Raw genomic sequence first — 57,671 nt, 5'->3', positions numbered from 1 at the left:
TTGCGCTCTACTTTCAGCAACATCTACTCGTTCTAGTATGGACTCACGTATCTGTTTGATAGATTGCCCTTCTTGAACACCATCTCGAACGACATCCTCAACCTCTCTCCGATAATCTTCTTCAATGTTTTTGATGTAATTCACATTGTCTTTGATTTTATTGACTATGAATGTCTCTAACCAAGGTTCTCGTTGTGCCAGATCAATCCCTCTTACAACAAGTTGTTTAGCAATATTATGTCTATTAAACCGATTAACGATATTCACAAATCTTTTAGCTGCTGAAAGCTTTCTCCGCTCACTGAACGACTTAGAAGCTTTATTCGCTAATACTTTAAACATTCGTTTGATATTGTCGAATATCCCAACACCTAAGTATTCTATTGAGTCCTGTCTTTGAACGTTTAACAATGGCACTACATACTTTTCAAACTGCTTTAAGGTTTCATCTCCCAACTCAAGAATCATTTTTCGGATGTCGCGACTGTACGTAACGGCTGCTGCATCTGGGAAACGTGTTATCGGAACCTTTTTACTCATGGCGGTCATGATACCCTTTGTATACTTTAACAGCAAGGTTCTTCAAATCAGCTTCATCTCCACTTCATTTAAGAGATCTGACAACCCAAACTGACCAAAGCATGCCTCGCGGATTTCATCAGCAGTAATAATATTATTGAGTAAGTAAATCTGGTCAATTTCAGCAACTAACTTGCGTATTTCAGCATCTGTTTTAGCATCAACGTTCCAAAGAGGGTTAAATTGTATTTCTCACTCTAATGATTCAGGGTTAATACGTCCTCCTAGCTCCTTTTCGGCCATTAATAACATACGAATCAGCTTTTCTAGATGGGGTTTTTCATATCATTCTCTTGATCTGCTACGATCATCAGGGCAAAAGAAAAAGACTTCCTAAGATGGCTTCATAAATTTTGATTCTTTTTTCTTTATCTATAAACGCAATTAACCAAAAGCAGTCCAAGCTATAAACAATCCAAAAATCACACTAGTAATTACAATAATCGGCACCAAAAGAAGACCTACATATTTTAATCTCTTATCCCCTACATTCTTCCTAAAACCAAATAACCCTAACATAAAGCTCAGAATGAAACAAAGTATCCCTGTAGCAAAAAATACATAAAAAAGTGTTAACTGCATAACGGAATAGTTTTCCATTCCCCTTTGTATCGCGGCGATGCCTGATGCGATAAATAATAGTATACCGATAACCCCAAGAATTATTGAATACATAGAAAATTTATTCATAAGAACACTCCTTCAGTATTATTAGCAAGAACGAACTTACAGTCACATAATCCCCTTACACACTATAATAATCAGGAAGGGAATAATTTGGAACCATATACTACAAACCCCACTTTCAAAACCACACCTAACTCCACCCCATCGGTTACTAGTACATGCCAGCGCTCCTTGGTATCTAATCTTCCTGAGATACTTGGTCACCCGTAAACCAGTCCATTTTATTTGTATGGCTGTTTGATGCAGTTTTCAAAGCAAAATAAAAAGCCTCAACTCATATTGAGTGCGACTTTTGTATCTATGTATTATTCATTCTTTAACTTTGTTGAAATGTAAATTTCAATTCATTCCCCATCCGCCACTTACCTTTATCTGTTAAGGTTAGATGGATAAATCCAAATTTGTCTTCATCAGAATAATCATCTCCTTGTATATACCCGAAGCTTATTAACATGTATATCCCTTGTAGTTCTTCTCTTGGTACATCATTAATTTTGTTACTAAAAAGAATTTCAGTTCTTCCATTTTTAACTTCTTCTAACATTTTCATTTCCACATCATTCATCTCAAATATTCTAAGCACCTTTAACACCCCCAATATACCTATATATATTATAAGGCAAATGGAATGTATTGTAATTACAAGAAATATAAAACACAATAAAAAGCCTCGATCCGAAGATGAAAACTTTGATATTATGGTAGTGCTCTTTTCCTGCTCGTGGTAGAGCGCACCACGTTATTCCTGTAACGAATTGTGTTTAGTGCATTTTCTTGCACTTGTAGTAAGTTTGACTGACATTATGAAAAATGGACGAAGTTCACATATAAACCACTCCTTTCAAAATTCGAACTATACTAATTTATAAATACAAAAAGCCCACCTTATTAGATGTGACTCGCAATAAAACCGTTATGTCAATCTTAAAATTACAATAGACGCGCTGATAACTGAACTACCACCAGCTGTAGTATTTAATAAAGATACGGGAGTGTTTTAATATTCCTTAAAGTAAGAACATCCAAAGCATTTAAAGTCGTGATCACTACCAATAGGTTGTTGTGGTACCTGTACTCCTTGATGGACATTCTTGTTATTACAACTTACCTCCCAATCTTCATGAATTCTGCTAACTCTATTATTAGTTGGCTCTTTTTCACTTCTATTGAGATTGTCGAAACGCATTTTATCATCCTCTTTGTTTTATTACATTATTCAATGAGGGATAAATGAAATAGACAATTTTACTAAACCTGAATGTAATAAATAGCTATCATAAATAAATAAAAGACCACTATATTAAGTGATCTTTGAACAAGGGAATGATTTATTTTTATACATATTATTCTTAACAAAACAAGTAAACTGGCGCATTGCCTTATCTCTAAAAAAATATAGGCCAGCCATGTATGTCATGCTCTGAACTAATTTGCTTGGCGCAGGTAGGTACTCCGTCTGGCTTTCCCTAATAATTCAGCTCCTTTAAATACCAAAGGAGGAAAACTCTGCTGAACCGTTCTATCTCCCATTTTACAAGATAAATTTTTTTACTACCTAATTTGTAAGGTATATAATGTTTGTAACATATATCACATCTAAACATTGATTCGTTTATTATTTCTCAATACTATTGCAAGCATTGAGTATGTAATTCATGAACTGGATAGTATCATCAATACGTTGTTTTTTTGATCTATAATAACGTATGTGTAATCCTTCTCTAATACTAATAGCTTCTTTTATAAGGTTATGCCATCTTTCTGGTATATGATTGATTGCATATTTACTAGCATCTACCTTTGAAACGATATCATATTCTCTAAGTGTATAAAATTGACGTAACATCCCTGTAACAGACCACTCTACTTCCATATCGACAATTTTATTTGGTAACAGAAGAGCTAGGGTCTTATATTTTTTTAATGTCTTTAATCGATTTAACCAATAGGTATTCATATTATCTAAAACATAATCAATTAATATACTTTCATCAACATTAAACACTAGTGTGGTAACATCTGTACCCTTTATAGTGATTCCTTTGGTTTTTAAAATCCACCAAGTAATAGGGTTAGTACCATCATTACTCCATTTTGTTTTACCTTCATTTACGTATAAACAATTCTCTATCTCAAATTGTTTCTTACCAACATCTTTATCTAGTAAATAACACCCATCCATTACTGTTTTCTTATATTTTTGATTTAAGTTTTCATGAAGATCAGATATTATTTTCACATCTGATTCAGTTAGGGATCGATTTACAACAGCAATAAAGTCAATATCACTAGAACCTTCTATGTAAGCATGAAGAGCAATTGAACCATGTAAATATAATGCATCCAGTGTATTAGGAATTTGATTTTCAAATAACGATAAATATTCATTTAAAAAACTTTGAACTTGGATAGAAACTTTAGAATCCACAGAAACTCTCCTTATAATTCTAATCAATACTTATATTACTAAATAAATAATATAATTCTCTTTTCATTATGAAGATATTCTTTTTTTATTCGACACTTTTTAAATTAGGAATAGTATACTTTTTCTACTTTATATAATGTCTGCTCGATAGTGGAGCAGAGAACGGCATCCGCTTTGTAAAATTTAACTCGAAAGTATAAACTTTTCAAAAAGTTCTTTATATTATTTTTTTGCTTAAAGGCAGGGAGAAATTCTGAATTTTTCTCCACATCACCAAAACTTTGAATCCACTGCTCTACACAAGTCTGACTAAGTATTTTTCTATTTAAAACACTAATTATGGATTTGACCATTCTCTCATCTTCCCCATCGGAGTAAATTCGCTCTGTTATAGTCATCTTTTCGTAAACCAAATCGAGGATAGTTAAGAGGTCGCTTTTATCCAGTTCGGAACATTGAGCCAAATCATCTAAAGCATCTGCTGCATGGGCTATGGCATGAGCCCAGCCTTTTTCTTCATCATACCCACGGTAATCTCGCTCTTCTTGTACATTGTAAAATACTTTCTCTTTTATGTGATGAATTTGCTCTCTTGAGAGAAATGGTGATTCTCTATGCCTCGTTAAGAGGAGCGGTATGACTAGCATGGAGAAAGACCGAGTGAAGACAGAGTCTGTATTTGTTTCACCGAGCTTAAAAAGCAAATGGTTTTTATCCAAAACAACCGGTAAAAGTTGTTCTAGTTCGTTTGCGGTGAGAGATTTATCAGGAATCCAGTGTGATAAGGTTGTATAAATTAGCTCATCACGTAGTTGGGCATTCAAAGAGCCAATGTTATTTATCATTTCTAGTATCAACTGAAATCTATCGGGAGGTACTTGGTACCCATTTTCTTTTATTAATATCAACTTTTCTTTTAAATTCATTTTACACGCTCCTATTAGAAAAATTTGTTTGAAATCAACCCTTTATTGATTAGTAAAGTATTCAACTTACGCCTTTTCTTAATTCGCTCAGTTTTTCTACAACAAAATCATTCAAATCTTTTAGTAATTTATTTGAATCCTTTATGTAATACTTATTATGCCATCGGAACGTTTCTTCTAGTTCATTTAAATTACCTATCGAATCTAAACTATTAATTATTATTTCGATATTCCGATTAATTGTATGTTCGTAACCATTAATTTGGTCTGATAAAATTCCAATGTAAATATTTTCTATTATTAAAGTATTTAAACAAACCATTAATTCGTTTCGCAGTTTTTCGAGTTTCAGATTGTTTTTGACCAAATCCCTTTTAGCCCTATCATAAATTTCGTCATCTTTACGTTTTAAAGAAAATCTATCCTCATATGTGTTAATTATTAGTAATTCTGAAATTATCCATTATTTTTTGTAGATTTGAGTAGATTTTATAATTTCATGGTTCAACGCTTCTGCTTTGGTAAGAATTAATGCAATGTAATCTCTATCCCTTGCCTGCTTATCTTGTTTTTTTAACGAATCCTCCACTGATTTTTTGTTTGCTTCGATAATGAAAGAAGTAGTTACAATTACGCCTACCATTCCTATTATCCCACCCACTATACTACCTATAAGTCCATTATCAACTTTTAATCCATCGATCAATATTGTATCAATTACGAATGATGTCCCTAAAATTAGGACAACAAAAAATATGATTCCAATAAAAATGTTTTTAATTTTATCTGAGGTTATTTAACCTCCCACTAAATCATAATCTGAGAGATAATAAATTGGAACAATTTTCTACAAATTCCACTTTCAAAACATCACCAACCCCTGCCATCTCAACTCATAGCGTTTTGGCTGTTTGATGCTGTTTTCAAAGCAAAAGAAAAAGGTGTGACCTTTAATATTGTTTTACATTAGATTTGCTTTATGGAATTTCCTTCTAATTACTTTTTCAATGGATTCATTTTTGGTAATTCCATTTTCTATTAGTGTTAATTTCGGAAGTGTAAAGTAAATTATTATTGCAGAAGTAATTCCAATAAGAGCACCTACCATTACATCTAATGGATAATGAACTCCTACCCAAATACGTGAAATTCCGACTAATATAGCCAGCAAAATCCATAGAATCCATTTTCCTTTTTTAAATAACCAAAATGTATCTTTAAACCATCGTAAAAGGTGACAATTAATTGCTTAAGCTAACATTATTGTCACTTTGATTTGAAAGCCTTTATGATTAGTTGTATCAATTGCTCGTTTCTGACATGCACGTACAAGTGAACGTGTTTATTTTACATATTCATAATGTATATTGACTCAATCTGAATAGTGAAATATTTACCAGTTTATGTTATCCTTATATAAATTATTAGGAAGCCTCGGGGGTTGTTATGTGTTGAAAATACATTCTACAAATAGATTTATCATATTTATTTTTGGCATTACTTTGATGATAACTGGATTAGGAAGATTATCTGGTTTCTTTGAATATGATTCAGTTATTCCAGATCAATCTGTTGCACTACTATACATATCTATGGGCGTTTTTGTAATGTTCATTTCTTACTTTGTCAAACCCAAAAAAGAAAAAGGTTAATAATTTACCATTCCATATCTTTCAAGCATGTTCCTCATATTGTGTAGTTAGAAACTGTATCCAACCATCCTTGAAATATCTCTTTAATTCTCTTTTCCTAACAACCGTTTCTTTATTGTTATTTACTAATCTTACATACTTACTATTTTTTGTTAGCATGAAAGTATAACTTTCGTATGTTTTAACTTTAAAACCTATGGTATAGGTTCTACGATACTCTAATTTGCTAGGTGCCAGCCTAGTTTATGCCGTAATATAAATGGTTTCATAAAACATACTCCTTTATTATAAATTCATATAATTTACTGACAGCCCATATTGACTTTCGCACTTTAGTACTTCCTCCATCAACCTCAATTACTCCTATTGTACAATAATCAAACCGAACCATATTTTCAAATATTACTTAATCATGTTATCATTTTGTAAGTTATTACCTAAATATCAGGGTTGTTATAAAATGAAAACACATTCTAAAATTGGACATATCATATTTGTTTTAGGCATCTTATCGCTTTCAATCGGATCAGCGAGATTAACAGGTGCCCTAGAATACAATTCATTTAAAAGTTAAATAACTTTACAGAACAATATCTTTTAAATATCTAACTCCAATTGACCTGTTATTTCTTTTCTTGTACATGATCATTCCAAGCAAGTTGATAATTACTTGCTATCAGAGTTAGCTGGAACAAATTTAAAAGCCTCTAACAGTCAAGTTGCAAACTACGTTTTAAAAAGACCATTAACGATATAACCAGTACTCATATTATTTTATAAGTGACCTGACTTTACTGAGAAAGTGAATTAATATCTTTATTACGAATATGAACAACTCCTGTATTACTAACTTTTATATTCACTTCTGTAATGCCTCTTTTTAAAATATGTTCTATTGCATATCTAATCTCCCATTCTTTAACCTGACCAAGATCATTTGAAATACTAGCATGGCTGGATTTCTTATTTTCACTATGAATAATGACTGTCCCTTCACATTCATATACCTTTACAACACCACCCATAAAACCAGAAGCAATAGTTACAACATCAACTCTTTCCTTTGTTATATCTCGAAATGCTTTAGTTGGAAAATTATATATTTTCGCCATTTTGACCTCTCCTTCCACGGAACGTTTGTTTGTATTTATATTAGAACAAACATTCGCTCTTTAGCAAGGAGAAATTTATGAAAATATAAAAAGTATGTTATATAGATTTTTTTGAGATTAACGCTTATTCTATGTACAAATTAATCTGCTAATTATTGATAGTTCTTTAACCACTCATAATGCATGTGTAGCCCCTACTTTTTAATCAATTTTAAAACCAATAATACCCATTTATTGAAATATACACTAATATATGATTAAATGTAAATTACTAGGGGATTATACTAGAATGGAGGAATAATAATGGTAAAAACAATTAAAGGTCGCATTTTTGGTTTTGCTCTACTCTCAGCTTTACTTGTTTCATTTTTCATCTATCCATCAGGTAATGTTTCAGCAGCCGAAATCAACGTTGTTCAAAACTCTACTAGTATAGACAATGTCAGTCCAGCTGCTGTGTATACTAAATATGTCACAGTTAATACAAGAACTTCAACGTTTCCACCTGGACAAATTTATCATGTTGAATGGGATGGAGATTTTAAATACGCAGGATACCTAACAAGATTTGATTATGCATACGATCCTGATGCAGGTATTTACTTTGCAACATATAAAGGAAATATTACAATTCAATAAAATTGAATAAACACCTAATCCCCTAGAGTTTTAATAAAGCATAACTAAACATCCTGGTCACTTTTAATAGAAGTGACCTTTTTCTTTCGATAATCCTCGGTAAACTTAATTAATTGTCTACCTTCTCCTCGCTAATACGCTTTTGATGTCATGTAAAACTTGATTAATTTATCATCAATCTTGAATTGTTTGTCGTTTATCACTTTGTACAATGCATATTCAGCTGCTATTGACTCCCCACTTTCTTTCCAGTAATCTTTCTGTTTTATTAAATCCTCCAGTGGTTTTAGCAGCCTGTAGACAAACTCAATAAAGTTTGTCTACAGGCTGACACCTTCTTCTCTGTTTTAATGAAAATTTGATTTATTTAGTAAAGTCCCAAAGGCAATGTTCACATTTTTTAAGAAGCTTCTTTACAAATCATTAGTAAATTGCCATCAAGATCTTTAAACACAAAATAAAAATTATCCTGAATCTCTGTAACAAGTTCAACATTATTTTCTCTCATATATTGATAAGAAGCTTGAATATCATCGGTGAAAAGCTAAATAGAAGCAGCTTAAATTATTGTTTTTCATACTGAATATCGTGGTACTCGAAAGTTTCATTTGCTTGCCAATCGCTCGCATACTTCTTGAGGATCAATGTTTATCACTTTCTAAAATATGGGTACATTCTTTTCCTAAATTTTCTAAATACATCGTTAAAATCAACAATTTTCTTCTTTATTTTTCTCTAAAAGTTGCTTTATTTTATTATCTATATTTAATAAAACTAGTTTAATTTGTTTAATCTGATATTCTCTTTGTAACATCTGCTCATATTTTTCTTGAAATATAACTTTGATTTCAAGCAGATTTTGTAATTCTTCTTTTGTCAGTTTTTTATTTTGATCAATATTTTCCGACCAATCAAAAAGCATTTTGATTTCTTGAAGAGAAAATCCTGTTTGTTTAAGTTTAAGTATTGCTTCCACTGTATCAAAGTCTTTCTTGTTATAATTACGGTGCTTATTTTTAATTTCTGGATGCAATAAATTCATTTTTTCATAATAACGTATAGTATCTTTACTAAGACCAGTACATATTGCAAATTCACCAATTTTCATTATGATCCCCTTCTATAATATAAATTTATAAACCATTAGGGTAATTATACAATGGAAAATGAAACGAATGATATGATGGCTGAATGTAATTCGTCCATTTGTTAACCGCCCTTCTGAAACTGCCAATATATGTATCAGGATAAATGCAATTATTAGTAATATAAACATCCAGTCTTTGTTTGGTAGACATAATATTAAAAGAATACTAATTGATACGATAATAAATATGAATGTTCGTACTTCAAATCCAACTTCTTTCCATTTTTTTATCCCAGCCACCCCTATTAAAACCGCGTATAACACAATTAGTATAGTTGTCATAATGACCATCCCCATCACTCCATTCTTTGATTTTATTCATCTTAAAAGATGGAGCCAACTCCATGTCAACAGATAATAAACAACTTACTTTCACTTACAAATAGGCTAAGAAATAATTCCATTAAGCTAAAGTATCATCATCTTCGTCACAAAACACCCTAGTCTAGCTCTGAACAAGCTTTGGTTTAATTTCAAAGTAAAAGAAAAGCCTCCATTTAGGAACCTCCCTAAATGTTTTTTTAATTGCTTAATTAGTACAACCGTGCTAAAATAAATACATGAGTAAAAAAAATAACACAACTAACCAAAAAGAAATGTCATTTATTGAAAAAGCTCGTAGAACTCAAATTGTGGAATGTGCTATCGAAACCATTGCAGAGGTGGGTTACGCTCAAGCTTCTTTAGGTCAAATTGCAAAGCGTGCACAAATCAGTAAGGGGGTTATCTCCTATCACTTTGCAAGTAAGGGGGAATTATTAGAGCAAGTAATTTATGATTACTATATGGCATGTCAAGCTTATACTGCTCCTCTAATAGAAAATCAAAAATCTCCTATAGATAGGCTTAGCGTTTATATTGAATCAAACCTTAGATTCATAGATGAAAATCGGCAGCATGTTTTCGCTGTCATTGAAATTGTTTCTAATGAAAGAACTGCTGATGGCAAACTACGATTTGCGGCGGATCATGATGATACTATTTTTCTTCCCATTGAAAACATACTTACACTAGGAATGCAAGCGGGTGTCTTCCGAGAATTCACCAAATTGGCTTCAAGAGTAATGGCGTTAACGATACGAAATTCCATTGATGGATTCACTATTGAATTAATGAGAAATCCCCAGTTAAATGTTGAGGAATATACGAGAGAACTGATTACAATATTTGATAAATCAACGAAAAAGTAATAGGTCAGACTTGAGGAGGATAGGTATGTATTACTATGAGGTAATTTGTTCTAGTTGTAGAAACAAATTCAGAGTATACGAGGGGTCACTGAGATTCAGACAGTTAAAGGAAAGAACCGATAAGATTTTTCGTTGCGAAGAATGTTATAGCAAAATTCGTATGGATGCCATTAAAAATTTCTTTAGATAGCTCTTTCAGCCGATCTTGAGAATAATAAAAGGAAGTACAAGTTAAATAAGTATAAAGCCCAGGCTCAAAATTAATGAGTATCTGGGCTTTGGTCAGTCGTTTCTTAAAATGCCTATTCATGTGTGGATTAAGAATTTGCTGCTGATATTCTACTTTGAACACAAAATCTTTGCAAAAATAAAAAGCCATCAAGAACCAGGAACAACTACTACTGCCCCATTCGATTGCACCCATCACATATAAAAAGAACACCTATGTTAGGTGCTCTTCTGATCAATTTTTCTTGTTTAAATCATCTGGATAAACTATCGTGTTAATTACATCTCCATTTGATTCATCTTTAAAAATTACTTTGACTTTATAATCCTTTTCATCTACACCATTAAATAATTGATAGTACATACCTGTTAAAGCTAGTCCGAATGAGGCCATTGTGTCAAGACTATTATCAAATTCTTCTTTGTTTACAGATAAAGTGAATTCTGAAAAGGATTTGTCATAGGTTACATCTTTAATAGATTTGAACTCTTCACTTGCTTTAAGCTCATCTACACTTGCTAGAATGCCTTCTTTTAAACCTTTCATCATTTCTTTATGTTCTGTTTCAGACATTTTATAAGTTAAAGAACCATCCTCATTTTTACTGACTTCCTTCATCCCACTACTTTTTGCCTTTGAAATAACAGAATCAATGTCCTGACCCTCAAAAAATAGAGCTGGAATAGTTACTTCTACATCTCCACCATCTTTGCTACCTTTTTCCTGGCCCTCACTACAACCAGAGATCAAAACACCTACTAATATAAATAATGGTAGAATCCATTTTCTTGCCATTAAATCTCCTCCTCATACACCAATATACAGAATATGAAGAGATTACACTATACTTTATTAACATAAAGCTCTATTTCTTAACCGCTTCTATACATGAAAAATCATTTCTTTTTTGAGAAACTGATTTTTTTATCGTTATCTTAATGTGTTGGGTGACGTTCCACATCCTAAATAAAATCTATTTCTTACTAAGTGTTCAGTGCTTAATTTTATAAAATTCAACACGTACTTTGATATAATCAATCATGCGTTGTTTTACATTTGTTTTTTTACATTTTCTTCAACAAAGGTTGTGATGAATTTTTATGTTTGCAGTACTTTTGGCTATAAGTATTGGAGCTATTCTTGCTGTGCAAACAGCCATTAATGCTCAATTAAGAAAGTTTGTGATTTCTCCTTTTTTAGCTTCAATGATTTCCTTCGCTGTTGGTGTCATCTTCTTAACTATTACATTAGTAAGTAGTGGTTCATCACTGGGGATTCCATTAGATTTATTGTTGAACCAACCTATCTATATATGGTTGGGGGGAATTGGTGGCGCTATTGCGATAACTACTAACATTCTCTTGTTTCCTAAATTGGGAAGTGTGCAAACAACTATCCTACCGATCTTTGGAATGACTCTCATGAGTATGTTAATCGATCATAATGGCTGGTTTAATGCAACACAATATTCCTTTGGATGGAATCGAATCTTTGGCATATTACTAGTCTTACTAGGCATCCTTTTAGCTACAGCTATACGAAGCAAGAAAAATGAACAGTATTCTCCCCAAACAAATAAGGAGAGTGTGCGGAATCTATGGATTTGGCGCATAGTAGGGATTCTAGCAGGAATGTTACTAGCTATCCAAATCGCTGTTAATGGACAATTAGGAAAAGTTCTTCACTCTTCTTCTCATGCTGCCCTTGTTTCATTCTTTGTTGGTACTATTACCTTGATTATAATTGTTGGGTTAAAAGATCGATCTTACACAAGTATTAAAGAGCCTTTTAAACAAGCTGCTCCTTGGTGGATATGGATTGGCGGGATCTTAGGAGGATCTTATGTTCTCATCAATGTATTTCTTGTCAATCAAATTGGAAATGGCCAAACTGTAGTTCTTGCTTTATTCGGTCAAATCACTGGTAGCTTGCTGGTACAGCAATTCGGATTGTTTAACTCGCTAAAGAATCGAATTCAACCATTACAAATAATTGGTTTAATGGTGATGATAGCTGGGGTATTTTTAATCAGGATATTTTAAATAATTTTCTTTGCTAATCTTGATCGATGAAACTCTTTTTCAAGAATGGATGCGACATTTCCCCAAAACATAAAACCAGAGTTCATCTACAAAATGTAGCATAAACTCTGGTGACAATGGTGGTCTAACTTTATTTTATGAATTGCCTCATGATTATCTCTTCGCCGATACGTCCTATTAGCCTTTCATTCGTATCTTCAAACCCTACCTTTACATATAGTTTCTGTGCTGGTATATTATCTTTGTCTACAACTAAAACAATTTCATCACAATTAGGAAATTCTGCTTTAACAAACTCAACTAGTAATGTCATTCCTTGTTTTGCATAGCCCTTCCCTTGTTCTGTATGATTAATTGATAATGCAGATAATAGCATCGCATTTCTATTCGTAGAATATTTCTTAACTCGTTCATTTGCATTTAGGAGAAAGAAACCAACAGGTGTATTTTCACTTAGAATTACAATGCGATGCTGTCCTTCATTAATTTCCTCAAAATTACTCGGTAGTGCAGAAAATTGTTTTTGCTCTTCAGTAAGTACAAAAGCGTTCAGTCCTTGCATATATTCACTTGAAAAATGTTTTAATTCAACCTTCTTCAGTTTTTCCATTACATAATTCTCCATTCACTTTTTCTATACTTTACCACTTTATTAGGGTGTGGTCATTCATTTATTTGAAATTTCGAAAAATAACACGTTCGTTAGATAAATAAATCACGTAAAAAATGCCCAGGCTCAACATTAATTTGAGTACCTAGGCTTTGTTGTTACTTAGTATATTCATCCTAATACCGTTTTTGGATTTGCCGCTAACACGCTACTGGCTTCATGTTGTACTTTTGTTAGCAATGTATGTAATCTTTACTTGATTTCGTTCACTAACACTGCAGTATTTGGAGCAACAATCGCTTCAATGCCCGAAGCTTTGTAGCTAACTCGAATTGACTCGTTGCTTTTATATAAATGGAAAGTATCCGAACTAAAAACAAATTCCCCGTTCTCATCTAAAGCCGGTGAATAGGTGATATCATAATGGAACTTTATGTCCTTTGCATCGGCTGGCATATCTGGTTCAGGTTGATAATCCTCAGGAACTTCCGTTGTAACGTATCTAAAAAATAGTTGTATGTCGTTTTCATCTATTTTTTTCCAAAGGTCATATGTATTTCCTTGTGCCTTCATACCATCAAAATAAGTTGTTTCCTTTTCTTTATCGGTAAGGGGCAGATAAGGAACGGCTGCTTTTGCTAATTCCGTTATTTTTATTCTTTTCGTTTCTTTCCCTGCGGCATTATAAATCAATAGTGTTTTGTCTAAACTTCCAAACAAATCATCTCTTTTTCCAACCAGAAGATGGTTTTGAAAGGTTAAAAAAACCTCATCAGGTTGCAACTCTACATTATATTGATTTACAATTTTATTCATCTCTTTAGTCATTAAATGTTCTTCAAGGATATATTTTAAATTTCCAAATCCCAAAAAAGGAATGATTGCAGCGATGATCATGCTTAAAAACAACAAACCAAATTTTTTGGCTAAACTAATTTGGTTTTTAATAAAGATAATGGGAATACCCACCGCAAAAGTAAAACCTAATAAGCCAACATATGCAAAAAATTGCATCAACCCTAATTCATCTATTTCGTACATATTAATATATACACACACACCAAGTAGAACGATAGCGATTAATCGTATCAATTGATTTTTCATACTATACTTCCTTCCTTCTACAAACCTCTAAAAGCTATGGACGCACTAAGAAAAGATCGGATAATTTCTCTACAATTGTTTGTCTATTCTCAATTATCAGCCGTGTTTTTCCTTCATAGTTTATTTTGGCTTTTTAATTGTCCCTAAGTTTAGAACTATGTACCATTTTTACGTTTTGTAATGACTAATTAGCATTCTATTTCTATTCCAATTCCATCGAATACTTTACCTATCAAATCTTACCAATGTCTCACCTTATTTTATATAGGTAATTTTTTCCTTTCTTATAAATAGAAGGAGCCAGGAGATCTGAGTATCATTTTTATAGTATATATCAGCAAGATAACTCGTTACTTATGAATACTACTACTCTTGAGGATCAATATCACAAGTGTATCTCTACCTTCTCTAAAATTATAAAAGACACCAAGTATTAATATCTCAATGGATTATTTACTCTTGGGTATTGTTACAGGGATAGTGGCAACTATTAATATTAATCCTAGATAGAGAGGATATTTTAAACATTCATTCGTTGAATACCCCAATAAATAAGGCATACCTATTATGGCCATTACTACTCCAACTACAAACAAACCCATTTCAATTTTTCTGATCATATTTTTCCCCCATCCCTTAACATTTTACCCCTACAACCAGAGAGGCTTTATCTAAGGAGCTTCTTTAAAATAAAAGACACCCCTCGGAAATAAGGAATGTCTAACTTTTTATCTATACACATCTAACAGATTTAACAAATATCTTTCTAATTCATTAATCGCAAACAAAACTTCCTTATGAAGTCTATCCTCGACAACGCTATCATCATTAAAGACCTCTAAGTATTTATTCACTTCTATAAAGAATTTTTCATACTCCTGTAAAAACTTATCAATCGTTTGATCACCAGGTGTTACAGATAAATAAATTGTTTTAAATAAATTAAAATCACTATACGCATTACTTAAAAAATAGATAGCCAGTATTCTATCGTTATTAATATACAATTTCACAAAAGATAGATTTTGTTTTAATTTTTTCAATGCATTGATAAGATTATTCGTTTGCTTCAACATATTTGCCGTATTACTATACATCTGATAATCACCTCCATCTTTATAATAAGCAGAAAACCAACAAATTGGAATAATTTTCTGCAAATTACTAGCTGAAAACTTCCTTTACAATACAATTAAGTCGAAATATTAATTAATAATGCTAAATGTATGACAGAAAGGACCCCCATTGGATAAATAATGGATCTTGAAAAGCTATTTTTAAATTCATTTCGAGGATGCCTTTCAAAAAATAAATGCAGGATTGCATGGATGATAAAGAATAGATCAAGGACCCAAAAAATGATGGTTTGATACTGACTGAAAAGTAAGGAAAGGATTAATACGTATAGAAACAGGTGAATAAAAGTGAATACTTTATAAGCCTTTGAATCTTCCATATCTTTAAGTATTATAAACAATCGCCACTCAGAGCATCTTATTGCATCCATTTCGTGCAAAAGAAATAAAGAAAAGTTAAATAAAAAAAGAACGAGTAATAAATCAGGCATATAAAACCTCCTACAGACTATATACCAAATATTACTATAAAACAACTTTCGAAATACTAAGTAAACATGCCTAAATATGTCGATTTGTAGGCAATGGAGGCTTTCATTCTTTCTCTTATATTAAGCAACATAACCTTTTTACTTCATTCATTTTTGCATAAAGACATTTAAATTCCATCTACATTCAGCTCCCAATGAAATTTTATCAAGTGCACCATTCTAAAATTGTCCACTTTCCTTGAATAATCTTCTAGAAGTAAACAAAAGCACACAATCAGAAGGCTTTTCGTTGGTAAATAATATGTGTAATCCCCCAAGAAATAATATAGATTAGCATAATAAAAAGTGTCGCCCCTGTATATAAAACCGTAACGGATGTATTATCTACAAAATCAATAATTGTTGTTAAGTGTTCATTCATATACAATGCAATTGGTCGTGAAATCCAAGTTAAGAGGATAAAGCTAATAAGTATAACCGTTGTAATATAACCCTGTTTAAATATCTGAAATAATGGGAAGGTCAACGCAGCAAATAGTAAGAATAAGCCACTACCAATGGCAATGTCAGATATCGTAAAATGTTTATTGAAAGCTAGAAGCGCTAGACTTGTAACACCTATGGATAAAATCATATAGACAATCGCTCCAAGATAGCGGGATGCGATAATTTCTGTACGTGTGTATGGCAAGGAGTTTAATAATATATTCGTCTCAACTTTTTCATCGTATGCATATGTGTTAAAGGGAATAAAAATACTGGCGACCAGAAAAATTAAAACGGGTGGTGCCCCTAACAAAATAAAAACTAAGATAAAAGGAATAAAAAGCAATAGCTGCCTTTTCTGTAGTATGACATCGCGTTTAATTAAGTTAAGCATGATGGATGCCTCCTTTAAAGTAATACATGATATCTTCCAGAGAGGCACGTTCAATCATAACTGTGTCTCCAAAAATATTTTTCGCAGCTTTAATATTATCCGTTAGTGCTTCAAATCCTGTGGATGCACGATGAACATGAACGAATGCTTTTTCAGTGTCTCTATCAAGTAGATTCAACTCACCTTTAACGAGCGCATAGTTTTCAGCTACATCGTGTATAGATTGATTAAATACTAATTCCCCTTTCTGTATAAAAGCTATGTAATCTGCGATACGATCTAAATCAGTTGTAATGTGCGTAGAAAAGAAAATAGTGCGATTGCCATCAACCATTAATTCCTGTAATAGATCTAACAGCTCCCGTCTAAAAATGGGATCTAATCCTGCTGTCGGCTCATCCATAATGATTAGCTCTGCATGATGTGAGAGGGCTATTGCTAATGAAGCCTTCATTTGCATCCCTTTAGAAAATGTTTTTATTGCTTTGTTAAGTGGTAATTCGAATTGTTCTACGTATTGATAAAATATTGTATCGTCCCAGCGTTTGTAAGCAGGTGCAACTATACGTTTTATATCTTTTAAGTTCAACCCTTCAAAAAATATATTGCCATCGTATACAAACCCAATGCGCTGCTTAATCTCCTTCTCATGCGTCTTGTAGTCTAATCCGAAAAGCTTTACTTCTCCAGCATCTGGCCTTAATAGATTCATCATCGTTTTTATCGTTGTAGACTTACCAGCTCCATTTGCTCCAATGAAACCCGTTACAAAGCCTCGCTTTACCTGTAAATTTATATGATTTACGGAAAAGCCTTTGAACCTCTTTGTGACATTCTTTAATTCGACTACATTTTCCATCCCTTTCACTCCTCGTATAAAATCTTCAATAATTCCTTTAGTTCATCAAGAGACAGGCCTATTTCTCTGCTATTCGCAATGACCGCACTTAGCTGTTCCTCAATAACCTTCAGCTTCTTTTCCCGTATAACCTCCAAATTTTGCTCTGCTACAAAAGATCCTTTGCCAACAATGGAATAGATAAAGCCCGCCTTCTCCAATTCTTCATAAGCCCGTTTTGTCGTTATTACACTAATTTGTAAATCCTTTGCGAGGTTACGCATGGAGGGTATTGCTGTGCCCTCCTGTAGTTCACCTGCTAAAATAAGTGATTTAATTTGATTCGTAATTTGTTCATAAATTGGCTCCTTTGAACTGTTCGAAATAATTATTTGCATGCCAATCCCTCTTCTTTATTTTTTTGAGAATATCGTTGAAATCATATTCCCTAGTGCTGCAATCAGTATAGCAATAACATGGATTGTGATGAACATATTAAAAAAAGGAAAGGAATAAGGCGTTATCCATTCGGTGAAAAGCCTCGAATCCAAAATCCATCTTCCCATTCTAGCAACTAAATTATTACTATCGTTCATGTTCGGCTCAAGAGCAGTGCCATCGACCGCGCTAAAGATCAATTGAACAATTAAAAATATACCAATAGTGATGATCCATCGTTTTAACCGATTACTTTCATCCGCTTTTTCAGTGCCTATCACTTAAACAATTCCCCCCACAAATTCATTATATTGTATATATACTATATAAACATTATATACACAAATAAAAAATTTGTTCAACCACTTTTTTTAAAAAGGAAATTTTATACCATGAAAAGATCTATGACATTCAAATACAAAGAAGGAGCCTGTTTTGATAGCTATTATCAAAACAGGCCCCTATTAACAACTTGCCATTCATTGTGTCTTGTCATTCAAATATGTTCATTCTACAGTTGCAATCTGATAATTTATGATATAATGAATCATCTGACTAAATTGGCAAGACAATGGCTGTAGCGTGTGACGACGCTGCGGCTTTTTCTTTGTTTTTTCCTTACGTGATTAATTTAAATATTTACCCTGCTTGGGTAGTGCGATTTGTTCAAAATCATCGACAAGTTTTTTTAGGTTGCTTGTCAGTTCTTCGCCCTTCATTGGTAATCCGTGCCCTGTGATGGCAACTGAAGGTTTTAGTATTGCTAATTTTTCAATAGATGCTCGAGCATCCGACCAATCTGTTGTAAAATATTGAGGGGGACCACTGATTTCTTTAGTCTGCGTAATCACCTTATAAAGAGATTCTTGTTTGACCGTAACAAATGCATCTCCAGCAATAAGCACCTTATCCTTCTCACGGAATAAAGATATATGCCCTGGTGAATGGCCAGGCGTATGAAACCATCTGAAACCTGCCATAAAGGGAACACTACCATCAGAAGGTAAAACTTTGAGGTTACCACCTAAATTTATAGCTTCATTTGGAAAAATAGGTGACATTTTAGCAACCAAGCCGTTATTTACCGTTGGATCAGGCTCGGGATAATTTTGTTTTCCAGATAAAAAGGGTATTTCCAATGTATGCGCATAGACAGGAACATCCCACCGCTCTATTAATTCTATGAGTCCTCCGACATGATCAAAATGACCGTGAGTCAGTATGATTGCCTTCGGTCGAGACTTAGAACCATAACGTTCTTCAACAACTGAAATGATCTCATCCGCACTTTTGGGCATCCCCGCATCTATTAGCACAAAATCTTTCATCTGCGGTTCACCATAAAGTACAATATTTACAATTTGAATCGTGTATTGATATAAATCAGGTAATATGTCTATACCTACACCGCTTCCAACAGAAGTTGCTGGGATAAATTTATAATCTTCCCCGTAATTCAAATTCTTGTCCATTTTAAATCATCTTCTTTCAATTAAGTCATTGGAGGTTCAAGCATAAACTATATGGAAATGCCACAACCATTGATGATGGCATACTTACCTTCTTACTTCTTTTCTTTTTTATTGAAGGGCTGTTCTTTCTGTTGCTCTTGTTCCTCTTTTACTGCTTCTAATTCTTCAGGATTAAATTCCATTGCTATTTCTTCTTGCTCTACTTCATTCTTTTGCTTTTCTTTTGTCAAAACACTCACCTCCAATATGCTTTAAAGTGGCCTTTCTTAAGAAAATCTATACTTTTCACTTTTTCAAAGCTACATTAAACGTATAACTAAACAGAAAACACCCATTCTATAATTGCGTAGTGTTTCACTACTTAAAGAGCTGCAGAGATTTCTTTCTCTGTGGCTTCTTTTAATTTTTACATTAAAAATTTTATTAAAAATGAATTTTACTTATTTTTTCAGCCATACTAACATGGCTTTAATGGCGAAAAATAAGAAAAGGATGTGTACAGATGGGTATTCTTGGTGGAAATCCAAAAGATGAACCGTTGCATTATGGTGAGGTATTTAGTGTTTGGTCGGGTTTAATTGCAGACTATGGTATGATTTCTGGCTATCAAACGTTTTATAATCATGCTGGTGATGAAGATCTAAAAAAAATTATTGAAGATATCATCGAAACATGCAGGGAAGAAGTAAAGCAATTAGAAAAAATTCTAAAAACAAACGGGATTGCACTACCTCCCGCTTCACCTGAGAGACCTGTAGCAAGACTGGAAGATATTCCTCCAGGTGCAAAATTTAATGATCCAGAAATAAGCGCTGCCCTAAGTGCTGACCTAGCAGCTGGATTAGTTGCATGTAGTCAGGCAATGGGTACTTCTACTCGTGAAGATATCGCATTAATGTTTGGGCAATTCCATATGGCTAAAGCTCAACTTGGTGCAAAGCTTTTACGTTTAAACAAAAATAAAGGCTGGCTTGTACCACCACCATTACATGTTAATTATCCTGAAAAATAAAGACTCATTCGCTTAATTAGTACAGTACTCAAAGACACGTACGTATATATGGAATAAGTTCTAATTAGAAATTTAGAGACAGTACCCTTTCAATCGTACTAGAAACTGTAAGGGTAGATTTGGGGCATCCTACCAGAGATGCCAAATAACTTAAACTAGCTGTAGCGTTTGTCGACGCTGCGGCTTTTTGAATGTATAAATCGACTATATTTACACAAACTATTAATAAGTGTATCGCACACACTTTTATAGGCTTTGGCGTTGGTTGACCGTCATAGTCTTATTTTTATTTTAAAGGCAATAAACTATGCACAATGAGTTAACTTTTCATATAAATAGTAGTGTTAAGCTAAACTAGTTTAACTTGTACCTCCCGAATTGTTACTTAGGGTCACTTTCAGCCGAGTGACCCTTAAATATTTTTCAGTTATTTAAACCTCGTTTCTATACTTTACATATTCTAGGTTCTCGAAAGGAGGGACTTTCATATGGGATATGAAGTTTACGGTTCAAACTATGGCAAGCATGATAATTTATCATTCGCTCTAATTGTTGTCCTCTTTATTCTTTTAATTATTGCTGGCGCTACTTTCTTATATCATTAATAATTACCTTCTATTATCCTCAAATATTCATGCTATGATCAAAGGGTCGTCTTCCACCCTGGTGACCCTTTTTTACTACTTACTTTGTAGCATAGAAGAATATATGTAGAAGCTTGCATATGTAAAGTTTGTAGCTTACATAGTGTACTAATCTAACAAGCAGTTCATAGAATATATCAAGCATAATTTTGGCTAAAAATAACGAAGGAGAATGTCTATGAGCATTGATTTTATTACACTTGCCCCAACAGTCATGCAGGTGTTTAAAGCTGGAGATGCAAATCCCAAAAAAGTAAAGCGCATTGTTTATGGACAAGCTAGCTCAGATGCAAATGGAATAGCAACATTCTACTTTACAGACAATGCATTAGTGAATGGCAGTCCTCTCTTATCTACTCTTGACTATGCAGTGGCAAGTGTATACTCGACAAATTCAACAATAAACTTAAGACCGAGGGTTCAAATGAGAGAGAAGAATATTAGTGGAAAATATGTCTCTGCTAATATTACAAATATTAGTGGTGTGACAGTATTAGGAATTAATGTATTAGGATCGGAAAATCCAGTAAGTGGCGTGATTGTAGATTTTATGATTTTAGGTAGTTTTGATTTGTAAACAGATCATACTGAACAAACTCCCTCGTGTTGCTTTTACATTCTTCTTGGTAAAACCTCTTATCCTCACTTCTCATCGAGAGTAAGCAAGTAACAAATGTATTTTGATATGTAATGAGAAAAAATAAAGACAAAGTCGAAAAAATCGACTTTGTCTACTGAAACCACTCTATTTAAGAATGTTTTTCTTCATTTAAAAATTAAAGTTTAACGATGTTAGCAGCTTGTGGTCCACGTTGACCTTCTTCAACTGTGAATTCAACTTTTTGACCTTCTTCAAGTGATTTGAAACCTTCACCTTGGATAGCTGAGAAGTGAGCGAATACGTCTTGTCCGCCTTCTACTTCGATGAAACCGAAACCTTTTTCTGCGTTAAACCATTTTACTGTACCTTGTGTCATTTAAATGACCTCCAATAATGTTATTAAATAAAATCATACTACTTCCAAAGAAAAAAATTCACATATTACAAAAAGTAACTAACAAAACACGATTACTCTTTGTAATATGTGAATTTATTATTTCTTTAAGAAAGATTCTATTACATACAGTATATGATAAAAAATCGTATTAGTCCAGTGTAAAGTGATTTTTTTTATCAATGAAGGCTAAAACCTGCACGTACCACCATTTTTAAAGGTTAAAATTAGTCATTTCACCGCCATTAAGTAGCTAGAGACAATTGTTTTTGTATTTCAATAGCGACATTCCTTACCTCATTAATCCGTATAGTTTTTGAAGCTGAATATTACATTTAAGGACTTAATTGCCCTATGCATCCTTAGGCTCCACATGGACATGCACTTCGTAAACCCCTTGCTCTTCCACCATATTTTTCTCAACAACCGAAGCAACATCATGTGCTTTCGTGATATTTAACTTTGCATCTACAAGTATAACGACATCAATTACCTCATTATTCCCATAATTTCTTCCTCTGATTTCTTTCAATCCTTTAACGCCATCTATTTTTAAAATAATCTCTTTGTATGTTTGCAGAATTTTCTCATCAAATCCATCTGATAGTTCATGAGAAGCTTCCTTAAAAATCTCCCAAGCTGTTTTACAAATAATGAAACCTACCACAATTGCAGTTATCGTATCTAACCAAGGCATATGTAGTTGTGACCCTAAAATTCCTACAGCGGTTCCAATACTTACCCAAGCGTCTGACAAGTTATCTTTAGCTGCAGCCATAATGGCTTTACTATTGATTTTTCCAGCCAATTGTTTGTTGAAACGATAGACAAAATACATCACCAATGCTGATCCTACCCCTACATAGGCTGCGACCATATCCGGCGATTCTTTACCGCCTTGAAAAATGGAAGAAAAACCACCGACCAATACTTGAATACCAACGGCCATCATAATAAATGATGCGACCATCGATGCAATGGTTTCACTTTTCCAATGACCATAGCGATGATCATGATCTGCTGGTTTTTGTGAAAGCTTTAGTCCAATAAGTACTGCAATAGAGGCAATAATATCTGTCGTATTATTCAACCCATCCGCTTTTAAAGCTTCTGAACCACTCATATAACCAATGCCAACTTTTATGATAGATAAAATTATATAGGCAATAATACTGATGATGGCACCACGTTCACCTAATTTAAGATTATTATATCTTTCTGCTTCCAATTTACTTACCTCCCACTTACGTACCTTATCATCATAACAACCCAATATCGAGTGGGTCTACAGCAACCTTTTTGCCTTACTATACATAAGTAGGCGGAAGATAAAAGTGTTGATGTGGGGAAAAAATAAAGCCCTTAGGAAGAAACGCTGTCACTGGTTCAAAGCCTAGAAATTATTATACTAATCGAATAAAATAGTAGTGTATCTGTTCTTTAAGATTTTTTCCTCCAACGAACACACCTAACAAACCTTGGTCATTTCCAATTTCGGGAATGACCCTTTTTTAGGTACTTATAAGCACGTAGAAAAACCTTGCCACAACTGTAGCAAGGCTTAGAATGAATTATCCTCGTAGAAACCCGCCCTCTGAGTGGATTATTTGTCCAGTTATCCATGTAGCCTCCTCGCTAGCAAGAAAGCTAATCACCTTGGCCACATCCACTGGTGTCCCAATCCGTCCCATTGGAAATTTAGGTAATAGATAGCTTCTAATCTCATCATTCATCCATGTAGAATCTGTTGGCCCTGGATTGACAGCATTGACGGTAATGCCCAGCGGTGCTAGCTCCTGTGCGAATGATCTAGTAAAGGCTGAAATTGCCCCTTTCGTTGCCACATAGGCTAGCTCTCCCATCATAGGACCTAAATCTTGACCAGATGTCATATTAATGATTCTTCCTGAATTTAAATTAGCTTTTTCAAAAAGACGTGCAAATTCCACACAAAGTAGTAAGGTTGATCTCATATTCACCGCGTAATGCTCGTCTAATATTTGAGCATCTAACGCTAGATAACCATCTTGTGCTGAATGGGCAGCATTATTCACTAAAATGGAAGGTACACCTAGTTTTTCGAAAACCGTTTGGAGTATACTTTTTGGAGCTTGAGAATCTGATAAATCAATTGACATTTCTTCACATGAAACACCCATACTCAAAATTTCCTGTTTGAATTCTCCTATCCACTTACGATCAGCATGCCAGTGTGTGAAAAAAACATTGACACCGTCCGTAGCCATTCTTCTACAAATAGCTGTTCCAATATCTTGAGGGTGGCTTGCACCCGTAATGATTGCTATTTTACGTGTTGTTTTATTCATTTCTTTTTACCCCCATGCTTTTTGATGGTTATTGAGATTATGAATAAAAAAAGAGCATTACCATCATGGTCTGCTCCGTTTTTAGAAATACAAAACCCTTACACTGCACATCCTTTGAAAATGACCACCATACCTAGACATACACCCTAAGCTACAGAAATTGTCACATGTAGAGTATGTATTCCCCTCTTCATTTAACAGAATTCATACCAAACAAAATTCGTGATAATTTTCTAATCTAAAATTATAATCTTATTTTGAACATCAATAGAAAAGTTTTCTACATCAAATTGATGCTGCTTTATCATATCTTCCGCTAACTGTTGAGCCTTCTTTTTAGCCTTGTGATTTTTCTCTTCTGTTAAATTAATGCTTACTTGAATTCCTTCAGACGTCATACTATGGTCAATGCTGAAAGTCCCGAAATCTTGGGCAAACATCTTCTCAAATAGATTGGCCATGACATCATTATAACTGAGCCGAGTTGAGATCGCTTCTGCTGGCTCATAGAGTTGCTTTAACGTTATTTGAAAAGAGATGGGGTTTAATTCATTAGCTTTGATAACGTCCAGCATTGTTTCCTCTATGTGTTGCTTTGTCTTGTGATCGACCTTGTCGGGTAATGACACAAGGAGCTCTATTTTTCCATTAGGTGAAATTCCGTAATCTAACAGAAAGCTATAGGATTCTTTGCGCAATGTATAAGAAATCTCACTAATTAAAAATTGATATTGCTGAATATAACGCAATAATTCATCATTACTAGGCTGTGACATAGAAACATTGGTTTTTTCAGCATATTGAATAGGTGCATTTGCCAAAAAGAAAAATGCACCACAAACAATGCTTAAAAGTAGAAACCATAACGTAAACAACCTTTTAATAAACATGTATAGCCCCCTTATTCGGGACTATATGCCAACTATCGAAAGTAAATTACGGTAGAATTTTATAAAACAACACACGATCTTGATTTTCACCACCATAATTACTATGAATGGACATATTATCTATCACCTTGTCACCTTTTTCCATTCTAAAACCCAGATTCGTATGGAAGGCGATGGATACTTCATTAATAGGCGACGTGACACATTTCACAATATTTCGATGGTATTGCTTCACCACATGAAAGAATACATCATATAATCTTTTTGCAATATTCTGTTTTCTGTAATCAGGATGGACCCCAACAAAATGGATGAACGCTTCATTTGTTTTAGACTGCGATAAAAAGCCAATGAGGAAGCCGATAATCTCGCCATCCTTCTCCATAATTAGGCTTGTATTTGTAAAGTGATCAAAAAATAATTTAGGCAGCTTATCTGACATATTCCTACCACCCCACCACTCATTAATCAATGGAGATAAAGTATAGTAATCTGAACTCTGTACACTACGAATGTTCATGGAATCCCTCCTCCTTTTCAAGTCATACAACAGATTTATGGTCTGAATGTATCTACAGCTATTATATAAATGGTGACAATCACCATAGCATACCCCACTAAAAATGCATATTTAAGTTATTGTGCTGAGGCTCATACAAACTCAAAAACAATCACCATAACCAGATATGGATAAAACAATGTAAATGAATACTATCTTTATACCCTCCATCTAGGAAGGTTAATCCTACTCTTATTTTACCCTACCATTTATTTCAATATCAATGGTTCTATTATACCTTTGCCATCACTAATGCCTTTAACGTGTTACTTAAAGCCTGAATGTGGTTCGTGGTGTCTGTCATGCTTACGAGAAGCTGATTTTCATCCTCCACTGAATGTAGAATAGCACCAGTAGAAGCTGCATTTTGCTCCGTCATGTGATTCAGTTTTTCAATTTGCATTTGGATTACCTCAAATTGTGAGATGGCACTACTTAATTCCTGCATCCCTCTTGTTAAATCTGTATTCGTTTCTGTAAAAGAATCCTTTAAATTATTAAAGAAATGACTGACATCCTGTAAAAGCTGTTCACCATGCTGGAGTGCCTTTTCACCGTCATCAGAACGCTGATGAGCCTCTGTTGATTTTTCAAACAAGGTTTTTGTCACATTGGTAATGCTGACAGTAATTGCAGCGCTTTCCTCTGCTAGCTTACGCACCTCATCTGCTACAATGGCAAATCCCTTTCCATGTTCCCCCGCTCTAGCTGCTTCTATCGCGGCATTTAAGGCCAATAAATTAGTCTGTTCTGCAATATGGGTAATCCCCTTTAATAGACTATCCACCGTTTGTAGGCTGTATTGAAGCTCTTTGACAGTTTCCACTGTTGAGCCCATCGCATAACTCATGACGCTCATTTGAGTCATGGCATCCTGCATTTTATCCCATCCTGCTAATACTTCTTGTTGTAGCTCAGTAGATTTAGCGACCGTATCCTTCGAAATCGTCAATGTTTTATTGACAAAATGAACCGAGTCGCCCATTGTGCCGTGAATCATTTGCAAACTGGATGCCTCCTGCTGAATACTTGCAGAAATATCCTCTGTCGCTACTAAAATTTGCTTACTAGAGCCAGAAATCCTTTGCATTGTTTGTTGGAATTGCGTGACATGCTTGTCCAATGCCTGACTGCTCTTTTCAATTTCCTGAAATGTATTTTGTAGTTGATTGAAGGATGCACGCACTTCATTTTGCTGGATTTCTGCATGTTGAATCAGTTCATTCCCCCATTTTGCCAGCAAATAAAAAGCTATAATGACCCCATTCATAATTGCCAGAAGTGTCACAAAGACAATGGTATCATCAAATGGGCCTAACAATGATGACGAGTTGACCATATATAAAATGAAAAAACTAAAATTGGTTAGAATCCCAAAGAAAACAATCAATTCTTTTTTAAAATACAGGGCAATAATGGCCACTGTGCACAGTAAAATATAATGTTTATTTAATGAGAAGCTATCAAGCAAAAATAAGGTAAACACAACACTTGATGGAATGAGGCCAAAAATAAAGCCTTTGACATACGTTTTTATAGGTAAAAAATAATTACATACCGCTAACGCAATGACAGCTAGCCCGATCAATAAAAAATGGATGCCCTTTGATAGAATCATAGGTCCGCATATTAGAATGGCCAAAATTGAGATAATAGCCAAATTGACACGATGAACTTTTCGTGTATCATAACGAAGTTTATGCTCCATTACTATCCCCCTTAAAAAATGAATAGACATTCAGTTAAATTTTCTATTATTATATAGTATAACAACTACTTTTTGTAGCTAAATATTGCATTTATAAGCAGAAATAGCTTATTTTTGAAATAAAAGGGGGAAATTGAATTGACTAGCGTCCAACAAATTGCACCAAATTTCTACTGTATCGATACACATGATTTAGGTCGAGAGCAGCGAACAAGCTCCTATCTATTAATCGATGAAAAGATTGCTCTCATCGAAACTTCGGCCAGTCCATCCGTACCTTATATTATGGAAGGGTTACAGAAATTAAATATTGCAGTAGAGGATATAGACTATGTCATCGTGACACATATTCATTTAGACCATGCAGGCGGAGCAGGGTTATTTTTGCAAAGCTGTCCCAATGCTAAATTAGTGGTTCATCCACGAGGCGCAGCCCACATGATTGATCCAAGTCGTCTTATCCGCAGTGCTAAAGGAGTTTATGGCGCTGAATTTGACCGCCTTTTTGATTCAATTGTGCCCATTGACGCTGCAAAAATTATAGAAGTTCATCACGAACAGCGTTTACAATTAGGTCAACATCAATTAACGTTTTATCATACTGAGGGACATGCTAAGCATCATGTTTCAATGCTTTATTCCGCTACAAACGGCTTGTTTGTAGGAGATACCACAGGTGTTCGCTATCCCGAAATGGATGAGGAAGCAATTGATTTAATCATTCCGTCCACCTCTCCAAATCAATACAACCCTGAAACAATGGAACAATCCTTAAAATTGTACGAAAAGCTACAAGCAAGTGAATTATACTTCGGTCACTATGGGGCTTATAAAAATCCAGCTGAAGCCTATCGTCAGGTGCGCTATTGGACACCGCTCTTTTTAGAAGAAGGTAGAAAAGCGCAAGCAGCATCCAGCCAGTTCCAAGAACAAGTTCACTACTTAGATGCTCGCTTAAAGGAACTTTTATTCAACTATCTACAGGAAAACGACATTCCGTCCGATCATCCTGTCTATCAAACCATCCCATTCGATACCATTGTGTCCGCAATGGGCATACTGGATTACCTCGAAAAAGTAAATGCACAGGTTCCACTATAACGGCAAAAAGAGGTGTTCCCAATGACATTGGGAACACCTCTTTTTTAGAAGCGCTTGCAGTATTGGTCAAAGCGATCTTTTTTGTAAACCTGAGTTTTATCAGGTAAACCCTGCTCGTTTTACATCGCACAGCGCTCATGCCCTGTCAGAGCTTCCCTATCCCCATAAGTGTCCTCATGCCTTTAATTGATCTAGAACTGCTTGAAAATTTTGTTGCTCCCCTACTTCACGAAATAATTGAAAGGGATTGCTCATTTTTTTCATGCGCGCCATGACAAAGGGAATCGTAAAAAGTGTTGGTGTTAGGTTTTCATTGACCTCCTCCCATAGAAGCGGTGTTGCTACTAAACCCATTTCATTGCCCCGAGTAGAATACGGGGCAATGATAGTCTTGCCCTCTGCATGCTGGACATAATCTAAATATAATTTTTCATGACGATTCTTCTTTAAACGCTCAATTGTATATAAATTTGGCTTTTGCTCACATAAAAAGCGACAAACAAACTCTGTAAAAATACGTACCTCTTCATAAGTAAATGTATTTGCGGGTAAAGGAATATACAGCTGTAAACCTTTTCCACCTGATGTTTTGACGAAGGATTGGAGCTGAAAATAATCAATAATGTTCTTTAAATCAAGTGCGCCTGAAACGGCTAATGAAAAATCTTGTACTGAGGGAGGATCTAAGTCGAAAACGATTTCTGTCGGGTACGGAGAATGATGTGTTTGAAATGGAATGTGGAACTCTAATGCCAGCTGATTTCCAAGCCACAATAACGTTTCCAAGTTATTACATACGATATAATCAATATCATCCATCACAGCTGTTGCCACAAAATCAGGCATTTTTTCTGGTCTACTTTTTTGATAAAAACTTTCACCTGGAACACCATGTGGATAGCGTATTAGCGTTAGAGGGCGATCCTTTAGAAAAGGCATTAAATAGGGCGAAATATTTTGCAAATAGAACAAGTATTGATCCTTTGTAATACCCATATTCGGCCATACAGGCTTGTCTGGATGTGTGATAGCAACTGAATCAGGGATAGGATACAGTTGACGTTGCATGTGCAGCCAATGACATTGCTCAGGTGCTATCTCTAATCGAAAGGCATGAAATCTAGGTTCCCGAAGCTTACTACCATCAAAATCAATACAGGCAATATCAACACAAATCGAAGGCTCAAGTGCCCATAGCTCCTTTTTACGCAGTCCATTAGTCTGAAAGAATTTGACAAGTGTTTGATGCTCTTCCTCTGTCATCCCATGCTTAAACGTAACGACTTCTCGTAATTCATTGTCCTCAAAAACTGCACCATGAAAATAACTATTGCTATGGTCATATTGTGTGACAATGACTGTGACATAACGCCAATTTTTTATCTTTAACCAATGATTTGATCGTATGTTTTCAAGCCATTTACTTGTTTTCTTCTTAGCAACAATGCCTTCCCCATTGTAAAGCTTGATAGACTGCCATAAGCTCTCATGCTCCTCACTACCATGTATAACTTGGATAGGCGTTGGATTCTCATAGTTTACGCTTGGCCATTTGAACTTCGTCGCAAGCTTGACCAATTGCTCCTTTCGCGTTTTTAAATAGTGGTTTTGGAGAGATTCTCCTTTAAGGGTTAAAACATCAAATGCTAGATAGTGAAAAGGACATGAATGAGCATGTTCCTGAATCACGTCTTGATTTTGCATTCTCCCCCTCTTCTGAACAACGGCAAAATCACTTTTATAATGATTGCGTAAATAAACTAACTCCCCATCCAAGGTTAGGGGTAAAAAGGTTTGGATGGATGTATATATTTGCTGACAAAAAGCTAAAATTTCGGGAAACAGGTGATTTAAATGTCGCCCATTTCTACTAATGAGCTTCGGCTCCTCATCCCAAACTAATAAGCAGCGAAAACCATCATATTTTGTTTCAAATAGCCATTCATCTCCACTAGGAATATCGTTTGTTTCCGATAAAAGCATTGGTTTCATTTCACAATACCTACTTTGCTTTTTATATTCAGTGTTTGAAGATTTCATTTTAAGATACATAAAAAACCTCAAAATACATCATAGTAAGAAAAACGAGGTGACAACAATGCATACAGTGTGGAAAGGCAGTATTTCCTTTGGACTTGTTAATATTCCTGTGAAACTACATGCTGCAACTGAAAATAAAGATGTCAAATTGCGTCAGCTTCACAAAGACTGCCATACGCCGATTAGTTATAAAAAGGTTTGTGAGGGCTGTAACCAAGAGGTAACAGATGAGGATATCGTGAAGGCTTATGAATATGCCAAAAATAAATTTGTTGTGTTGGATCAAGAAGATTTAGAAAACTTGCGTAAGGAAAATGAAGATAAGGCTGTGGAAATTATTGATTTTGTGCAATTAACTGAAATCGATCCAATCTATTTTGAACGCACCTATTTTTTATCACCCGATTCGACGGGAGCCAAAGCCTATTCATTGTTACGAAAAACATTAGAACAATCAGGGAAAATAGGCATTGCCAAAATCGTTATCCGCTCTAAAGAGCAACTTGCCATTGTGCGTGTTTATCAAAATGCCCTTGTGATGGAAACAATTCACTATCCAGATGAGGTAAGGAGCATTGGCGATGTCCCTAATATTCCAAACGAACAGGATGTAGTACAAAAGGAGCTCGATACAGCCCTCATGTTAGTGGAACAACTAACAACTACATTCAACCCTGAAAAATATACAGATGATTACCGCAATGCTTTATTAGAACTAATTGAAGAAAAGAAAGCTACAAATACGATATCTACAAGCGATAAACAACGTCCAATTCCTGAAAATGTCACGGATTTAATGACAGCTCTACAGGCCTCTTTAGAAAAAACAAAAAAGCCCGCTACAAGAAAACGGACTACACGTACAAAGAAAAATGCCTAAGAACAAGCGTATCCTGACATCGGGATACGCTTTAGAATTGTCGAAAATAGGAATCTAAATCCTTATTGCGCTGAATCATTAAAAGTTTAGCCAATACAGCATGTTGCTGTTTAAAGAATTTAGGCTTTCCTACCCTTTCAAAGCGTTTATTCTAACGAAACATTTTAAAAAAGATCGAAAAAGTAGGTTGATAGTGAGCTTTTTCGAAGCCCATTTTTTGTTTCATAAATCTTTTTATTATACGAAAGACTCGAATTTTATAAGGCGTATCGAGAAAGATAATGCAATCAGCTTGCTGGAAGCTATCAACAACCCACTCCTCCTGATGGATCCCCTCTATAATCCAACTGTTCGTTTGGAGAATGGTTTGTAAGTGCTCCTTTTTTTCTTCATCTGTTCTTAGAATATCCCCTGATTCCTTTCGCATCCATGCCACATTATCAAGCTCATAATAAGGAATCTGCAAGGTTTTAGATAACTTCCTCGCCAATGTCGTTTTCCCACTGCCAACGGACCCAATGATATGTATTTTTTGTGGAAACGCTTTTGTCACAGAACCCCTCCATTGTATGTACCTTTGTAGAAATAATTCCTTTATTATACAATAGATTTCAACTTACATTACGATAGTTTCCCAAGAACATTCGTTCCTACTTATGGTATGATGAAGGAAAACTAGGAGATCTTTATTCATGACAATACATGAGCAAATGTCGCAACAACAAATAGCTGGCCTCAGCATTGCCTATATAAAGGATGGTGAGCTTCAGAAAGCAGAGTGCTTTGGTCTATTAGAGGTCGGGAAAACTAACAGAATCAATACCCAAACCATCTTCAATGCCTGTTCAATTAGTAAACTAGTTACAAGCATTTTAGTGATGAAGCTGGTCGAGCAAGGTATAGTAGATTTAGATGAGGATATTAATCAAAAGCTCACATCTTGGAAGATGCCAGATCATAGCTACACTCAGGGAAAAAAAGTAACATTACGACATTTGTTAAGTCATCAGGCCGGAATTATTGACCCTAAAGGCAGCTTCTCTCCCTTACATTCACGATGGCAGAGGCCTTCGATGGTCGACTTATTAAAAGGTACAACTCCTTATTGTTCCATACCAATCGATAGTACTTTTGAGGCCGAGCAAGAATTTCACTATTCAGATGCTGGCTTTTGCTTTGTTCAATTGCTGATTGAGGATACAATAGGCTCAAGTTTTTCAACACTTATGACAGACGTGATTTTCCGACCACTAGCCATGACAAATAGCTTTTTTTCTTCCGCAGTCCCAACTGCCAATACAGCAAGTGGTCATCAGAAAGATGGCACCCTAACAGCACAAAGATACCCTATTTACCCGTATGATGCAGCTTGTGGATTATGGACAACACCGTCAGATCTAGCAAAATTATTACAAGAGGTAATGCAGGCCTTAAAGGGAAAGGGTACACTTGGTTTAGCTTCAATCCATGAGCTAATTCGTCCTCAGGGCTGTAAAGAATGGATGGGCCTTGGTGTATTTCTTGATGGTGCTGGTGAGCAGCTTGAAATATCCTCGCTTGGCTGGGGCGTTGGCTATCAATGTATGCTAGTGGCCTACCCCCACCTAGACAAAGGCTTTGTTGCCATGACTAACACCGATACAGGCGTTCATCAAATGCAAGGTCTCTTAGGAGAAATCTATCGTTCCTTTATCAAATAAAGAAGAGGCTTGATTTAAGCCTCTTTCCTTACCTCATAATGTAGTTGTACCATTTGACCATATCGTTTTGTTTCCAATAGCCTTAAGTTTTCGAATGGACGGGGAGATTTAAACAAGGGTATCCCTGAGCCCAGTAAATGGGGTGTAATCGTAATAATCCATTCGTCAATTAGCCGCTCCTGTAAAAAAGCATCTAGAAGGTTCCCTCCCCCTACCATCCAAATCTTTGTGCCTTCTTGCTCTTTTAAACGTTGAGTAAATGTGATGACATCCTCTTGGATAAACGTCACATGCTCATTTTCCCCAGTTTGAGTTGTTGAGAACACATAGCATTTTTTATCAGGATAAGGGAACGGTTTAAGATGTTCTAGGATATAATCATATGTCCGTTTTCCCATAATGACGGTATCAATGGTTTGATACATATCAGCGTAGCCATTATCACCCTCTCCCTCTGTTTCCTCTAGCCACTGTAGATCATCATTTTCCTTGGCAATAAATCCATCTAAACTCCCTGCAATAAATACCAGTATTTCGCGTGACATTACGTCAGCTCCTCTTCTTTTGAAAATCTCTTGTACAATCTCTATACTAAATATAAAACATGACAACTATTGGCATGATTAAATAAAAAGGTGAACAAAATATGACCAAAGCTAAACGATTAATTGATATTTTGCTATTCGTCAGTGTGAAAAAGAAATTTACAGCGCAGGAAATTGCCGACACCTTCCATATTTCCGTGCGAACGGTGCATCGTTACCTTTTGGATTTAAGTGATATGGGGCTACCCATTTACTCGGAACAAGGAAGACATGGGGGCTATACGGTGCTATCCAATGCTATTCTCCCCCCGATATTATTTACTGAGGAAGAGGCGGTCGCCATCTTCTTTGCATTCCAGTCTTTGCACTATTATCGTGATTTACCCTTTAATACTGAAATGAAGTCTGTCTCTCAAAAGCTGTATGAATCCTTACAGAAGGAAGCCAAGAAAAAGGTGGATACGCTGCAATCCTATATTTCCTTTTGGAACCCTAAAAGAGCCATTACAACACCACTCCTAACGGACGTTTTAGAGGCTATCATCAACCAATCACAATTGCATATCCAGTATGAATCGAAGTCTGGTATCACCTCTAAGCATATCCAGCCTATTGGCGTGTACGCTCATGATGGCTTATGGTATATGCCTGCGCTACTGCTATCAAATGAAAGAATATTACTCTTCCGTGTAGATCGAATTAAAGGGATAAAAATTAGTGAAGCAAACCATAAAACGACGATGAATTTGCAGCAATGGCTTGAAACTGACTATGAGCCTCAGCAGCCTATTCGGTTATATGTAGAATTATCAAGCGAGGGCGTTCGTCAATGTTTAAGTGAGCCCCATCTTGAAAAAGCGGTTGTTCGACATAGTGATGGAACAGGCTATATCGATACGATTATCGATCAACATGAGCTCCACTTTAATAGCTCCCTATTCTTTCGCCTTGGTCAACATGCAATTGTCAAAGAACCATACGCACTAATTCAGCTTATACGTCAGCATGCATATGAGCTATTAGCGATTTACCCTGAGCCAATAGAGCCTCTATAAGATGACAATTTTGTTAGATTCACGTAACATTCATCGTTACTACTTTTAAAAGATCTTCCTTATAATTGGTCTTGAAGGAGGAGATATACGTTGCAACCGACCAACAGTAATAAACGAATTGATACATTAGATTATTTAAGAGGGTTCGCCTTACTGGGCATTATTTTAGTCAATATCCCCTCATTAATGTGGATTGAACCACCTGAATTGGCAAACGATATTGCCTATAGCCGCTTTCTAACACTTTTTGTAGAGGGTAAATTTTTAATCATTTTTTCATTTTTATTTGGAATAGGATTCTATCTCTTTATTTCACGCGCACAGGCAAGGGGCGAAAAAGCCTATGCCTTATTTAGTCGTAGGCTTTTGATTTTACTGTTTATGGGGTTAGTGCATTTTTATTTCCAACCAGGTGAAGCCTTAACTGTCTATGCTATCTTTGGCTTTGTAGCCTTACCTTTTTATAAAATGCGCAAAGACATCAATCTCATCCTTGGATTCATCCTATTAGCCATCACTGCCTATTTTGGTCTAAAAATTTTAATGCCATTTCCACTGATTTTGCTTGGTCTAGCTGCTGGTCAATATCATTTATTTGAAAATATCTCATTACATCGAAATAAAATCATGTTCGTGACGATTGTAATGGGCTTTATAAGCATGGCTAGCTGGTTTTATCAATGGCAGTATGTCCCTGAGCCTCTTGTTAATATCCAGCATTTGCCCAAGGATCAGCTAGCGGCTCATATTACAAATATTGAGCAATTTTCATTAATCGGACTACAGTTTAGCCCATTCGCTTCTGCCTTTTACATGGGAACAATCATCCTATTATTACAAAGCTCTTTGTTCCAACGACTATTGGCACCGTTAAAAGCATATGGGCGCATGGCCTTGACTAATTACTTGGGGCAAACAGCGCTCATTCTCTTAATTGGCCATACTTTCGGTTTAATTGGACAACTTCGCTATCTTGAATCTTTGTGGATTTGTCTAGGCATTTATGGTTGCCAATTGCTCTTTAGTAAGCTATGGCTATACTTTTTCCGCTTTGGCCCTATGGAATGGCTATGGCGAATCGGGACATATTGGACAATTCCTCCCCTACGACAAAGTACGAAAGATTATTGATCGTAAAGGATAAACACCTATCAGCTTGGTGGTAAACATCATATATTGGTAATGTACCCTACTCGCTTTCCATCTTTGCTCATATCTTCAGCAAGAAACACATCCCCATTTTATTTAGTCACCAAAGTGACTAATTTAAAAACAGCGTTAAGCCATTATTAACGCTGTTTTTTACTTTTATTACATCTAATAAGTGAATCATTGGGGTTACTTTGTGTGGAATAGGTATTAAAAGCTAATAAAGTTATTGGGACATAAACATACAAGTCACTGGATTTTAAAATCCAGTGACTTGTATTCATTGCCATTATTTATCTCTTGCAAGCAAGTATAGCTCTTTAACTTGATAATTGGTTCACTGTACTAAATACGGGTTAATGCGCCATCAGGTTTGGGAATTTCTTTTACTGTTAGCTGATTCATTTTACAAAAATGTTTAAAGAATTGTTGTGCCAACTCCAGTTCTTTTGGGTCACTTTTCAACGAAATGATATCAAGTAAAATTTGAGCCATCCATAAATTTTCGAAATAACGATATTTCCCTGTCTTCCATGTCATTTTTTCGGGGAATTTTTCATTGATATAATATTGCCAGAAAAGTAACTGATCCGATTCCTGTTCTGTCAGATGAATTCTGTATTTTGAATGAGCAGGAATATGTCCATCTTCACACAGCTTGCCGACGAATTTTTCATTCACCATATAGACACCTAAGATACGTCTATCACTTTCAGGCTGGCTGGAATCTCTTGCTGTTAAAAGGACAGCGCTATTTTGGTGTAAGCGGCTCGGCTTGTTTGGCTTTCCTTTGTTATTCCCACTCTTTAATATACCTGAAAAAACATTCCACTCTGAAACAGAGCTATTCTGTTCCTCTGAATCACACCAAAAAACCATCTGTGATGCGGGATGAAGTTTATGATTACTCATAAGTTTTTCGTGTTCCAAGCGAAGTAAGAGTTCTTTCCGCTGAAGTTCTTTTGTCTCTTCCATCCGCGCTTCTTCTTCTTCTCGTTCAATTTCCTTTTTTTGTATAATTTCCTCAAGTAACTTAGCATCACTTTTATCATGTATTGTTAGGTGCTTTCCAAAGACATCTGGAAAAACAAACCTTTTATTTTCTGATGCAAAATGTATTTCAATACTCGAATCATTTTGGTTAACTATACTACCTATGCCAAAACGCTTGTGTGTAACTTTCTTATTAATTAGATTCATTTATCTAGTCCTCCTTATGGAATAAAATTAAGTTACTATTAGATAGTAAATTTCCCCAATAACTTCTTTAAAACAATTTCGAATTTTTCATCCGTTTAAAAAATTAAAAAAACGTATCCAAATTCTTTCTGCAAAATAGGACATCGGAATTCGAAATACGTTTATAAAAAATGATCGTAAGACTATTATAACATTTTTTATTAAAATTACAAATTTATTATTGACAATACATTTTTACATGAGTTAAAATATTCATTTATTCTCTAAATCATTTTAGAAAAGACCATAGACTTCTGAATAATGCTTTATAAAATCCAACTTTCCCCTGTTCCCTATTTGATGCCCATAAATTCTTCACCTGTTACTTATCCTAAGCATACAATGCAAGTAATACCCTTTTTTGTAGGGAGGATTATATGAAGCAAAATAAAGGTAATCGGAATAGTGAGGGATTGGAGTCCGTGAGTCAAGCAGCTAAGTTGGCTGTCATTGCGGGGGCGATTACAACACTTGGAGACGCTCTAGCGACCATTGCTGCTGGTCTTGCTCTAGAGGATGAATTGAAGGAAAATGAAAGTAATAGCAATGATATTGACAAACTACAAAAGCAAATTGACGAATTACATTATGAAATGAAACAATTAAAAAGGATGTTACGTTAATACCGTCTGTACGCAAAAACGACAATATCACATGGATATTGTCGTTTTTTAGGCTATTTAGCAGCCCAAAGTTCAATCTCTATTTTTATTTCTGGTAGCCCTAATGCAGATACATAAGCAATAGTCATAGAGGGATAGGAATGACCAAACATTACTTCCCATTGCTGATAGAAATGATGCCAATCAATCTCCTCCGTCGCCCATATATTCACCTTTACCACATGAGATGCATCCAATCCCTCAGTTGCTAAAAGCGCTCCAATATTTCTAAATGTATTGGTCGTTTGTTCAATTAAATCTGCAGGCAGTTGATCGTCTTGATCAACCCCAATTTGTCCAGAGAATGCATACATTGTTGCATCTTTTGGAATGATTGTGATGTGGCTGTACTTCCCAACAGGGCTAGGTACCTGCATTGGATTTTTACGTACTATGTTAGTTTTCATATTCTTTTCTCCTTTAGGATTGTATTTTTTTCTAAAAAAGGGCAGACTTATCCCATGTTCGTTGATTTTAGAAAAAAACAGCTGTGGAGAACCCTATACCCATGCTTAAAAAACGAATAGCTCTTTTTTTCATGTGAATTCTCCTCCTTGACCCTAAAGTTATGTTCACTTTACCATTTCTATCCTAGACAATCAATGAAATACCCAAACACTTTTGCATTTCATCGATTATTTCTCAGGCAATTAACTATTCAACCATAGCAATCACAACATATATATAGTAGTGTAAAGCTAAATTAGCCTTACACCTCCGAAATTGTTACTAGGGTCACTCCATCCCAAGTGTCCCTTTGCATAATAGAACTAGGTACCCCTCTTTGGCGGTACCTGGTTTTTTAGTTATTTGGGGTCGAGTCGCACTTATGTTGGCTAAGTTTTGTCCACCTGCATTACAGCTAGTATTAATTCATCTGCAAGTAATGCTGAGGTGTAGAATTCTTATACGGAAATTTACCATTGCCAATACAAGAACTATAAACTTAAATATAATTACACCGCACACTTCCCTAATGCGATCCTTTTGCTTTAAGCTCAAATACTAGAGATTCTTTATCTAAGCATTGTTTATACAACAAATATAGAAAATGAATGCAGTATGCAACTAAAATGATAAGCTTAGTAATTATGAGCCGAGTCATGTTTACATAATTAAGAGATAAAAATATGAATCCCTCCTGTAATAACACTTAATGCCGCTATTGAGATATGGATTGTTCGCAAGCTTCGATTTTTTCTATAGTTGAATAAATTCATTCCTATAATAGCAGTAATTGATAAAAGAATAATTGCAATTAAGCCAATAATTCCTTCATTCTCCAATTCACCCTCATTAAAGTACATGATTATCCCATGACCAATACCTAACAACAATGCCATTGTGCCAAAAAGAATATGATATCTACCTATTAACTTTGCTACGTATAAATATAGCCCTTTAGATTGTGGGAAAGTACGAGTTACAGACTTCAAGAAAGTTCTAATAGGAAAAATCATACCCGCTGCACCAATTCCTATGAATGTACACCAACCAATTAATTCACCAAGGTCCTCATAACGCCCTTCTTCGTGTTGTTGTCTACCGTTACCCTCATCATACTCATCTTTTCCTTCAAAAATATCATCTGCATAAATGGGATTTACATCATACAAAAAAAACATAACTACCAATACTATCCCAAACATTTTTAAATATCGCATAGGAGATCTCCTTCCATATTGAGGTTCAACATTAGTCTAAACAACCAATATGAAAAAAATCTGAAAAACGGTACTAGAAAAAATTACGATATTTAATTTAAATTTCTTTTTTGGCTTAGAATAAGTAGAAGATTGGTCGCACAAAAAATTCAGGTGGATTTCATAATGTTGTTATAAATTAGTTATATTGAATATAAAAAAGGTAGGAGGAGCTTCGTTGAAAATACTGATAGCTGAAGATGATAATCGATTAAGAAAAAACATTGTTCACATCATTCAAAAAGAATTTCATCAGGTGGATGCTGTAGATAATGGTCAGCATGCATTAGAATACATACTGTTTCATACATACGATCTAGTCATTTTAGATTGGATGATGCCAGAAATAAGCGGTATTGATGTGTGCAAAGAAGCTAGAAGAAATGGTTATGAAGGTGGCATTTTAATACTAACAGCAAAGGATGATTGCAATAACATCATCTGCGGATTAGATGCAGGTGCTGATGATTATGTTGTTAAACCATTTAAAATGGAAGAACTCTTAGCGAGAATACGTGCCATTTTAAGAAGAAAAAATAAATCCATTCATCAAATCATTCAAATTGATGATTTAAAGTTATATTTGGATTCCAGAACACTTTTTAAAGATAATCAAGAAATACTATTAACTAAAAACGAATTTTTATTGTTAGAGTACCTTTTTATCAACAAAGGCATCATTCTTACTAGAGAACAAATTTACACACAAGTATGGGGCTTTGATCATGAAATGACTAACAACAACCTTGATGCGTTAGTAAAATTAGTTCGTAAAAAAATCGATCATAATCGTCCAAAATCCATTATTGAAAACATTAGAGGAATAGGATACAGAGTGAGGTAGCATGTTTAAGAAAACTCGTAAAAAACTAACTTTATTTAATTCCATTTATTTTATAGGCTTTTTCTTTGCTTTTCTTATTATTCTATATTTTTCATTAGTTCAACTAATGGATTATCAACAAATAGAAGAACTAGAAACTTATTATAAAGAACAATATCATGACTTTTTTGAGCACAAAAATGATAATAAAGGGAAATTAGAATTTAACCCAAATGGTATGTATTTTTACTATATTTATACAAAAGAGCAGATACTAGTCCACGGTGACGAAAACTATCAAGGTTTATTTAAAGACCTAGAAAAAATCATTCAAACCGAAAATCCTTCTAAACGTTTTGTAAAAAATATAAAGTGGCGCGATAAACATCTTTTAATTTTATCGAAACCCATTCAGCCGAACGGTGAATTTCTTGGATATATTGTTATAGGCAAATCGACCACATCACAATATCATTTTTTTCAAAAAATGATCTTACTGTTTATTGTTTTAATTATAATTTTTACAATAATAATTGGATTCTTAAGTTACTACATGGCAGGAAAAGCCATGATTCCCATTCAACATGCACTTGAAAAACAGAAAAGCTTTGTTTCAGATGCTTCTCATGAGTTAAGAACACCGCTAAGCGTATTTTATAGTTCACTCGATATTTTAGAATCTGATGAAGCTAGTAATATGAGTGATTTCGGTAAAGAATTGATTGAAGATTTAAAGCATGAAGCAGAGTTAATGAAAGAGCTATTAGATAAACTATTATTTTTAGCCCGACATGACAAAAATCGTATTCATTCAACTAAAGAAAAAATCTCCTTAACAGAGTTGCTACTAACGATTAGTAGGAAGTTTAAAAGAGCGTTACCGAAATCAATCGTTTTCGAAACAGAAATCCAACCTAATGTTGAATTTATTGGAAATTCAAATAATATAACTGAATTAATTTATATATTATTAGATAATGCCGCTCAGTACACACAAAGAGGATCAATCTATCTAAAGCTTTTACAAACTGATAAAATGATATATATCTACATTGAAGATACAGGCATTGGGATTTCTAAGGAAGACCTACCTTTTATTTTTGATAGATTTTTCCGGAGTGATGCTGTGAGAAACAGAAACGGAACAGGACTAGGACTTGCTATAGCTGATTCTATTGTTCAAGATCACGGAGGAACACTCACAGTTCAAAGCGAATTGGAAAAAGGTACAACATTTTGTATTCAATTTCCTCTTTATACTAAAAAATAGGCTCTTCATCGTTACATGATGGATAAACCATAGAATGGCATTACATGTATCAGTAGTGCCATTCAACTAGTTTATTTTTTTGAGCTACTTTGGCAGTCTAGCTAACATGGAGAAACTGCCTTTCATCCATTCAAGCACCGCTTACTTACTAACCCCTTGCTTTTGATCTTTCTTCTTAAACCCATCGCTCATCAACCTTACAAGTAGTGCGGTAATTATAACCATTACCGTACTGCTATAAAATAAAATTACCAACATTTGATTTGAGTCAGTACCAATGAATAGCCCATGAATAAGTGATAATATCCAAGCAGGTAAAACAAGAAAATGCATCTTCTTCCAAAGTGAGAAGTTCATTTTATTTATCCATATATCTGATGTTAAAAGAACTATTAAAAACAAATAAAAAGCTATGGTTCCTAGCCCAGACAACAATGCCTGATAGTTAGCGCTAAAAGGTAATACGATTTCAGAAATAGTATAGGGTTCGTATTGATCAATCATTAGTAAAAGTAAATGTACAATAACAGTTATAAATCCCAACCATCCACTCATTTGATGTAATTGAAAGTATAAGTTTTTATTGGACTTGAGAGTAGAAGATTTCCTTAGTAAACCAAAAAAAATTGACATACTGAAGTAAAAATAACTTAAAAGCCCTAATAATCGAATCCATTCCCAAGTACTAAATAACATCTAATTTTTCTCCTCCTTTCAGCCAATATATACTTCCATCATCTTTTGCTATTAAGCAAGCACAAGGCATCTGTAGTTTGTCAAACCATACTTGTAATTCTTGTTCATTTAATAAAAAAGCCAGTTTTGTTGCCACTTCTGCTTGACATAATGAGTTTGTTATTATTGTTGTTTGAAGGATAGGGCTAATGATTACCTCTCCGGTTCTTCCATCTAATAAGTGATGCTTTTCTTTCCCCTGCTGTTTCCAACTTCTAAATATACGATTCGAAGTGGCAATTGCTCCATTTTGAATTCTAATGGAACTGATCTCTTCGTGTATATGAAATGGATGAGCAATCCCAATGGTCCATGTCTTTTTGCCTGACGACCACATTTTCATATCTCCACCACCATCTACAATTCCATACTCGGGAGAAACCTGTCTAAGCCAATCAGCTATTTTTTCAACTACGTATCCTTTGGCAAATCCACCTAAATCAATTAATTGATTATCCGTTTTTAAAACTTCATTGTGATCCAAAAAAAGAAATGGCTTATTTGTCTTTTTTTCTATTTGTATTTCCTTATACGTTGATTCTTGAAAAGGAAAGGATCGATCGTACCCATGTTGTTCTAAATGTAATTTTAAATACGGAGAAAATATATTATTAGTTAATGTATAATAGTTGTCTGCTGCTTTTAAACAATCATATAATGCAGGAGAAATTCTACCTATTTCTCCTACCTTTAGTTGATTAATTTGATTTAACTCATTATTTGGCTCAAATCTCGACCAATCTCTTGCAACGTGTTGCAACCATTTCACCACTTTGTCTTTCCAATCCATTTTTTGCGTTCCAGCAATTTCAATATAAAAGTTTGTATTCATCGTATTTAATGAAAGGGTATCCAAGCAACTTCAACTCCACTTCAAACTATGTTTAGGATCGTTTGGTAGTTCGATCGGTATGAATTTTATTTTGTTGTAGTTGATTCACTCCAACAATTTCAAAATTTGTCCAATCTAATTGAACAAGTTCCTTTTCTCGGTCTGACATTTTTTTTGATTGTTCATTTGTCAAATTTAGATCAGCTATGTTTATATCTGATGGAACATTATTAAATTGCGTTAATAGTAAAGAAGATAATATTACTCCAGAAGTGCCTAATATCCATTTAGCTTTCTTTTGATCTTTCATTCAATCATCTCCCCTTTTTATTTTAATAACTTCAATACAACAGCGTTATTCATTTCTTGCCATTCAGCCACATAGCCCAAACCATTTGAAATTACACTAATTGGAACATATATATTATCATTCAAGTAAAATGTAACAGCTGGTATCGGTGTTTTTATCTCGTTATAGTACACAACATTTGTCCCCGCACGAAAAATTAGTTCTGTACCAGCTTTATTAATTTCCAATATTTTACTATTATCATAATTAACTACTTTTGCACCTAAAAGTTCAGCAACAATTTTACCTGGCACATATATTTCACCATCTAAAGGAATCAAGTAAAGTGACACTGTATTATTATTATTTTCTAGTTTTAATTGAATTTCTTTCGCTTCTTTTAGGGGTAACTCTCCTTTATTTACATAAGTAGATCTTGTCCAAATATTCCATGTATTACTATTTGTTTCAGGGTATCTTTGGTCATAATATTCATATTCATCCTCTTCTTTATAATAATCATCATCTTCCTCGTCATCATCATAATCATCATTGTGCTTTTTATGAACATCACCCTCGTATTTTTTATAATCTTCTTCATCATCCGCATTTGCTATTTTGGCATCAACAAATGGCCAAATTAAACTAATAATTAGCAATATTTTGATAATCCTCATTTTTTCAGCTCCTTTATGATATTTCCATCTTAATTAAGCTAAATGAAAAAATACTGAAAAAACAAAATCATTCATTACAAATTTAACAAATGTATAGACTGCCATGTTTGTTTCGATAGAGGTAGTTAATTTTCTATGAGAATTTAAATAGCATTCTTGATTGAAATCAAAAAAAATTGCCTTCTGCAAATATAGAAGGCAACTTCAGTATTTTACTAGGCTTTTAGGATTCTCCCCCATAATACCTAATACATTTAATTAAACTAAATAAATCGAATTGCAATTTGTACCCATGAAATGTTGTCACTAAAGAAATTACTAATATTATCTAAAGATTTTATGCTCATAAAGATAGTCATAGGAAAGGTCAACAAACAAATATTCATGCTCGTTGATGGCAATGGAGAATGTTCTTGTAATTTCTCCTGTTTCAATATCACGATACAATTCAGAGATTTCCCCACTTTGATCGTTGCGCATTTTGATAATCGTTTGAAGGAAATAAGGGCGCCAGCTCCAATTTTTATTGATGGCACGTGGCTGTAGCTCCCAGTTCCCATCAATTCGCATAACGTTAGGCGTTAACTGGAACCCATCCTCATTACAAATATAGAGACGGAAGGAGTAGTTATCCAATAATTCAGCTAAGTACTCTAAATGGGAGACATTGTCGCTTGTTGGTTTCACACGGTGCACAATCGCCTCTAATTCCTCCCTTAATTTTTTCAGCTGCAAATATTGCGCCTCCAGCATTTTCTTTTCGGAAGTAATAAATTGCTGGCATTCTTTTTTAAAACGTTCCTTTAATATATCCTTATCGACAAAAGTCATAGCTGGATTTGCTAGGTATGGCCCTTGATAAAATCTACCGCCATTTTTCCAAGCAAATTGTAGCTGATAAACCGTTTCAATATCTTCAAATAATAGATTCGCTCCAATTTTATAAGCTAGGCTACCAATGGCAGAAATCATGTCCGATTGAGCGGACCAAGAATCGTAATTTAAATCACGTGTATTGACCTTTAAGATATGTGGTGCCAATAGCGCAATATGCTCTAAATGACTTTCGGCTCCTACTTCCTGAACGGCAATTTTTACCCCAAACGTCGTAAAATAGCGTAGGGCGTGATGTAATTTGTTAATATCCCCTATAAAACGATGCTCTGATACGACAAGTACGATACGCTGTAAATCTTTTTCCTCTATATATTGTTGGATAATATTAAAATGACTTTCACCAAAATCTTGCATCAATAAATTTGGATTGCTTGGGATATAAATATCAATTTCTGGTGCAATTTCATCAATTTTGGCTAATGCCGCATGTAAAATTTTATGTTCCATATCAATTCGATATTCTTCTGGAATATCTTCATTGTTGACAAAATCCTTTAAATTAATTTGCTGACCTTGAATTTGTAGATACCCGGAAATTTCGTAGGCAATCACCGTATGCGCATCTGCGCTAAATATCGGTTGATAATACCCATGTATTTGATCTAAATTTGTTAACACTTCAATTGCGTCCATCATCGAAACCTCCAATATGAATAACGTTTTCATTGTTATTCAAAAATAACATTACATTTATCATGACTAGCTTAAAAAATGCTCTCTGACTGTATAATAAGTTGTTTAAAGTAAAATCGCAACTTCACTTCTCATCATTAATGGAAATCCGTCCTAATTTTTAACCACCATAATTGCATTATTTCTAACGACTTTCCTACATAGTAGGTTGCTTGTTACACCATCTTGCAACGTTATGCTTTTGTCCAACCAAGGCTGTTCTGATATTTTACTCTCCCTTTAATCTATGCAACTTGACGCAATGACAGCCGTGATAATGGATGATGATTATCCTATACCAGTCAATTAATTCAGTCATTTACCCAATATTTAAGGACAATTTTATGAAAAAAACAGTATCCCAAAAGGACAATAAGAGGCTCCTACTGGCATACTGTTTATTATTATTCAGACATAAAGAAATACCAAATCAGAGCGATTACTGCTAATGATAAAATAACAGCAATTGTTACCCGAAGCGGTGAAATAGGCGCATTTCCACCAACTCGACCCGTTTGTCCATTCACCATAAAGCGGTAAATCTTCTCCTTATAGCGGAAAGAAGATAACCAAATCGGTAACATTAAATATTTGTATGTAATATCATCATGGTTTGTGGAAAAGCGTAGATTGGATACTACATCCGCCCTATTTTCCCAACGGATTTTGGCTGTAATCTGCGCATGGAGGTGATCATGGATTTCACTTTTTGCTTGGCTCCAGCCATCCTGCAAACCAACACTGTAACGCTCTGATAAAAATCCAGCTACATATTGAGGTTTATAGGCCTTATTATTAAGAAGATTAAATGGTTCAATTTTTCGCATCATGTCTCGATCATAGCGCGTTGTGGCACTCACTAAATGATCGTCTATAAATTCCTGATAAAACCCACTTGTTGAATACCAATCTGTTTCAGTATGCGTTTTACCATCTTTATCCGTAACCGTTCGATGTCGTCCATATCTTGCGGAGTATCTGGAGCTTGTTTTTGAATCAAACGTCCAATACGGGAGGTATACCCCTTTAAAGGCATCAGGCTTTGCACTTATTTTGGCAGCCTTTGGTGTAAACCATCGACCTTTGATCCATTTCTGAAAATGTTCTCCTGCCTGCTTATCCGTTACTTCAAAAGCACATACGCCATTGGGAGCAAGCGTATTTTCAGCGCTCGCTTCCATGACCTGATTTGAGCCGCAGTAAGGACAACTGTCAGCGACCTGCAGAGCATCATAAATTGTCTCGGCCGCGCAAGCTTTACAAATAACTGTTTTCTTCTCCACGCCCCAATTGAAATTCCCACGTTCCTCTGCTTTTAAGAAGTCCATTTCTTGTGCAACCTTTTCCTCTTCTTGCTCAGGGGTTGCAATTTCAGATTCAAATCCACAATACGGACAAGTTAGCTTACCTGTAGCAGGATTAAACTCAATGGATGCACTACAGGATGGACATTCCGCATCAAAGTCAAGCTTTACTTGTTTGACATGTTCAACTTCTTGCGTTGACATAGGTCATCATCTCCTTACTTGACATCCTTTTCATCAAAAACATCGCCGCATTCTGGACAGAATTTAGGCGGATTGGCAGGGTCCTCTGGTGCCCACCCACATTTATCGCATGCATAGAGTAAAGCACCAGCTGGTTTTTTAGAGCCACACTCGCTACAAAACTTTCCTTTATTCACCGCTCCACATGTACATGTCCAGCCCTCTTCCGCTGGTTTTGCTGCACCGCAATTTGAACAGAATTTCCCTGTGTTGTCATGACCACATGCACATGTCCATGTACCAGGTGCTTTGGCTGATTGATTTTGCATCGCAGCCTGAGCCATTTGCGCTTGCTTATTTTGCTCATTCATTTGATAAAGCTGACCAGCATTGACTCCACCTGCTTGTGCAGCCATATTCATCCCCATAAAGCCTGCCATAGCGCCACCATCATTGTTAGCAGCTGCAATCATCGCTTCTGCCTGAGCGCCTGTTAAATGGGCAGCAGCCATACCTGGATCACGCATCACCGCATTGCGTTGTAGTTGTTTTATCATCGCTTCGTCTTCCTCAGAAGCCTTTAGGGTACTAATCCCAAATGACACAACAGCTAAACCACGTGTAGCAAGCCACTTTTCTGATAATACCTTATTGAGTGCGTCTGCTAACGCAACCGTATGCGCAGGTATTTCACTATAACGAACGCCACTTGCTGAAATTTGTGCAAAGGCTGGCTGTAACGCTGTCATTAATTCTGATTTTAACTGGCTATCAATGGCCTCTCGCGTATATTCACGCTCTACATTTCCACATACATTTGTATAGAATAATAACGGATCAATGATTCTATAAGAATACTCACCATGACAACGAATGGCAATGTCGATATCTAATCCGATATTACGATCAATCACACGGAATGGAATTGGTGCGGGAGTACCATATTTATTGCCAACAATCTCCTTTTTATTAAAATAATAAACTCGCTGATCTTTAGCAGGTTCTCCACCAAATGTAAAACGCTTGCCTATCTGTTTAAATGTTTCCATAATGCCATGAGATAAATCTGAACCATACATAATCGAAGGCTCTGTAGATGTATCATAGACATATTCCCCAGCTTCTGAAGAAAACTCTACAACCTTCCCCTGTTCAACAATCATCATACATTGCCCTTCATTGATGGCAATAATCGAGCCATTGCTAATAATGTTGTCATTTCCTTTATTTGAACCTCGTTTAGAAGTGCGTTTAATACCCTTAGTTACTAGAACATCTGAGGATAATGCCTCACAATAAAAATATTCACGCCATTGATCCTCTAAAACACCTGTTAATGCCCCAACGCCTGCTTTCAATAAACCCATAAATATTCCCACCTTCACATTGATGTTTAGCTTATTTTAACATCTCTTCATACTATGTAATACGCAAAATCAGACAAATTGTTTCATTTTCTTCCTATCAACTAAAAAACGAGAAGCGCCAATGATATAAATCATCAGAACGTTCTCGTTACTTTTTCTGAATTAGGATAAGGCAGCTACTATAACAAGCACCCACGCAACAATAAATAACATGCCACCAATTGGCGTAATCGCACCTAGCTTTTTCACACCTGTCACGGCTAGCACATATAAACTACCAGAGAAGAATACAATCCCTGTAAACATTAAGTAGCCTGCCCAGGAAAGCAAACTAGAGCTTCCTAAAAATGCAGCATTGGATAGAATGCCAAGGGCTAGAATCCCTAAGGCATGATACATCTGATATTGCACAGCCGTTTCCCAAATGGCTGCATAATGCGGTGAGGCAAACTTATCCTTGAGTGCATGTGCACCAAAAGCACCTAAAACAACACCAAGAGCTGCCAAAATAGCGCCTAAAGCTATAAACATTTCCATCTATTGTTCTCCTATTTTGCCTCGACGGCAATTTCTTTATATTTGGCATCCCAAGCTGGGTCAATCTTACTTAATGATACCGGTCGCAATGTATCCTTATGCGCAAGAATATGTACGGATTGAGCTGTGGCTGCTACCGTGCCATCCTCATGTAAAATTTCATAGCCATACGTCGTTCGTAAACGATCATGCTTTTCTACCCAAGTGCGCACCGTTGCCACTTGTCCATAATGCATGGCTGCTTTATACGAAATCGATAAATCCATCACTGGCGATACATAGCCATCTTTTTCTAAGGCAGCATACTCAAAGCCTGCATCACTTACAAGCTGGGTACGCCCAATTTCCATCCAAATAATATAGTTCGCATGGTACACCACGCCCATTTGGTCTGTCTCTGCGTACCGTATTTCAATCTGTTTCTCACTTACAAACATTTTCTTCACCTCGTCCTACATTATAGCGTAAAAATGTTGATTTGGTGGGGTTTTTGCTCTAAGGAAATTGGAACGGTGAAAAATAGAGCATTACTTTTCTTGGTATTTAAAATAAATATTGATTTTTCTAATATAAATTTTTATTCCATATAAACACTTTTAAGTGGGGTACTATTCGGGGTACCACTTTATGAATAATTATTAAATAAACATGCACGAGCAGGTACAAAACAACCAACAAAAACACCAAGTACTCATTTGAGCGCCCGGTTATTTGTTTATTGTTTCTGGAGTTTTATCAAAATTAAAGCCTTTAAACGATACAATTCTTAAAGAACCTGAAACTGTTTTTTCTACATATGGAACTTTGCTACACAGTCTAGGTTCCAGCCATGTCATATCTCTTTCTGCCTTTAGATAAAGACTATTATTTTGTATACTCAACCAACCATTTGAATGCCAGTTCGTAATTATCGAAAAATTCAACAGACTCTTTTGTGTTGGATTGTTTTAAATGGTTCATTATCTCTCCCTCTTCAAGGAGAAACGCAATTGCTTTGCTGTGTTTTAGCATTGTTTTATTCAAGAACTTATCTTTCCATTCTTTTTGAACAGAAAAATGAGCTGGGATGTATCCTTTTCTATCTACCAATAATTTGTATTCTCTACCTTCAGAAATAAACTGTTGACAAATCTTTTCAAAATCATTAAACCAATCATGAACGTCTTCAATTTTTATTTGACCTAACAGGTGGGTAACGATTATATCTCCTGAAACTTCGGTGTTGACATTTTTTACCATCAACTTAGAATCATCTCCCTCGGTTTCTATTATGCATGAAAACCATATAAACTCAACGCTTACATTACCCCGCCTGCCGTTTACTTGCACTTTATAAAACTATATTCTGATTTAGACAATAAAATAACGCTAGGCTTCTGGTTCCTTGCCCAATTTAGTTATCCATAAGAATCCCTAAACTGCTCAAAAGTGTATTTGTTCTCGTTCTTTATAGCGTCCATGAGAAAAAAGACAAAATAAAAAGCCATTCAAAATGAATGGCTCAATTACAAACTTAGTATTAAATTATTGCCCTAAAAAATATGACTTAGCTTGCCAACAATTTTGTTAGTGGCACTAAGATTTATTGTAATCGCTCTAAATCCTGATATTCTTTCATATAAGGACCATCTTCTGCAACAAATGAATGATACAATGCCTTTACTGCGAAATTTTTCTCTAAACCCATTTCAGATTTTAGCTTTTTTAATTCATCATGCAATGTTCGATGTTCATTTATAAGCTTTAGCATAACTGTCTTATTATATTTCATTACATCCGCCCTTTTTGTTTACAACATGAAAGCTATAATACACTATTTTCACTTATAATCGCAAGTACAGCCTTGAAAGAAGCAACAGCTGATTGTGTATATTCGGTCTTACTATACCTCACCATTACATTTTTTCTTCCACTCTTCATAACGCATAAAAGGCAATGTGACGGTTGGTGGCTTAACCTCTTTGTACGCTTTGGTGAAAGCTTGAATGTAAGTTAGTCCTAAGACAGTCAATACAAGAGGCCAATTGCCTTTGGTAGGTATCGTCCATGTAGTCTCTGCCTCGTTCGTCATTCAGGTAACTTCCATTCACCATATAAATCGTATGGCAACGGCACTGTTTATCTATGGAAGCAATTCTCTATCATCTCGGTGCTTTCGATTTCCACTTACCATAGTGATAGTAACCATCTATATTGCTTTCTGACCATCTAACTACGAACCCTCGTATCAAGTGATGACAACCAGACTGTAGAGAGCCGTGCTGTTTTGGTCGCCTGTTCCTCAATGGCTAGATCAACTTGACCTCACTCAACCACCTTCTGTTCGGGCGACAACAATTCCTTTCTTTCTAGTCCATCCCATCACATTTTCGATTCTAATGGCCCTGTCTGTATAGCTTTCTCCAGCTTGTAAACTCTGTGCTATCTCGATGTTTATGCGCCTGATAATGTTGTTCCTATAAGGTTCAAAGACTTCGAGTAACATCAAGTCCGAAAACCAAGAGTTTTCTTTATTATTGGAGGTTCTACTCAAGCGAGTATACGAACTTGGCGATATGGAGGCCATTTAGGCAGACATTATCGATAAAAATGGTCAGTTACTCGAAAATGGAAGATTAAATATCAAGGTATTTACAACTCCTTAACTTTGGTCATATAAAGCTGTGAATTGATACATTGAGAGATAAACCGCAAATAAAAATAACCCGATTAATAACCAACCATAAACTTTTCTCTCGCTCTGAAATGCTTCAATTCCTTTAGTTAACATGAATAAACCTGAGAAGAATACTATTAAAAAAATCAGATCGTAATCACGTGTTATAAGTAGGTAAGCTGAAAGAGAGACAGTAATGATAGCAAAAACAATTTGTAAAATGTTAAGCATAATATTCCACTCCTCTTTAACTATCATAACAAAAAAAGAAGTCGTGGAAATGATTGTAAATATCTAACCTTAAAATTTATTAAGATACCTAATCTCTTAAAAATTATGGACCGGCCGTGTATGTCTTGCCTCGCACATGTTTGTGAGGCGCAGGTCGTTCTTCGTTCTGTCTTTCCCTAATATTTAGATTTTTAATTGAAGTTCAATCATTTTTTTAAGATACTTCTTTGCAAATCATTAATAAATTCCCATCAAGATCTTTAAACACAAAATAAAAATTATCCTGAATCTCTGTAACAAGCTCAACATTATTTTCTTTCATAAATTGATAAGCAGCTTGAATATCATCGGTTAAAAGCTGAATTGATGGAACTTGGAAAGTGGAAATATCACCATCATCTTTTCTCCACTTTGGCATGGAATCTAAAATTAATCCAGCTGTACCTTTCATGGGTGCCACGAATAAATGTCCAAAATATTCTTCTCCCCCTTCCAAACCAAGTATTTTTCTGTACCATTCTTTTGCTTTCTCTAGGTTACGAACTGGAACAAACACACCGCCGATTTGGTTTTTAATTGGTGATCTATAATCAGGTGTAGTCACAATACTTCCTCCTTTAATAATTTATTTTCACTTTGGAATTCTACTTTTTCAATTCAACGTTATTTTCTACTATTCCTTCTTGCACTAACCTATATTATTTCTTGTCATTAGATAACAATGTAGAGATTTAAATACTGCATAATATAAGAAAATTACATAGTAAATAAAAAAGCCGCAGCGTCATCACACGTTACAGCTTATATTTTTATATTTATTTAAAACCTTAATCCACAATATCAATACTTTTTTTCCTCTTTTACTAGTGTCGTAAGTATAAAACGGTCTCCAGTAGCCATTTCAATCCCTGTACTTGCCCCACCCCCGCCAGCGAAATTGTCTACAATGATTTCTCTGATTAAGCTTAATTGTATGGAAGAGTCTGGGCTGTGTTATTATTTATATTCATTTATGCTCTCCCTAACTTATAACCATTATTAGGGTAAAACTTCACAATATATTTTTCATCATTATCACTTCTCACCCAATCATAACCTAGCAGCTAAAGGGAGAACTACTTGATACTCACTAATAAAAAACACCCTATTTTAAACTGCACCCCAATTGTTAGACACAATGTAACAATTGGGGTGCAGTTCACTTTCAAATTTCAAAACCAATCTATAAATGCAAAAAGCCACACCTATTAGATGTGACTCGCAATAAAAGCTTTATGCTAATCTTAAAATGACAATAGACGCGCTGATAACTAGAATGTCAGGAATAACTAAATTTAATAAAGCTGTTGGGTTTGGATGAATATTTCTCAAAGTAAGAACATCCGATGAATTTAAAGTCGTTATTACTTGACCATTTTCCAAGTTACCAGAATTGTCTCCATAATTGGAACCGGCTATTTGGTTGTCGCCATTGAAAAGAGCAAATGCATTAGGGCCACCTGTAACAAACACCTCGTAGGTAATAAGATAAATACCCGTTTGATTTATAATGATAGGTGCTGTTCCTGGTACATGTGTTACAAACCCTGCAGGAGTAATATTACCATTTGTATTGAAAGTAACGGAACCATTATTCGGGATACCTGGTTGAGCAGTGGTATCATAAATATAAGCAAACCCTGGAAGACCTGTACCTAAAGGTTCTTGTGGTACCTGTACTCCTTGATGGATATTTTTGTTATTACAACTTTCTTCACAATCATCATGAATTCTGCTAATTCTTTTATTAGTTGGTTCCTTTTCACTTCTATTAAAATTGTCGAAACCCATTTTATCATCCTCCTTGTTTTTACATTATTCAATGAAGGGACAAATGAAATAGACAATTTTACTAAACCTTTATGGATTAATTATAAAAAGACCACTATATGAAGTGATCTTTTTAACAAGGAAATAATTTATTTTTCACATATTATTCTTAATAAAACATGTAAACTGGGGTAATATCTTTTCTCTTAAAATATATGGGCTGGCCATGTATGTTTATTAAAGCATTCATTTATAACAATTGCGCCTATCTTTTTAAATCCCACATTTAATCCTCTAAATAATCAAATTTTCTCGCGTGTTCTACTTCCTGAATGGAAACTTGGCGTGTTAATTCATCTGTTTCAGAGATATGGTATGAATCCCATTCGTCATTAACGGCAATTTCTTCAGGATCTTCATATAATTCATCATAATCTTCAAAATCCCCTTCAAAATCGGAAGGTGTTTCAGAAGTTCCATATTTTGCTACAACTTGAAACATATCTTCATAGTCATGAATATCATCCTTGTCATCACGGCCAGCAAAAGAATTGTCAACTGGAGGAAGCATCACTTGCTCTTCAACCGGTCGATCTGTTGGAACGTCTTTTGCAGTATGTTCAATACAAAAAGAGGTATAAGGCAGTGCCACCAATCGATCATATGGGATATCTTGTTGACAAACTTCACATACGCCATAGGAACCATCCTCAATCTTTTGTAAGGCCGTATTTACTTTTGCTAACTCATCAGTGTCATGGACTTTTAACGCCATATCTTTTTCACGCTCGTATAATTCGGTACCCAGATCTGCTGGATGATTATCGATTGTGGACAACTCATCAACAGAATCCCGTAAACTACCTCGTTCTAAATATTCATCATCTGTATCCATTCTTCGTTGGAGCGAGTGTTTTTGCTCAATTAACATATTTTTTAGCTTTGATATCTTCTTCTCATTTAGAATAGTCATCACGTCCTTTTCATTATTATGAACGAATTTGATTGAATTATTTGTTTTAAAGGATAAATTTAAAGACAAAAACGAAACTATATTCTTTGATAAATATGCTATATATAATTAGTTTAGCGTGCGATAAGGACATATTAAATCCGCATGTTTTTTATGCCCTTTTAGATTGTCCTAAAAGTTATGGCCTTCGAATAAAATGCCATTACATTTGATTATTGGAGGCTATTTTATGGATTCTATATTTACCTTTATCTTTTTAGGCATATCAATGGCTGCAACAATTGGACCTGTTAAGACTGTCCTATTGAATACAGGTTTAAAAAATGGCTTTTTTCATGCATGGTTTTTTAGTCTGGGTGCCATAGCAACTGACATTATCTATATGTTTATCGTATATTTTGGAATTGGCCAATTTATCAATTCCATCTGGTTAAAAACAATCCTTTGGTCCTTCGGCTGTTTTGTTCTTTTGTACACCGGTATCGAAAATTTACTATCGCTACATAAAATTGAGATGGATTCGAAAACAGGGAAAAGGACACGACTGAGACAATCCCTCATGACTGGATTTTTCATGTCTTTTTTGAATCCGGTAACCATCCTTTTCTGGCTGGGAATATACGGCTCCATACTCGCAAAAACGGCTGGTATCTCAACAGGGTATGAAATCATTTTGGTGAGTATCGCCATTTTGATGGGCATTATTTTTGTAGATTTTATTTATGCCTTTTTATCCAGTGTCGCTCGAAAATTATTATCTATACAGCTTTTGAAAACGGTCTCTTTTATCTCAGCCTTATTAATGATTGGTTTCGGGATCTACTTTGGGATGCAGGCTTACCAAGTGTTATTCCAATAAACTCACCGACAGCGCATAAAATAAACATGAAAGGAAACCATACCTTTTAAAAGAATATTAGTCGAGGTGTGGTAATGGACCAAGAGAAGGTTAATATAAGTGTCTGGTGTATTGTAAGTTTGACTTCTATTCCGCTCATCATGACACTTGGAAATTCAATGCTTATTCCCGTGCTCCCTATACTGGAGGATAAGGTCGGGATCACATCATTTCAGTCGAGCATGATCATAACAAGCTATTCAGTCGCAGCTATTTTTCTGATCCCCGTAGCTGGCTATTTATCGGACCGCTTCGGCAGAAGAATAGTGATATTACCAAGCTTAATTTTAGCTTTAATCGGTGGTCTGATTGCTGGATTTGCTTCATGGAAAATGGATGACCCCTACGCAATGATTATCGCTGGAAGAATTATTCAGGGAATTGGGGCCGCTGGTGCAATGCCGATCGTAATGCCTCTTGTAGGTGATCTTTACCAGGATGATGACGAAAAAATAAGTTCTACATTAGGGATAATTGAAACGTCTAATACGTTTGGGAAAGTGTTAAGTCCCATTTTAGGATCAATATTTGCTGCGTTTTTATGGTTCCTACCCTTCTTTTCCATTTCAGCACTTAGTTTGATTTCGATTGTACTAATTTTTTTCTTCGTTAAAGCTCCTAAAGATGATGATGAACCATTGAAGCTCAAAGAGTTTTTACGGAATACAAAAAAAGTTTTCAAGGAGGAAGGAAAATGGTTATATACCGTATTCCTTAACGGGGTCCTTGTGATGCTCATATTATTTAGTATGCTATTTTTCTTATCAGAAAACCTCGAAAAAGTTCATGATATAAAAGGGATTAAAAAAGGGTTTGTCCTGGCCATCCCGCTTTTATTACTTTGTATAGCTTCATTTATATCTGGTCGAAAAATTAAAGGAAACCTAGGAAGGATTAAAAAAATAATTATTGCCTCCTTGATTGCAATGTCTGTCAGTATTGTCTTTGTTGGGTTTACAAGTAAAAAACTGATTCTTTTATTAGTCGTTACGAGTATAGTGGGGATTGCTATTGGTGCACTATTGCCTGCACTTGACACAATTATTACTGACAATATTAGAAAAGAGTTAAGAGGAACCGTATCCTCTTTTTACAGCTCGGCACGATTTATAGGGGTTGCAGCAGGTCCTCCTATTATGTCACTTGTCATGAAAAATTATCTTCATGCCAGCTATATTACGGCAGGTGTTTTGGGATTCGTTCTCCTGTTTGTTGTCTTAAAGTTTATCAAAGTAGAAGATATTGAAAAAACTAATGAAATGGCATAAAAATAAAGAGCTTTAGATTGAATGACCTTATTTGAAAGCACATCGTTTATCCAGATCTCATACTAAAATAATTCCGCTTAAAAATACTTTTAGAAATAACTTATAAGAAGTAGTCTCTCGGCTACTTCATCATTTGTTGTCGTACTTGATCATTTCATGAGCTTCCAATAGCACGTATGCTATCCCATCAAACAATCTATGAAGTATTTCAACCTCTCTATCCGCATGCACTATCGAAATGCGCTTTTGCACCATTTCCTTAATTCGATAATTTAATGAATATATACGCCGTTGTAATTCCTTTATACAACTTTTGTGCCCACATGCCTTTGGTAATGTTGATTCAATCACTCCAATTTAGCTATTTTTATCAGCTTTCGTTACTGGCTGCCTTGCCTCCTCGATTGTTTCAGCCATCTTTAGTAACTGTTGTTTGCCCGGTTACATAGTTTCGTCCTCCTAAGTTATCATATACTACGTTTACTAGATTGACTTTAAAGG

67 protein-coding genes and 1 pseudogene (1 of these 68 only partly in view) are annotated in these 57,671 nt (G+C 35.0%); 18 read left to right on the top strand and 50 right to left on the bottom strand.

The genetic code is table 11. The annotated features are described in order from the left end of the window. The 8 genes from EW028_RS04960 to EW028_RS04930 all read right to left on the bottom strand — a co-directional run. Positions 1-549, bottom strand: partial view of a minor capsid protein gene (locus EW028_RS04960; protein WP_131520115.1) — the 5' portion only. The gene continues 246 nt to the left of window position 1, outside the view; only the first 549 of its 795 coding nucleotides appear in the window; the start codon lies at positions 547-549; its stop codon lies beyond the left edge, outside the window. A 414-nt stretch (positions 550-963) separates the two neighbouring features. Beyond that, the gene (locus tag EW028_RS04955) at positions 964-1,269 is read right to left on the bottom strand and encodes a hypothetical protein (protein ID WP_131520114.1); all 306 of its coding nucleotides are present in this window, start codon (positions 1,267-1,269) and stop codon (positions 964-966) included. A gap of 313 nt (positions 1,270-1,582) precedes the next feature. Then, entirely contained in the window at positions 1,583-1,849 is a 267-nt protein-coding gene (locus EW028_RS04950; protein ID WP_131520113.1) for a hypothetical protein, read from the bottom strand. Between the two features lie 1,032 nt (positions 1,850-2,881). Beyond that, entirely contained in the window at positions 2,882-3,694 is an 813-nt protein-coding gene (locus tag EW028_RS04945) for an aminoglycoside adenylyltransferase domain-containing protein (protein ID WP_131520112.1), read from the bottom strand. Between the two features lie 104 nt (positions 3,695-3,798). Then, entirely contained in the window at positions 3,799-4,620 is an 822-nt protein-coding gene (locus tag EW028_RS04940) for a DUF2785 domain-containing protein (protein WP_131520111.1), read from the bottom strand. Positions 4,621-4,681: 61 nt separating this feature from the next. Further along, a complete protein-coding gene (locus EW028_RS25165) occupies positions 4,682-4,987 on the bottom strand; it encodes a hypothetical protein (RefSeq protein ID WP_193767322.1) in 306 nt (101 codons plus the stop codon). A gap of 96 nt (positions 4,988-5,083) precedes the next feature. Continuing rightward, entirely contained in the window at positions 5,084-5,326 is a 243-nt protein-coding gene (locus EW028_RS04935; protein ID WP_193767321.1) for a hypothetical protein, read from the bottom strand. Between the two features lie 255 nt (positions 5,327-5,581). After that, the gene (locus EW028_RS04930; RefSeq protein WP_483869241.1) at positions 5,582-5,794 is read right to left on the bottom strand and encodes a phosphatase PAP2 family protein; all 213 of its coding nucleotides are present in this window, start codon (positions 5,792-5,794) and stop codon (positions 5,582-5,584) included. Positions 5,795-6,068: 274 nt separating this feature from the next. Between EW028_RS04930 and EW028_RS04925 the strand changes: the two genes are divergently transcribed. Then, a complete protein-coding gene (locus EW028_RS04925) occupies positions 6,069-6,272 on the top strand; it encodes a hypothetical protein (RefSeq protein WP_227744867.1) in 204 nt (67 codons plus the stop codon). 791 nt (positions 6,273-7,063) lie between these two features. On the opposite strand, the gene EW028_RS04915 is transcribed toward EW028_RS04925, so the two are convergent. Further along, positions 7,064-7,384, bottom strand: a complete 321-nt coding sequence (locus EW028_RS04915; protein ID WP_048392662.1) for a DUF1827 family protein — start codon at positions 7,382-7,384, stop codon at positions 7,064-7,066. Positions 7,385-7,687: 303 nt separating this feature from the next. Here EW028_RS04915 and EW028_RS04910 point away from each other — a divergent pair, with 303 nt between their 5' ends. After that, complete coding sequence (locus EW028_RS04910) at positions 7,688-8,023, top strand: hypothetical protein (RefSeq protein WP_054550262.1); 336 nt, start codon at positions 7,688-7,690, stop codon at positions 8,021-8,023. Between the two features lie 709 nt (positions 8,024-8,732). Here EW028_RS04910 and EW028_RS04900 read toward each other — a convergent pair. Further along, a complete protein-coding gene (locus EW028_RS04900) occupies positions 8,733-9,131 on the bottom strand; it encodes a MerR family transcriptional regulator (protein ID WP_131520109.1) in 399 nt (132 codons plus the stop codon). A 599-nt stretch (positions 9,132-9,730) separates the two neighbouring features. On the opposite strand from EW028_RS04900, the gene EW028_RS04895 reads away from it, so the two are divergent. Then, the gene (locus tag EW028_RS04895; RefSeq protein WP_131520108.1) at positions 9,731-10,360 is read left to right on the top strand and encodes a TetR/AcrR family transcriptional regulator; all 630 of its coding nucleotides are present in this window, start codon (positions 9,731-9,733) and stop codon (positions 10,358-10,360) included. Positions 10,361-10,385: 25 nt separating this feature from the next. Next, positions 10,386-10,550, top strand: a complete 165-nt coding sequence (locus tag EW028_RS25535; protein ID WP_131520107.1) for a DUF2197 domain-containing protein — start codon at positions 10,386-10,388, stop codon at positions 10,548-10,550. Between the two features lie 273 nt (positions 10,551-10,823). On the opposite strand, the gene EW028_RS04885 is transcribed toward EW028_RS25535, so the two are convergent. Next, positions 10,824-11,384 (bottom strand): hypothetical protein, encoded by a 561-nt coding sequence (locus tag EW028_RS04885; RefSeq protein ID WP_131520106.1) that lies wholly within the window; start codon positions 11,382-11,384, stop codon positions 10,824-10,826. A gap of 305 nt (positions 11,385-11,689) precedes the next feature. Here EW028_RS04885 and EW028_RS04880 point away from each other — a divergent pair, with 305 nt between their 5' ends. Next, a complete protein-coding gene (locus EW028_RS04880) occupies positions 11,690-12,631 on the top strand; it encodes a DMT family transporter (RefSeq protein WP_131520105.1) in 942 nt (313 codons plus the stop codon). A 130-nt stretch (positions 12,632-12,761) separates the two neighbouring features. Here EW028_RS04880 and EW028_RS04875 read toward each other — a convergent pair whose 3' ends face one another. The 11 genes from EW028_RS04875 to EW028_RS25150 form a co-directional block, all read right to left on the bottom strand. After that, positions 12,762-13,241, bottom strand: a complete 480-nt coding sequence (locus tag EW028_RS04875; protein WP_054550269.1) for a GNAT family N-acetyltransferase — start codon at positions 13,239-13,241, stop codon at positions 12,762-12,764. Between the two features lie 252 nt (positions 13,242-13,493). Then, on the bottom strand, positions 13,494-14,345 hold the full coding sequence (locus EW028_RS04870) for a hypothetical protein (protein ID WP_131520104.1): 852 nt from the start codon (positions 14,343-14,345) through the stop codon (positions 13,494-13,496). A 449-nt stretch (positions 14,346-14,794) separates the two neighbouring features. Next, positions 14,795-14,965, bottom strand: coding sequence for a hypothetical protein (locus EW028_RS25155; RefSeq protein ID WP_193767319.1), 171 nt, complete (start codon positions 14,963-14,965; stop codon positions 14,795-14,797). A 108-nt stretch (positions 14,966-15,073) separates the two neighbouring features. After that, positions 15,074-15,442 carry a hypothetical protein gene (locus tag EW028_RS04865; RefSeq protein ID WP_004225208.1) on the bottom strand — a complete coding sequence of 123 codons (369 nt, stop codon included), beginning with the start codon at positions 15,440-15,442 and terminating at the stop codon, positions 15,074-15,076. Between the two features lie 95 nt (positions 15,443-15,537). Next, positions 15,538-15,912 carry a DUF6713 family protein gene (locus EW028_RS26010; protein WP_066037310.1) on the bottom strand — a complete coding sequence of 125 codons (375 nt, stop codon included), beginning with the start codon at positions 15,910-15,912 and terminating at the stop codon, positions 15,538-15,540. A gap of 274 nt (positions 15,913-16,186) precedes the next feature. Continuing rightward, on the bottom strand, positions 16,187-16,792 hold the full coding sequence (locus EW028_RS04855; protein ID WP_131520103.1) for an ABC-2 transporter permease: 606 nt from the start codon (positions 16,790-16,792) through the stop codon (positions 16,187-16,189). Continuing rightward, on the bottom strand, positions 16,785-17,651 hold the full coding sequence (locus tag EW028_RS04850; RefSeq protein ID WP_131520102.1) for an ABC transporter ATP-binding protein: 867 nt from the start codon (positions 17,649-17,651) through the stop codon (positions 16,785-16,787). Before EW028_RS04850 ends, EW028_RS04855 begins: the two co-directional genes overlap by 8 nt. A 5-nt stretch (positions 17,652-17,656) precedes the next feature. Continuing rightward, positions 17,657-18,028: a GntR family transcriptional regulator gene (locus EW028_RS04845; protein ID WP_004225203.1), complete on the bottom strand. Its 372-nt coding sequence runs from the start codon at positions 18,026-18,028 to the stop codon at positions 17,657-17,659. Between the two features lie 15 nt (positions 18,029-18,043). Continuing rightward, positions 18,044-18,349, bottom strand: a complete 306-nt coding sequence (locus EW028_RS04840) for a YfzA family protein (RefSeq protein WP_131520101.1) — start codon at positions 18,347-18,349, stop codon at positions 18,044-18,046. 345 nt (positions 18,350-18,694) lie between these two features. After that, positions 18,695-19,540 carry an MBL fold metallo-hydrolase gene (locus EW028_RS04835; RefSeq protein ID WP_131520100.1) on the bottom strand — a complete coding sequence of 282 codons (846 nt, stop codon included), beginning with the start codon at positions 19,538-19,540 and terminating at the stop codon, positions 18,695-18,697. A gap of 92 nt (positions 19,541-19,632) precedes the next feature. Next, on the bottom strand, positions 19,633-19,770 hold the full coding sequence (locus tag EW028_RS25150) for a hypothetical protein (RefSeq protein ID WP_155483390.1): 138 nt from the start codon (positions 19,768-19,770) through the stop codon (positions 19,633-19,635). Positions 19,771-20,042: 272 nt separating this feature from the next. On the opposite strand from EW028_RS25150, the gene EW028_RS04830 reads away from it, so the two are divergent. From EW028_RS04830 to EW028_RS04820, 3 genes are all read left to right on the top strand, one after another. Further along, the gene (locus tag EW028_RS04830; RefSeq protein ID WP_048392625.1) at positions 20,043-20,552 is read left to right on the top strand and encodes a DUF3231 family protein; all 510 of its coding nucleotides are present in this window, start codon (positions 20,043-20,045) and stop codon (positions 20,550-20,552) included. Between the two features lie 488 nt (positions 20,553-21,040). Continuing rightward, positions 21,041-21,157, top strand: coding sequence for a YjcZ family sporulation protein (locus EW028_RS04825; RefSeq protein ID WP_004225198.1), 117 nt, complete (start codon positions 21,041-21,043; stop codon positions 21,155-21,157). Between the two features lie 217 nt (positions 21,158-21,374). Next, entirely contained in the window at positions 21,375-21,773 is a 399-nt protein-coding gene (locus EW028_RS04820; protein ID WP_131520099.1) for a hypothetical protein, read from the top strand. 199 nt (positions 21,774-21,972) lie between these two features. Here EW028_RS04820 and EW028_RS04815 read toward each other — a convergent pair whose 3' ends face one another. The 6 genes from EW028_RS04815 to EW028_RS04790 all read right to left on the bottom strand — a co-directional run bounded on the left by EW028_RS04815 (position 21,973) and on the right by EW028_RS04790 (position 27,675). Continuing rightward, positions 21,973-22,173 (bottom strand): cold-shock protein, encoded by a 201-nt coding sequence (locus tag EW028_RS04815; RefSeq protein ID WP_004225195.1) that lies wholly within the window; start codon positions 22,171-22,173, stop codon positions 21,973-21,975. 370 nt (positions 22,174-22,543) lie between these two features. Further along, positions 22,544-23,419 (bottom strand): cation diffusion facilitator family transporter, encoded by an 876-nt coding sequence (locus tag EW028_RS04810; protein ID WP_131520098.1) that lies wholly within the window; start codon positions 23,417-23,419, stop codon positions 22,544-22,546. Between the two features lie 343 nt (positions 23,420-23,762). Then, the gene (locus EW028_RS04805; protein WP_131520097.1) at positions 23,763-24,518 is read right to left on the bottom strand and encodes an SDR family oxidoreductase; all 756 of its coding nucleotides are present in this window, start codon (positions 24,516-24,518) and stop codon (positions 23,763-23,765) included. A gap of 233 nt (positions 24,519-24,751) precedes the next feature. Beyond that, positions 24,752-25,408 carry a hypothetical protein gene (locus tag EW028_RS04800; protein ID WP_131520096.1) on the bottom strand — a complete coding sequence of 219 codons (657 nt, stop codon included), beginning with the start codon at positions 25,406-25,408 and terminating at the stop codon, positions 24,752-24,754. A 46-nt stretch (positions 25,409-25,454) separates the two neighbouring features. After that, positions 25,455-25,928 carry a GNAT family N-acetyltransferase gene (locus tag EW028_RS04795; RefSeq protein WP_131520095.1) on the bottom strand — a complete coding sequence of 158 codons (474 nt, stop codon included), beginning with the start codon at positions 25,926-25,928 and terminating at the stop codon, positions 25,455-25,457. Between the two features lie 271 nt (positions 25,929-26,199). Next, positions 26,200-27,675, bottom strand: coding sequence for a methyl-accepting chemotaxis protein (locus EW028_RS04790; RefSeq protein WP_131520094.1), 1,476 nt, complete (start codon positions 27,673-27,675; stop codon positions 26,200-26,202). A gap of 138 nt (positions 27,676-27,813) precedes the next feature. On the opposite strand from EW028_RS04790, the gene EW028_RS04785 reads away from it, so the two are divergent. After that, positions 27,814-28,776, top strand: a complete 963-nt coding sequence (locus EW028_RS04785; protein ID WP_131520093.1) for an MBL fold metallo-hydrolase — start codon at positions 27,814-27,816, stop codon at positions 28,774-28,776. Positions 28,777-28,950: 174 nt separating this feature from the next. Here the strand turns inward: EW028_RS04785 and EW028_RS04780 are convergent, their stop codons facing one another. Beyond that, entirely contained in the window at positions 28,951-30,768 is a 1,818-nt protein-coding gene (locus EW028_RS04780; protein ID WP_131520092.1) for a DNA ligase D, read from the bottom strand. A gap of 106 nt (positions 30,769-30,874) precedes the next feature. On the opposite strand from EW028_RS04780, the gene ku reads away from it, so the two are divergent. Then, positions 30,875-31,696: a non-homologous end joining protein Ku gene (gene ku, locus EW028_RS04775; protein ID WP_131520091.1), complete on the top strand. Its 822-nt coding sequence runs from the start codon at positions 30,875-30,877 to the stop codon at positions 31,694-31,696. A gap of 31 nt (positions 31,697-31,727) precedes the next feature. Here the strand turns inward: ku and EW028_RS04770 are convergent. Next, positions 31,728-32,249: pseudogene (locus tag EW028_RS04770) on the bottom strand (AAA family ATPase). A gap of 139 nt (positions 32,250-32,388) precedes the next feature. Between EW028_RS04770 and EW028_RS04765 the strand changes: the two are divergent. After that, positions 32,389-33,396 carry a serine hydrolase domain-containing protein gene (locus EW028_RS04765; RefSeq protein WP_131520090.1) on the top strand — a complete coding sequence of 336 codons (1,008 nt, stop codon included), beginning with the start codon at positions 32,389-32,391 and terminating at the stop codon, positions 33,394-33,396. A 14-nt stretch (positions 33,397-33,410) separates the two neighbouring features. Here EW028_RS04765 and EW028_RS04760 read toward each other — a convergent pair whose 3' ends face one another. Beyond that, positions 33,411-33,941: a dihydrofolate reductase family protein gene (locus EW028_RS04760; protein ID WP_131520089.1), complete on the bottom strand. Its 531-nt coding sequence runs from the start codon at positions 33,939-33,941 to the stop codon at positions 33,411-33,413. Between the two features lie 101 nt (positions 33,942-34,042). On the opposite strand from EW028_RS04760, the gene EW028_RS04755 reads away from it, so the two are divergent. Then, the gene (locus tag EW028_RS04755; protein ID WP_131520088.1) at positions 34,043-34,996 is read left to right on the top strand and encodes a helix-turn-helix transcriptional regulator; all 954 of its coding nucleotides are present in this window, start codon (positions 34,043-34,045) and stop codon (positions 34,994-34,996) included. 90 nt (positions 34,997-35,086) lie between these two features. Next, positions 35,087-36,127, top strand: coding sequence for a DUF418 domain-containing protein (locus tag EW028_RS04750; protein WP_131520087.1), 1,041 nt, complete (start codon positions 35,087-35,089; stop codon positions 36,125-36,127). A 363-nt stretch (positions 36,128-36,490) separates the two neighbouring features. On the opposite strand, the gene EW028_RS04745 is transcribed toward EW028_RS04750, so the two are convergent. Then, positions 36,491-37,345: a malate synthase gene (locus EW028_RS04745; protein WP_131520086.1), complete on the bottom strand. Its 855-nt coding sequence runs from the start codon at positions 37,343-37,345 to the stop codon at positions 36,491-36,493. 416 nt (positions 37,346-37,761) lie between these two features. Between EW028_RS04745 and EW028_RS04740 the strand changes: the two genes are divergently transcribed. Then, positions 37,762-38,007, top strand: coding sequence for a hypothetical protein (locus EW028_RS04740; protein WP_131520085.1), 246 nt, complete (start codon positions 37,762-37,764; stop codon positions 38,005-38,007). Positions 38,008-38,060: 53 nt separating this feature from the next. Here EW028_RS04740 and EW028_RS04735 read toward each other — a convergent pair whose 3' ends face one another. Continuing rightward, entirely contained in the window at positions 38,061-38,453 is a 393-nt protein-coding gene (locus EW028_RS04735) for a RidA family protein (RefSeq protein WP_131520084.1), read from the bottom strand. 708 nt (positions 38,454-39,161) lie between these two features. Continuing rightward, positions 39,162-39,710, bottom strand: coding sequence for a hypothetical protein (locus tag EW028_RS04730; RefSeq protein WP_054550288.1), 549 nt, complete (start codon positions 39,708-39,710; stop codon positions 39,162-39,164). A 217-nt stretch (positions 39,711-39,927) separates the two neighbouring features. Here EW028_RS04730 and EW028_RS04725 point away from each other — a divergent pair, with 217 nt between their 5' ends. Continuing rightward, positions 39,928-40,593 carry a response regulator transcription factor gene (locus EW028_RS04725; protein WP_131520083.1) on the top strand — a complete coding sequence of 222 codons (666 nt, stop codon included), beginning with the start codon at positions 39,928-39,930 and terminating at the stop codon, positions 40,591-40,593. A 1-nt stretch (position 40,594) separates the two neighbouring features. Beyond that, positions 40,595-41,842, top strand: coding sequence for a sensor histidine kinase (locus tag EW028_RS04720; RefSeq protein WP_131520082.1), 1,248 nt, complete (start codon positions 40,595-40,597; stop codon positions 41,840-41,842). A gap of 141 nt (positions 41,843-41,983) precedes the next feature. On the opposite strand, the gene EW028_RS04715 is transcribed toward EW028_RS04720, so the two are convergent. The 16 genes from EW028_RS04715 to EW028_RS04640 form a co-directional block, all read right to left on the bottom strand. Further along, the gene (locus EW028_RS04715; RefSeq protein WP_131520081.1) at positions 41,984-42,538 is read right to left on the bottom strand and encodes a ferric reductase-like transmembrane domain-containing protein; all 555 of its coding nucleotides are present in this window, start codon (positions 42,536-42,538) and stop codon (positions 41,984-41,986) included. Next, on the bottom strand, positions 42,528-43,409 hold the full coding sequence (locus EW028_RS04710) for an FAD:protein FMN transferase (RefSeq protein ID WP_227744866.1): 882 nt from the start codon (positions 43,407-43,409) through the stop codon (positions 42,528-42,530). The genes EW028_RS04715 and EW028_RS04710 overlap by 11 nt, the downstream gene beginning before the upstream one ends. Positions 43,410-43,461: 52 nt before the next feature. Next, positions 43,462-43,719, bottom strand: a complete 258-nt coding sequence (locus tag EW028_RS04705; protein ID WP_131520079.1) for a hypothetical protein — start codon at positions 43,717-43,719, stop codon at positions 43,462-43,464. 17 nt (positions 43,720-43,736) lie between these two features. After that, the gene (locus tag EW028_RS04700) at positions 43,737-44,375 is read right to left on the bottom strand and encodes a copper amine oxidase N-terminal domain-containing protein (protein ID WP_131520078.1); all 639 of its coding nucleotides are present in this window, start codon (positions 44,373-44,375) and stop codon (positions 43,737-43,739) included. A 324-nt stretch (positions 44,376-44,699) separates the two neighbouring features. Next, the gene (locus tag EW028_RS04695; protein ID WP_036076413.1) at positions 44,700-45,905 is read right to left on the bottom strand and encodes an EAL-associated domain-containing protein; all 1,206 of its coding nucleotides are present in this window, start codon (positions 45,903-45,905) and stop codon (positions 44,700-44,702) included. 443 nt (positions 45,906-46,348) lie between these two features. Next, positions 46,349-47,452, bottom strand: a complete 1,104-nt coding sequence (locus EW028_RS04690) for a TFIIB-type zinc ribbon-containing protein (RefSeq protein ID WP_131520077.1) — start codon at positions 47,450-47,452, stop codon at positions 46,349-46,351. Between the two features lie 14 nt (positions 47,453-47,466). Then, positions 47,467-48,798, bottom strand: coding sequence for an SPFH domain-containing protein (locus EW028_RS04685; protein ID WP_112118514.1), 1,332 nt, complete (start codon positions 48,796-48,798; stop codon positions 47,467-47,469). 162 nt (positions 48,799-48,960) lie between these two features. After that, a complete protein-coding gene (locus tag EW028_RS04680) occupies positions 48,961-49,335 on the bottom strand; it encodes a DUF423 domain-containing protein (RefSeq protein ID WP_131520076.1) in 375 nt (124 codons plus the stop codon). Positions 49,336-49,346: 11 nt separating this feature from the next. Then, a complete protein-coding gene (locus EW028_RS04675) occupies positions 49,347-49,772 on the bottom strand; it encodes an acyl-CoA thioesterase (RefSeq protein WP_004225136.1) in 426 nt (141 codons plus the stop codon). Between the two features lie 427 nt (positions 49,773-50,199). Further along, complete coding sequence (locus tag EW028_RS04670) at positions 50,200-50,664, bottom strand: STAS/SEC14 domain-containing protein (protein ID WP_131520075.1); 465 nt, start codon at positions 50,662-50,664, stop codon at positions 50,200-50,202. 253 nt (positions 50,665-50,917) lie between these two features. Then, positions 50,918-51,106 (bottom strand): hypothetical protein, encoded by a 189-nt coding sequence (locus EW028_RS04665; RefSeq protein ID WP_054550360.1) that lies wholly within the window; start codon positions 51,104-51,106, stop codon positions 50,918-50,920. A gap of 111 nt (positions 51,107-51,217) precedes the next feature. After that, positions 51,218-51,406 (bottom strand): hypothetical protein, encoded by a 189-nt coding sequence (locus tag EW028_RS04660; protein ID WP_131520074.1) that lies wholly within the window; start codon positions 51,404-51,406, stop codon positions 51,218-51,220. A gap of 570 nt (positions 51,407-51,976) precedes the next feature. After that, the gene (locus EW028_RS04655; protein ID WP_131520073.1) at positions 51,977-52,222 is read right to left on the bottom strand and encodes a DUF3953 domain-containing protein; all 246 of its coding nucleotides are present in this window, start codon (positions 52,220-52,222) and stop codon (positions 51,977-51,979) included. 214 nt (positions 52,223-52,436) lie between these two features. After that, complete coding sequence (locus tag EW028_RS04650) at positions 52,437-52,826, bottom strand: VOC family protein (protein WP_131520072.1); 390 nt, start codon at positions 52,824-52,826, stop codon at positions 52,437-52,439. Positions 52,827-53,494: 668 nt separating this feature from the next. Continuing rightward, entirely contained in the window at positions 53,495-54,052 is a 558-nt protein-coding gene (locus EW028_RS04645; protein WP_103118266.1) for a hypothetical protein, read from the bottom strand. Between the two features lie 265 nt (positions 54,053-54,317). Then, a complete protein-coding gene (locus tag EW028_RS04640) occupies positions 54,318-54,998 on the bottom strand; it encodes a TraR/DksA C4-type zinc finger protein (protein WP_131520392.1) in 681 nt (226 codons plus the stop codon). A gap of 235 nt (positions 54,999-55,233) precedes the next feature. Between EW028_RS04640 and EW028_RS04635 the strand changes: the two genes are divergently transcribed. After that, positions 55,234-55,863 (top strand): LysE family translocator, encoded by a 630-nt coding sequence (locus EW028_RS04635; RefSeq protein WP_131520071.1) that lies wholly within the window; start codon positions 55,234-55,236, stop codon positions 55,861-55,863. A gap of 74 nt (positions 55,864-55,937) precedes the next feature. Continuing rightward, positions 55,938-57,170 (top strand): MFS transporter, encoded by a 1,233-nt coding sequence (locus tag EW028_RS04630; protein ID WP_131520070.1) that lies wholly within the window; start codon positions 55,938-55,940, stop codon positions 57,168-57,170. The last annotated feature ends 501 nt before the right edge of the window (positions 57,171-57,671 follow it).

Source organism: Lysinibacillus sp. OL1 (assembly GCF_004332175.1).
Classification (GTDB): Bacteria; Bacillota; Bacilli; order Bacillales_A; family Planococcaceae; genus Lysinibacillus; species Lysinibacillus capsici.
The sequence above is the reverse complement of the archived record's forward strand: the minus strand, read 5'-3'. Positions and strand labels throughout refer to the sequence as shown.

Bases quoted from the DNA above. Each gene is read 5' to 3' on its own strand.
- EW028_RS04955 (WP_131520114.1), bottom strand. From the start codon at position 1,269: ATGAATAAATTTTCTATGTATTCAATAATTCTTGGGGTTATCGGTATA.
- EW028_RS04940 (WP_131520111.1), bottom strand. From the start codon at position 4,620: ATGAATTTAAAAGAAAAGTTGATATTAATAAAAGAAAATGGGTACCAA.
- EW028_RS04915 (WP_048392662.1), bottom strand. From the start codon at position 7,384: ATGGCGAAAATATATAATTTTCCAACTAAAGCATTTCGAGATATAACA.
- EW028_RS04910 (WP_054550262.1), top strand. From the start codon at position 7,688: ATGGTAAAAACAATTAAAGGTCGCATTTTTGGTTTTGCTCTACTCTCA.
- EW028_RS04900 (WP_131520109.1), bottom strand. From the start codon at position 9,131: ATGAAAATTGGTGAATTTGCAATATGTACTGGTCTTAGTAAAGATACT.
- EW028_RS04895 (WP_131520108.1), top strand. From the start codon at position 9,731: ATGAGTAAAAAAAATAACACAACTAACCAAAAAGAAATGTCATTTATT.
- EW028_RS25535 (WP_131520107.1), top strand. From the start codon at position 10,386: ATGTATTACTATGAGGTAATTTGTTCTAGTTGTAGAAACAAATTCAGA.
- EW028_RS04885 (WP_131520106.1), bottom strand. From the start codon at position 11,384: ATGGCAAGAAAATGGATTCTACCATTATTTATATTAGTAGGTGTTTTG.
- EW028_RS04880 (WP_131520105.1), top strand. From the start codon at position 11,690: ATGTTTGCAGTACTTTTGGCTATAAGTATTGGAGCTATTCTTGCTGTG.
- EW028_RS04875 (WP_054550269.1), bottom strand. From the start codon at position 13,241: ATGGAAAAACTGAAGAAGGTTGAATTAAAACATTTTTCAAGTGAATAT.
- EW028_RS04870 (WP_131520104.1), bottom strand. From the start codon at position 14,345: ATGAAAAATCAATTGATACGATTAATCGCTATCGTTCTACTTGGTGTG.
- EW028_RS25155 (WP_193767319.1), bottom strand. From the start codon at position 14,965: ATGATCAGAAAAATTGAAATGGGTTTGTTTGTAGTTGGAGTAGTAATG.
- EW028_RS04865 (WP_004225208.1), bottom strand. From the start codon at position 15,442: ATGTATAGTAATACGGCAAATATGTTGAAGCAAACGAATAATCTTATC.
- EW028_RS26010 (WP_066037310.1), bottom strand. From the start codon at position 15,912: ATGCCTGATTTATTACTCGTTCTTTTTTTATTTAACTTTTCTTTATTT.
- EW028_RS04855 (WP_131520103.1), bottom strand. From the start codon at position 16,792: ATGCTTAACTTAATTAAACGCGATGTCATACTACAGAAAAGGCAGCTA.
- EW028_RS04850 (WP_131520102.1), bottom strand. From the start codon at position 17,651: ATGGAAAATGTAGTCGAATTAAAGAATGTCACAAAGAGGTTCAAAGGC.
- EW028_RS04845 (WP_004225203.1), bottom strand. From the start codon at position 18,028: ATGCAAATAATTATTTCGAACAGTTCAAAGGAGCCAATTTATGAACAA.
- EW028_RS04835 (WP_131520100.1), bottom strand. From the start codon at position 19,540: ATGGACAAGAATTTGAATTACGGGGAAGATTATAAATTTATCCCAGCA.
- EW028_RS04830 (WP_048392625.1), top strand. From the start codon at position 20,043: ATGGGTATTCTTGGTGGAAATCCAAAAGATGAACCGTTGCATTATGGT.
- EW028_RS04825 (WP_004225198.1), top strand. From the start codon at position 21,041: ATGGGATATGAAGTTTACGGTTCAAACTATGGCAAGCATGATAATTTA.
- EW028_RS04820 (WP_131520099.1), top strand. From the start codon at position 21,375: ATGAGCATTGATTTTATTACACTTGCCCCAACAGTCATGCAGGTGTTT.
- EW028_RS04815 (WP_004225195.1), bottom strand. From the start codon at position 22,173: ATGACACAAGGTACAGTAAAATGGTTTAACGCAGAAAAAGGTTTCGGT.
- EW028_RS04805 (WP_131520097.1), bottom strand. From the start codon at position 24,518: ATGAATAAAACAACACGTAAAATAGCAATCATTACGGGTGCAAGCCAC.
- EW028_RS04800 (WP_131520096.1), bottom strand. From the start codon at position 25,408: ATGTTTATTAAAAGGTTGTTTACGTTATGGTTTCTACTTTTAAGCATT.
- EW028_RS04795 (WP_131520095.1), bottom strand. From the start codon at position 25,928: ATGAACATTCGTAGTGTACAGAGTTCAGATTACTATACTTTATCTCCA.
- EW028_RS04790 (WP_131520094.1), bottom strand. From the start codon at position 27,675: ATGGAGCATAAACTTCGTTATGATACACGAAAAGTTCATCGTGTCAAT.
- EW028_RS04780 (WP_131520092.1), bottom strand. From the start codon at position 30,768: ATGAAACCAATGCTTTTATCGGAAACAAACGATATTCCTAGTGGAGAT.
- ku (WP_131520091.1), top strand. From the start codon at position 30,875: ATGCATACAGTGTGGAAAGGCAGTATTTCCTTTGGACTTGTTAATATT.
- EW028_RS04765 (WP_131520090.1), top strand. From the start codon at position 32,389: ATGACAATACATGAGCAAATGTCGCAACAACAAATAGCTGGCCTCAGC.
- EW028_RS04760 (WP_131520089.1), bottom strand. From the start codon at position 33,941: ATGTCACGCGAAATACTGGTATTTATTGCAGGGAGTTTAGATGGATTT.
- EW028_RS04755 (WP_131520088.1), top strand. From the start codon at position 34,043: ATGACCAAAGCTAAACGATTAATTGATATTTTGCTATTCGTCAGTGTG.
- EW028_RS04745 (WP_131520086.1), bottom strand. From the start codon at position 37,345: ATGAATCTAATTAATAAGAAAGTTACACACAAGCGTTTTGGCATAGGT.
- EW028_RS04740 (WP_131520085.1), top strand. From the start codon at position 37,762: ATGAAGCAAAATAAAGGTAATCGGAATAGTGAGGGATTGGAGTCCGTG.
- EW028_RS04735 (WP_131520084.1), bottom strand. From the start codon at position 38,453: ATGAAAACTAACATAGTACGTAAAAATCCAATGCAGGTACCTAGCCCT.
- EW028_RS04730 (WP_054550288.1), bottom strand. From the start codon at position 39,710: ATGCGATATTTAAAAATGTTTGGGATAGTATTGGTAGTTATGTTTTTT.
- EW028_RS04720 (WP_131520082.1), top strand. From the start codon at position 40,595: ATGTTTAAGAAAACTCGTAAAAAACTAACTTTATTTAATTCCATTTAT.
- EW028_RS04715 (WP_131520081.1), bottom strand. From the start codon at position 42,538: ATGTTATTTAGTACTTGGGAATGGATTCGATTATTAGGGCTTTTAAGT.
- EW028_RS04710 (WP_227744866.1), bottom strand. From the start codon at position 43,409: ATGAATACAAACTTTTATATTGAAATTGCTGGAACGCAAAAAATGGAT.
- EW028_RS04705 (WP_131520079.1), bottom strand. From the start codon at position 43,719: ATGAAAGATCAAAAGAAAGCTAAATGGATATTAGGCACTTCTGGAGTA.
- EW028_RS04700 (WP_131520078.1), bottom strand. From the start codon at position 44,375: ATGAGGATTATCAAAATATTGCTAATTATTAGTTTAATTTGGCCATTT.
- EW028_RS04695 (WP_036076413.1), bottom strand. From the start codon at position 45,905: ATGGACGCAATTGAAGTGTTAACAAATTTAGATCAAATACATGGGTAT.
- EW028_RS04690 (WP_131520077.1), bottom strand. From the start codon at position 47,452: ATGTCAACGCAAGAAGTTGAACATGTCAAACAAGTAAAGCTTGACTTT.
- EW028_RS04685 (WP_112118514.1), bottom strand. From the start codon at position 48,798: ATGGGTTTATTGAAAGCAGGCGTTGGGGCATTAACAGGTGTTTTAGAG.
- EW028_RS04680 (WP_131520076.1), bottom strand. From the start codon at position 49,335: ATGGAAATGTTTATAGCTTTAGGCGCTATTTTGGCAGCTCTTGGTGTT.
- EW028_RS04675 (WP_004225136.1), bottom strand. From the start codon at position 49,772: ATGTTTGTAAGTGAGAAACAGATTGAAATACGGTACGCAGAGACAGAC.
- EW028_RS04665 (WP_054550360.1), bottom strand. From the start codon at position 51,106: ATGAAATATAATAAGACAGTTATGCTAAAGCTTATAAATGAACATCGA.
- EW028_RS04660 (WP_131520074.1), bottom strand. From the start codon at position 51,406: ATGACGAACGAGGCAGAGACTACATGGACGATACCTACCAAAGGCAAT.
- EW028_RS04655 (WP_131520073.1), bottom strand. From the start codon at position 52,222: ATGCTTAACATTTTACAAATTGTTTTTGCTATCATTACTGTCTCTCTT.
- EW028_RS04645 (WP_103118266.1), bottom strand. From the start codon at position 54,052: ATGGGTTTCGACAATTTTAATAGAAGTGAAAAGGAACCAACTAATAAA.
- EW028_RS04635 (WP_131520071.1), top strand. From the start codon at position 55,234: ATGGATTCTATATTTACCTTTATCTTTTTAGGCATATCAATGGCTGCA.
- EW028_RS04630 (WP_131520070.1), top strand. From the start codon at position 55,938: ATGGACCAAGAGAAGGTTAATATAAGTGTCTGGTGTATTGTAAGTTTG.